Consider the following 56227-nt stretch of genomic DNA (forward strand, 5'->3'; position numbering starts at 1 on the left):
GCTGCGGGCGGCGGGGCGCGGAAGAGCGGCGGGAGGGAGGGCGACGGGGCGGAGGGCCGGGAGTGGCGAGGCGGGGGCGGGGAGGCGAAGGGCTGTGGGTGGCGGGTGAAAGGTGGCGGGAAGGGCGGTGGGGCCGGGGGTGTTTGCCTCCGGCCCCACCGTGCGCGGATCAGAAGCGCGCGCCCACGTCCGCGCCGTTGCTCGGGCGCAGGAACGTCGACGACGGGATCGAGCCGTCGGCGGTGCGCGGGCCCGTGATGGTGGCCGGGTCCGTGCTCGCGAACGACCACGAGCCGCCCAGGTCCCACGAGTTGCCGCTGCCGCTGGAGTTCGAGCCCAGCGAGACGTTCGTGCCGTTGGCTACCGCGAGGTTCTTGGTCAGGCTGCCGGCCGAGCGGTCGAACTGGAAGCCGGTCTTCGGGTTGTCCCAAGCGGTGCTGCGCTCGACGCGGTGCCGGCCGGGGTTGTTGTTGTCCACGAAACCGCCGGCCGCGTTGTCCCACGCCATGGCGTTGCGCACGGTGTGGTCGGCGGCGACGCCGTTCCCGCCGAGCTTGAACCCGTTGCCGTCGCCGGTGAAGCCGGGCAGGTTCCAGCGGTTGAAGCCGTTGCCCCAGGCCAGCGTGTTCTCGGTGAGGATCGGCGAGGAGAACATCCAGTAGTCGAGGCCGTCGTCGGAGTTGTGCCACAGCCGCGCACCCCGCACGACGTTGCCGCTGCCCGAGCCCTCCTTGATGGCCAGGCCGTCGGCGCTCTCGCCGTTCTTGCGCGGGTCGCGGTTGCCGTAGGAGTCGAGGTTGAGGATCTGGTTGTTGCTCGACGCGCCTTGCAGGTGCAGGCCGGACTCGTAGTTGTCACGCGTCACGAGCCGGTCGAAGACGGTGTTGTTGGTGTCCAGGCCGAACACGCCGTACGGCCCGTGGACGATCTCCAGGCCGATCAGCCGCCAGTGGTCGCCCTCGACGTGCACCGCGCCGCGGTCGGCGCGCGGGATGCTGGAGCCGACCTCGCCGGGCGTGTACGGCATGTTCTCGCCGTCGATGACGACGCGCTCGCCGTTGTAGTTCCGCAGGGTGATCGGCTGGCTCGCGGTGCCGTTCTTGAGCAGCTGGATGTTGGTGCTCGGCGCGTACGTGCCGCCGCGCACGTGGATCGTGGTGCCCGGTTGGGCCAGGTCGACGCCGCGCTGGATGGTGCGCAGCGGCGCGGCCAGGGTGCCGGGGTTGCCGTCGTCGCCGTTGGTCGCCACGTACAGCGCGGCGGCGGGCGGTGGCGTGCCGTCCTGGGTGAAGTCGAGGTAGTCGACGTTCGGCAGGCCGGCGGAGGTGGTGGGGCTCAGCCGGATCGTGCTCGTGCCGGACGGCACGGTGACGGGGAGCACCTTCGACACCCACGTCGACCACGCGCCGGTCGCCTCGAACGAGACCGACTGCGCGGTGACGCCGTTGACGACCAGGTCGGCGGGGCGGGCGGACGTGCCGCCGTTGGCGAACCGGACCACCACGGTCGCGGCGCCGGCGGTCGACGCGGTGACGGTGAACTGCACGTGGGCCCCGACCGCGTTGTCCGCGTTGCAGAACCCCGTGCCGGAGTAGCCGGACCAGTTCGAGTCGACGGAACCCTGGCACACCGCGGGCGCGGTCTCGGCTTCGTGGTGCGCGGTCGCGGCGGTCGCCGTGGTTCCCGGTAATGCGAGGGCCGCCACGGCGAGCATGCCGGCGACACGGGGTTTCCACTTCATTGTTTCTCCCTCGGTGTGACGCGGAACGGCCCGTGTTCACGCTGCTGAACTGCGCAAACACAATGGGGAGCGATCCCGGGCACGCTAACGCACACCTTTGGAAAGCCGCAATGATCCGGGAGAGGGAATCTGCGGTTTCACAATTATGAACAATATGGGGGCGCGGGGCCGAATCGACCCCGCGCCCGGTCGCCACTAGTGCGGCGCGTCCTCCGCCTTGCCGGCCTTGACCATGAACGCCCCGGCCACCGCGACCAGCGAGAGGATCGCGGACAGCAGGAACGCCGCCTGCATGCCGCCCATCTCCGCGCCGACCGCGGGCTCACCGGACGCGGCCAGCCCGGCGGCCCGCGCGCTCATCACGCTGACCAGCAGGGCCACGCCCGCGGCGGCGGCCAACTGCTGGGTCGTGCTGAAGATCGCGCTGCCGTGGGAGTACAGGCGGGCGGGCAGCGCACCCAGGCCGGACGAGAACAGCGGCGTGAACGAGAACGCCAGGCCCAGGCTCAGCACGAGGTGGAACACCAGCACGAACGCGGCGGGCGTGGCGGCGGTGAACGTCGTGGCGAACCACAGCGAGCCGCTGGTGGCGACCGTGCCGACGATGAGCAGCAGCCGCGGCCCCACCCGGTCGTAGAGGCGGCCGACGAACGGCGACAGCAGGCCCATGAGCAGACCGCCGGGCAGCAGCAACAGGCCCGTGGCCAGCGGGTCGAGCCCGAGCACGTTCTGCATGTAGATCGGCAGGATCGTGACCACGCCCAGCAGCAGGCCCATCATCACCATCATCAGGGCGCTGGCGAGCGTGAACGTTCGGAAGGCGAACGTCCGCAGGTCCAGCAGGGCGCGTTCCTCGCGCTGCAACCGCACCTGGCGCAGCACGAACGCCGCGATGCCGAGGACACCCACCGCGAGCGACGCCCACAGCGTGACCGACGAGCCGCTGCCGCTGTGCCCGATGCTCGACAGGCCGTAGACCAGGCCGCCGAAGCCGAACACCGACAGCACCACCGACAGCGGGTCGATCGGCGCGCTGCTGGCCTCGCCGATGCGGGTGACCCAGCGCAGGCCGAGCAGCAGCGTCGTGACCGAGATCGGCAACACGACCCAGAACATGGCCCGCCAGCTGAACAGGTCCAGCAGCACGCCCGACACCGTCGGCCCGATGGCGGGCGCGACGGAGATGACGATGGAGATGTTGCCCATCACCGCGCCGCGGCGGGCGGGCGGCACGAGCGTCATGACGGTCGTCATCAGCAGCGGGAGCATGATCGCCGTACCGCTGGCCTGCACCACGCGGGCGGCCAGGAGCACCGGGAAGCCGGGCGCGAGCGCGGCGAGCAGGGTGCCGGTGCTGAACAGGCCCATCGCCACGCCGTAGAGCACGCGCGTCGAGACCCGTTGGATGAGGTAGCCGGTGATCGGGATGACCACCGACATGGTCAGCAGGAAGCCCGCCGTGAGCCACTGCCCCACGGCCGCGGTCACGTGGAGCTCGGTGAGCAGCACGGGCAGGGCGACGCCCATGATGGTCTCGTTCAGGATGACCACGAACGTGGCCACGAGCAGCACGCCGATCACGGCGCGGTCGGCGCGGGTGAGCGCGGGCGGCGACGTCACGGCGTCGGACACACCAGCGGAAGTCATGCGTGGATCCCCCAGGAGAAAAGACGGGCGCGACGAAGAGGCAACGGCGCCCCGAGCGCTCCCAACCCTACCTCCGGAGCCTGCCGGGACCACCTGACTTTTTCCGTCGGCGAACTCGGCCCGGGTGCTCGACGGACCGGGTCGCCGCGGGCCCGCGCGCGGCTGACCTGCCGCACAGCCGAACCGGGTGCGCGGAACTCACTCCATCACCCGGGCCAGGAAGGCGGCGACTTTGGTGGCGGTGCGGTCGGCCTTCTCGTCCAGGGTGAGCGATTCGTGCAGGCGACCGCCCGGCCCCGCGTCCTTCTTGCCGCGCAGGTAGAGCGAGCACGCCAGGTCGGCGCAGATGTAGACGCCCACGGAGTTGCCCTGTTGGCCGCCGCGGCCGGCTTTGCGCGCCGTCATCAACGTCACCCCGTCGCCGGGGTGCGCGGTCAGGCACAGGGAGCACATGTTGCGGCGCGGTTGGCCGGCGTGCGATGAGGCCAGGCGCAGCGCCACGCCCACCAGACCGTCGACCGAGGGGGCCACGAGGTAGGCGCGTTGCGGTGACGAGGGGTCACGCCAGCCGAGGAAGTCCAGGTCTTCCCAGGGGCACGCGGACAGGTCACCCGGCACGGGCAGGCGTTTGGCCTCGCCCTTGCTGCAGTTGACGAACGACGCGCGGATCTCGCGCTCGGTTACGGGTTCCATGAGATCCAAGCTACGTCAGGTAGGCATGGACGACAAACGAATAGGTGTTAGCCTAGATCCCCTAGGTTGGGAGGTGGCGACATGGCACGCGCGGGGCTCACCCCGGAACGCCTGGTGCGGGCGGCGGCGGACCTGGCCGACGAGGTCGGGTTCGACAACCTGACCGTCTCGGCGCTCGCCCGCCGGTTCGGCGTCAAGGACGCGAGCCTGTACTCCCACCTCAGGAACGCCCAGGACCTGCGCGAGCGGGTGGCCGTCCTGGCGTTGGCCGAGCTCGCCGACCGGGCCGCCTCCGCCCTGGCCGGGCGCGCGGGCAAGGACGCCCTGGTGGCCTTCGCCAACGCCTACCGCGACTACGCCAAGGAGCACCCGGGCCGGTACGCCGCGATGCAGGTCGACCTGACCCCCGAGATCGCGGCCACGAGCCGGGCGGGCAGGCACTCGGAGATGACCCGCGCCATCCTGCGGGGCTACCGGCTGCCCGAGCCGGACGAGACCGACGCGGTGCGCCTGCTGCACAGCACGTTCCACGGCTTCACCGCGCTGGAGGCGGCGGGCGGCTTCCGCCACCACCCGCGCGACACCGACGCCTCGTGGGCCAAGACCTTGGACGCCCTGCACACCCTGCTCGACAACTGGCCGTCGTAACGCGCTCCCGCGAGGCAGGAACCCCGCTGTCGCACCGGAATCGCCACCGTCGTGCCGGTCGGCCGCGCTAGGGTGCGCCGACTACTTCTTGGGGGTTGGGAACGTGTTCTACTTCGGGGGCCTCTTCGGCGTGCTCACGCTGGGCCTGTGGTTGTTCTGCCTGGTCGACGTCATCACCACCGACGACGGTGACGCCCGCAACCTGCCCAAGGTGGGCTGGCTGCTGATCGTGCTGTTCTTCCCGCTCGTCGGCTCGATCGCGTGGCTGGTCGCGGGCCGGCCCGTGCGTCCCGCCGGCAGGCCGCGCGCCTACGAGCGGACCGCGCCCGCGTTCCCGGAGTACGACCACCCGGGCCGCTTCGCCGCCGCCGACTCGGAGTCGGACGCGGAGTTCCTGCGCCGGTGCCGCGAACGCGCCGAGGAGCAGCGCCGCAAGGCACGCGAGGCCAAGGGCGAGTCGCACTAGTCCGCGCCGCGCGCCACACCGCCGGTTCGTCCCCTGTGGACGGACCGGCGGTTCGCGTTGTGCCCCTCCGAGCGCGAAGCGGTGGAGCAAGTGGGTGATCCACGCGCTAAGACGGGCCCGAAACTTTCGATACAGTCTGACATGGGCGGATTACGGCTCGTACCAACTCGCCGGCCCGCCGAACGACGGATAGCCACCCCCGCCAAACGGCCTCTACCTGCGGAACTGTCCACCTTTTGATACACGGCGGTACACCGGCAGTTCATTGACGAGACACCACAGCGCCCCCTATCGTTCCGACCAGTTCCCGAAAGTTTATCAAGTTACTCGAAAGTTTCGGCGACCGTCCTGCAGACCCCCGCCAAGAAGCGGGCGGTACCCAGCCGACCCTCGGCACGCGGCTGTAGGAGGAACGAACGAGATGTCACAGCTCGTCCTGTTCGCGATCGACATCTGCGCGGTGGTGCTGCTCGTCTTCGGGCTCTACTTCCCGCGTCACCGCCGCCGCGACCTCGTCGTCGCCTACCTCGGGGTCAACATCGGCGTCCTCGCCGTCGCCAGCGCGTTGAGCAGCAGCAACACCGGCGCGGGCATCGGGTTGGGCATGGCGCTGTTCGGCGTGCTGTCGATCATCCGGCTGCGCTCGACCGAACTCGACCAGCACGAGGTCGCGTACTACTTCTCCGCGCTCGCCCTCGGCCTGCTGGGCGCGCTGAGCACGTCCGCGCTGTGGCTCAACGGCGGCTTGATGGGCCTCATCGTCCTGGTGATGTTCCTGGGCGACAACAAGAAGCTGTTCCGCCACTACCGGCACCAGGTCCTGGTGCTCGACTCGGCCATCACCGACCACGTCACGCTCGTCGCCCACCTGGAACAGCTGCTCGACGCCCGGGTCCACTCGGTCACCGTGCAGCGGCTGGACCTGGTGAACGAGACCACGACCGTCGACGTCCGGTACGCGTTGACCGAGCGCGCGCTGACCACCGCGCCCACCACGCCCGCGCACTCGGGGGCGCGCCGATGACCACGACGACGACCTCCGTGCCCGCGCTGGCGCGGATGGCCCCGGTCGGGCTGGCCGAGCTGATCGAGCGGGCCGCGCTGCAGACCAGGGTCGACCGCAAGTACGTCGTGCCCGCCGAAGCGCTGCCACACCTGTTGGAGCAGCTCGTGCCCCACGCTCGAGTGCTCGACATCGACGGCGGGCGCGCGTTCCGCTACCGGTCGGTGTACTTCGACACCCCGGGGCTGGTCAGCTACCACGGCGCCGCCTACCGCAGGCGTCGCCGGTTCAAGGTGCGCACCCGCACCTACCTCGACTCCGGCGAGTGCTGGCTGGAGGTCAAGATCAGCGGGGCGCGGGGCAGCATCACCAAGCACCGCCTGCCCTACCACCCGGACGACCGCGACACCGTCCACCCCGGTCGGCGCTTCGTCGAGGAGGCGCTCGCGCGCGAGTCGATCGCGCCCGACGACGGCTCCCTCGACCCGGTGCTGGTCACCGACTACCAGCGGACCACGTTGCTGCTGCCGGAGAGCGCGAGCCGGGTCACCGTCGACACGGAGCTGTCGTGGCGGCACCACGACCGCGCGCTGCGGCTGTCCGGCCTCGCGGTGATCGAGACGAAGACCGCGTCGGCCGCCTCGCCGGTCGACCGCATGTTGTGGCAGCGCGGGGTGCGCCCGGCCCGGATCTCCAAGTACGCCACGGGTCTGGCCGCGCTCCGCCTGGACCTGCCCGACGCGCCGTGGCGGCGGACGTTGCGCCGCCACTTCCGCGCGACCACGCCGTCGGTGGGCCCGGTACCGACCACCCCGTCCCACCGACCCGAACAGGAGGCATCGTGCGTCTGACCCCCCGCAGCAACGGCGCCGCGGCGACACACCGCGCCAAGGGGCTCGCGGTCGCCGCGCTGCTCCTCACCGGCCTGCTCATCCCGTTGTCCGCCGGCGCGGAGCCCGGCTCGCAGGCCACCGGCGGCACGGCGGCAGCCGACGCCATCGCCGCCGCGGCGGCCGCCGACGACCTGGTCGGCGACATCGCGTTCTCCGTGCCCAGCGGCACGTTCCAGGGCCAGGTGTCGGTCTCGCTGAGCACCGCCATCGCCGGCGCCGAGATCCGCTACACCACCAACGGGCAGTTGCCCAACGCCCAGTCCACGCTCTACCAAGGCTCACCGGTGCAGCTCACGCGCACCACCCAGCTGCGCGCGCAGGCGTTCGTCGGCGGCACGGCGTCCGGGAGGCCCGGCACGGCGATGTACGTCGCCCGCGAAGCCTCGTCGACCGCGCACGACCTGCCGGTGGTGGCGATCGACTCCTACGGCGCGGGCAAGCCGCAGCGGGAGTACTTCGACGGCGCCACGATGATCTTCGAACCGCCGGCGGGCGGCACGACGTCGTTGGCCGCCACGCCCGCGGTCGCCACGCGGGCCGGGTTCCGGCTGCGCGGGCAGTCGTCGGCCTCGTTCGAGAAGACGCCCTACCGCCTGGAGTTCTGGGACAACGACGGCGACGACGCCGACTACCCGGTGCTCGGCATGCCCGCCGACTCCGACTGGGTGCTGCGCGGGCCGTTCACCGACAAGGCGCTGATCCGCGAGGCGTTCATCTACGACCTCGGCCGGGAGATGGGCCTCAAAGCGCCGCGGTACAAGTTCGTGGAGTTCTACCTCAACACCGACAGCACGCCGGTGGGCGCCGCCGACTACATGGGCGTCTACATGATGGTAGAGACGATCAAGAACTCCAAGAACCGGCTCGACCTCAAGGGCCTGGACGAGGACGACACGACGCTGCCGACGATCCAGGGCGGGTACATCTTCAAGTTCGAGTGGATGGCGGCGGAGGAGCCGACGCTGCCGTGCACCGGGCCGACGAACACGTGCTGGAACTACCTCGAAGTGGCCGACCCCGACCCGTTGAACAGCCAGCAACGGGAATGGTTGCGCGGGCACATCCAGCAGTTCCACGACGTGCTGCGCGCGCAGAACTTCGCCGACCCAGTCACCGGGTACCAGAAGTACATCGACGTGCCGTCGTTCATCGACCACATGATCGTCAACGAGCTCAGCCGCGGCATGGACGCCTACCTGCGCAGCGCCCACTTCTACAAGGACCGCGACAGCAAGATCTTCGCCGGGCCGCTGTGGGACTTCGACCTCACGTTCGGCGTCGGCGGGTTCTTCCAGAACGACCAGGTCGCCGGCTGGCAGTACCAGCAGACCCGGCAGCCGCAGGCCAACGACTGGTACGCGCAACTGCTGCGCGACCCGGCGTTCGTCAACCAGCTCAAGTCTCGGTGGCAGGCGTTGCGCCGCGGGTTGCTGTCGGACTCCGCGCTGACGAGCCGGATCGACGCCCTCGCCCGGCCGCTGACCAACGGCGCCCAGCGCAACTTCCAGCGCTGGCCCAACCTCAGCTCGGCGACGGTCGGCTTCTTCCGCACCCCGACCGCGCCCACGTGGCAGGGACAGGTGCAGGCGATGCGCGACTGGATGCAGCGCCGCGTCCAGTGGCTGGACTCGACGTCGGGCTGGGGCGGCACGACCACGACTCCCACCACCACGTCGACCACCACGACGACGACCACGCAGCCGGGTGGTGCCCGGTGCTCGGCCACGTACACGGTGGTCAACCGGTGGCAGGGCGGTTTCCAGGGCGAGGTCCGCGTCACCGCGGGCACGTCGGCGATCAGCAACTGGACCGTGTCCTGGACCTACACCGGCGGTGAGACGGTCACCCGGGCGTGGAACGCGACGGTGACCAGCCAGGGCTCGACCGTCACCGCCCGCAACGCCGCGCACAACGGCTCGGTCGGCGCGGGGAGCAGCACCACGTTCGGGTTCCTCGGGTCGACGTCCGGGACGCCGGGCACCCCGACGCTGTCCTGCACGGCCGGGTGATTCCGGGCGGCGTTCGGCGTGAATCCGCCCGGCGCACCCGACCGGAAAGTTTCGCAAACTGTTGACTGCCGCCCGGGAGCGACTTGATGCTGTTCGGCATCGATCAGCAGCGCTGCTGAAAGGAATTTCGCCGATGTCAGGCAAGATCAGGGGCGGTCGACTGCTCCCGTTGACGGCGATCACTTTCCTGCTCATGGCAATAGTGACGTCGAACGCCCAGGCCGCGGTGACCACCAATCAAACCGGCACCAACAACGGCTACTTCTACTCGTTCTGGACCGACAGCCAGGGCACCGTCTCCATGGACCTGGGCTCCGGCGGCAATTACAGCACCTCGTGGCGCAACACCGGCAACTTCGTCGCGGGCAAGGGCTGGGCCACCGGCGGCCGCCGGACGGTGAACTACTCGGGCAGTTTCAACCCGTCCGGAAACGCCTACCTGACCCTTTACGGGTGGACCCGCAACCCGCTCGTCGAGTACTACATCGTCGACAACTGGGGCACTTACCGCCCGACCGGCACGTACAAGGGCACGGTCACCACCGACGGTGGCACTTACGACATCTACAAGACGACCCGGTACAACGCGCCGTCGATCGAGGGCAACCGGACCTTCGACCAGTACTGGAGCGTCCGGCAGTCGAAGAAGACCGGCGGCACGATCACCTCCGGCAACCACTTCGACGCGTGGGCCCGCAACGGGATGAACCTCGGCACCCACGACTACATGATCCTGGCGACCGAGGGTTACCAGAGCAGCGGCAGCTCCAACATCACCGTCGACGGCACCACGGGTGGCAACCCGGGCAACCCCGGCACCGGCGGCTGCACCGCCACGCTGTCCGCGGGCGAGAAGTGGAGCGACCGCTACAACCTCAACGTCTCGGTCAGCGGCTCGTCGAACTGGACCGTGACGATGAACGTCCCGTCGCCCGCGAAGGTCCTGGCCACCTGGAACGTCAGCGCGAGCTACCCGAGCGCCCAGGTGCTGACCGCGAGGCCCAACGGCAGCGGCAACAACTGGGGCGTGACGATCCAGGCGAACGGCAACTGGACCTGGCCGTCCGTCTCCTGCGCGGCCGGCTGACCCACCCGCACGACCACGTCGAACGGCGCGGCGGCCCCCGGCCACCGCGCCGTTCGACGCGCGGCCGCCGGCGACCTGCTCGCCCCCGCGTGGGCCGATCAGTTCGGCCCGGATGGCAGGGATGGGCCACTGCGCGCCGTGTCGCCGATTTGTTCGCCGCCGGCGTGAGCCGACCCTGTCTGCCCCGACGAAACCGACGGACCGCTGCGCTCGGGATCGCGCCCACCGGCCGGTTCAGGGGGCAGGTTGGCGCAAGCCGGCGGGGCGTGACCCCGTGGAGGTGTCAGCCAGCGGACATCGGCTCGCTCGACCAGCGTTCGCCGGGGGCGACGAGGTGGTCGAACGACTCCGCGGGCCGGTTGACCCAGTGACGGGTCGCGGGCACGAGGAGCAGCACGAGGGCGGCCGCCGCGCCGGCGAAGCCGAACGGCACGGCGGCCACGTCAGCGAAACGCACGAACGCGGGCGTGGTGGCCGGGTCGAAGTAGGCGCTCAGGTCGTTCGGGTTGAGGGCGGCCCGGTCCCGCCAGCCCACGCGCGGAAGTGAGCAGGCCGTGTAGACGAAGTGCGGGACGACGCCCACGAGCGCCCACACCCGACCCGAGCGCCGACCGCCCAGCAGGCCCACCACCGCGAGGCTGAGCACGACCGCGCTGCCGACCATGACGGCCAGCGAGCACGCCCCGATCACCCACGTGATCATCACGGCCAGCGGGCCGTCCATGGAGTCGTTCTTCGTGCCCGCGAGCGCGAAGACCTCGTCGGTGTTGGCGAAGGTGTGCACGATCGTCACCGCGTCCAGCGCGAACCCGGCGGCGAGCAGCAGCAGCACGACCGGCACGGCCTTCACGGTCCACGGCATGCGCCCCACCCTACGGCAATCGCACCGCCGATTCCCGCGCCGAGGACGCGCAGCCCCTTGACGACGGCACCTTCACCAGAGCAGGTCACCGCGCTCGAAGCCCAGCAGCATCCGCTTGCGCTCGATGCCGCCGCCGTACCCGGTCAGGCTTCCGGTCGAGCCGACCACGCGGTGGCACGGCACGATGATGCTGATCGGGTTCTTGCCGTTGGCCAGCCCGACCGCGCGGGACGCGGTGGGCCGGCCGATGCGGGCCGCCAGTTCGCCGTACGACACCGTCTCGCCGTGCGGGATCTCCTTGAGCGCGTCCCACACGGTCCGCTGGAACGGGGTGCCCGCCATCGACAGCGGCAGGTCGAACTCCGTCCGCTTGCCCGCGAAGTACTCCTCCAACTGGGCGATCACCTCGTCGAAGGGCGACGCGTCGCGCGCGCCGAAGGTCTCCAGCGCCGGCCGGTGGCGGTGTTCGTGCATGTAGAGGCCCGCGAGCACGCCGTCTCGCGCGACGAGCGTGATCTCACCGACCGGGCTGTCGATCACCGTGTGCACGGCGACTGGGGTTGGCATGCGCGTCATTCTGCCGCGCGCACCTCGATCCTGATCGCGTCGGCCGCCTTCTCCGCCAGCGCCAGCGCCTCGGCCGGGGTGTCGGCCACGACCGTCACCGACCCCGCCCGGTCCCACGAGCTGCGCAGCTCCCGCACGGCCTCGCCGGGCGCGGCCATCACCGACGCGGCCAGCACGCCGGGCATCGACTTGGCGTCCTCGACGCCCTCGACCGACACCACCTCGCCGGGCTCGGCGCGCAGGAACCGCACGGCCGCCGCGCGTTCGGCCCTGGCGGGCAGCGCGGGCGGCTCCTCGCCGCGCATGATCGAGTAGTAGCGCTCGGCCAGCGGGAACCCGTAGGCCTCGTCGATCAGCCACGTGATGCCGTCGCCGGGGAACCGGCCCGCGCACTCGACCAGGTGCGGCCTGCCGTCGGCGAGGATCCACTCGCAGTGCACCACGCCGGTGCCGAAGCCGACCGCCCGCAGCACCGCCCCGGTGCGCTCGGCCAGCAGCGCGGCCGTGTCCTCGGGCAGGTCGGCGGGCACGAGGTGGCCCAGCTCGATCGGGCGCGGCCCGGGGAACAGCGTCTTGCCGGTGATGTTGGTGAACAGCGGCACGCCGTCGCGCACCAGCATCTCGACGCTGTACTCCTCGCCGCGCACGAACGTCTCGACCAGCATCCGCAGCGGGATCTCCCGGTCGGGCACCAGGATGCCCTCGTCCTGCCCGGCCAGGCACTCCTGCCACGCCTGGTCCACCTCGGCGGGGTCGTGCAGCACCTTCGTGCCCAGCGACGCCTGGCGGTTCGCGGGCTTGAGCACGACCGGTCCGGGGTGGGCGGCCATGAACGCGCGCACCTCGTCGGGCGCGTCCACGGCGGTGGACACCGGGTTGTCGATGCCGGCGGCCCGCGTGACGCGGCGCAGCAGCTCCTTGTCCCGCAGCAACTGGGCCGCGCCGCTGGTCGCGCCGGGCAGCCCGTAGCGCTCGGCGAGCCGGGCCGCGAACGGGGTGGCGTACTCCACCAGCGGCACGACGTACGCCGGGTCGAGGTCGGGGTGGGTGTTGTAGAACTCGTCGGCCGCTCCGGGGAGCTGGTACTCCCACGGCACCAGCTCGCGCAGCGAGGGCGCGCCCGCCATCTTCGCCGCGACGTCCCGCTTGCGGATGACGTCGGGCTCGTCCACGAGGACCATCGAGCCGTCCTCGAACTCGGGGCGGGTGGGCAGCGGCGCCAGGAAGCCGACGATGATCACCGGTCGCGCGGTCATGGTGTCCTCTCGAAGGTCGGTCGGGTCGGGCACGCTAGCGGGTGATGCCGAGCGCCAGCGGGAACGCGGGCGCGCCGCCGAGCAGGTAGGCGCCGGCGGTCTGGAGGATCCGGTCCTGCGCCACGATGTGCTGGCACATCGTCGTGGTGTCGCGCAGCCACCGGTCCAGCGGCGACGGCCGGTAGATCGACGAGGTCTGCATCAGGTCGTACAGCCTGGTCACGATCGACCGGGCGGTGCGGAAGGCGTGCAGCCGCGACAGCGGCAGCGCGGCCCGCTCGCTCGGCGTGAGGTCGTCCATCGTGCCGCCGGCCGACAGCACGTCCCACTGCCGACGCAGGCTCTCGTACACGCCGGCGCGGGTGGCGGTGAAGTCGGCCTCGCACTCGGCGAGCGCGACCTGGGTGCGGTAGTTGTCCGCCCAGCCCTTGGCGGCGGCGGTCTCGCGGACGAAGTCGAGGGCGGCGCGGGCCACGCCGAGCGGCACGCCCGGCATGTTGCGCATGTGCACCTCGGCCTGGGCCAGCGGACCGGCGGGCCCGTGCACCTCGCTGAACAGCAACGTGTGCTCGGCGGGCACGAACACGTCGGTGATCGTGTAGTCGCAGCTGCCGCTGCCCGCCAGGCCCGTGGTGTGCCAGGTGTCGACCACCTCGACCTGCTCGCGGGGCACCATCATCAGCATCGAGTTCTGGGGCTCGCCGTCGGGTTCGCCGTCGCGGAACAGCATCGCGCCCGACACCACCCAGTCGGCGTGCGTGATGCCGCTGCCGAACTGCCAGCGGCCGGTGAGCCGGTAGCCACCGGGCACGATCTCCGCGCGGCCGGTCGGGAACAGCAGGCCCGCGGTGACCATGTCGATGCTGGGGAACATCTCCTTGGCCGCGGCCGGCTCCAGGAACCGGGCGTACAGGCCGGTGTCCATGCCGATCATGGCGCACCACCCGGCGGACGCGTCGCCGTAAGCCAACGCCTCGACCACCCGGGTCTGCTGCTCCGAGGTCATCTCGGGGCCGCCCCAGTCGCGGCCGAAGCCCATCCGGAACACGCCCGCGTCGCGCAGCAGCGCCACGACGTCGTCGGGCAGTCGGCGCAGCCGTTCGATCTCCTCGGACCGCTCGCGCAGCAGCGGGGCCAGCTCCTGGGCGCGGGCGAGGATCGCCTCGCCGGTCTCGGGCACGGTCATGGTGCTCACTCCTCGCCGTTCGGTGGGTCGGTGTCGTCCAACGTGCGGTAGCGACCGCGCAGGTAGAGCAGGGGCTCGCGGCGGTGGCCCGTCCCGGTGGCCACCACCTCGCCGACGACCATCGTGTGGTCGCCGAGCTGGAACGAGTCCCGCAGCTCGCACTCCAGCCAGCTCGGCACGTCCAGCACGAGGGCGCCGGTCTCGCGCCCCGGTGCCGCCGAGAGCGACGACAGCGCGCCCACCCGGCTCGCCCGGTCACCCGAGCAGAGCCGGGCCGCGGCGGCGGCCGAACCGTCCAGGATGGACAGCGCCCACTTCTTCGTCGTCAGCAGGTCCGCCAGGAACCGGGACTCCAGCTTGAGGCACAGGGACACCAGCGGCGGGTCGAGCGAGACGGAGGTGACCGAGTTGACCGTCACCGCGTCGTGGTCCCGACGGTCGCCGCGGTCGACGTAGGTGGTCGCGATGCACACGCCGGTCGCGAGGTTCCGCATGGCTCCGCGCAGGTCTGGTGGCACCGGGGGCTCCTAGATCGCCTGGGGGAAGCGGAAGACGCGGTCGGGGTCGTAGCGGCGCTTCACCTCGGCCAGCCGGGCGTAGTTCGGCCCGTGGTAGGCCGACCGCCAGTCGCCCAGGTCGGGGTCGGTGAAGTTGACGTAGGCCGAGTCCGCGGCGAACTCGCCCATCCGCTCGTGCAGCGCGGCGAGCCAGTCGAGGTTCGCCCGCTCCACCTCCGGGCCGTCCTCGACGTGCCACGACGTGTCCATCGAGACCAGGAACAGCACGTCGCGGTGCGGGAACGCGGTCTCGGTCACCGGCACGCGGTTGATCGCGCCGCCCCAGGTGAACAGGGCGACCCCGGCGCCGTCGGCGTTGCTGCTGCCCGGCCACGCGTCCACCGCGTCCACCATGGTCGCCACGCCCGCGTCCGGCAGCGGCTTGGGCGTGGACCGGGTGCGCACCGCGAACGCGCCGCCCTCGGTGTTGTGGTGCAGGTAGTCCTTGGCCTCCCAGTACGTCCGGTCGGCGATGTCGACCCGGAACGGCTCGGCGACGGCCAGCGCCGGGCGCAGCATCTCGCGCAGCTCCTCCGCCGGGCCGAGGTGCCACCCGACGACCGAGACGACGGCCTGTTCGTCCGCGGCGCGGGCGATGCCGATGCGGGCGGCGAACTCGTCCGGCGCGCGGTCCATGATCTCCTGCATGCACGCCAGCACCTCGTGCGCGTGCTTGCGGTGCCACAGCAGCAGGCAGGTGGAGCTGGCCAGCACCGGCCGCGCCTGGAAGGTGAACGAGGTGTTGACGCCGAAGTTGCCGCCGCCACCGCCCCGGCAGGCCCAGAACAGGTCGGCGTTGCTGGTCTCGTTGCACGTCACCGTGGTGCCGTCGGCCAGCACCACGTCGGTCTCCACCAGCGAGTCGCAGGTCAGGCCGAACGACCGCGACACCGCCGCGACACCGCCGCCGAGCACCAGCCCGCCGATGGCCACGTCGTCGGCGTTGCCCGCCGGGAACGCGAGGTCGTAGGGCTCCAGCCCGGCGTAGAGGGTGGACATCCGGGTGCCGCCGCCGACCGTGACCAGCTCGTTGGACGGGTCGACGCGCACCTGGTCCAGCCCGCGCAGGTCCAGCACCAGCCCGGTGTTCACCGAGTTGCCCGCGTAGCTGTGCCCGCCGCCGCGGGCCACGATCGGCACGTCGTGGTCGCGCGCCCACACGATCGCCTTGCCCACGTCGTCCGCACCGGCCACGGACAGCACCGCGGCCGGCAGGACGTCGGCGTACCGCTTGTTGAACGGGCGGCTCGCCGCGGTGAACCCGGGGTCGCCCGGCAGCCGCACGTACCCGTCCACGAGGTTCGCGAGCTTGGAGAAGTCGACCGATCTCGCCACCTCAGCGCACCTCCTCGAGGTAGGACACGCCCGTCGCGGCGTGCTCGCCGTAGCGCTGCCACTCCTCGCGCAGCACCAGCCGGCCGTCCGGCTCCTGCCGCGGCACGTTCACCGTGTGGCCCGCGATGACCTCGCCGGTGACCAGCACCATCGTGTAGGCCAGGCGGATCGTGCCGTCCGGGCCGCACGTGCCGGTGACCGTGCCGCGGCGCACCTTGCCGCCGGTGAAGTCGGCCCACACCAGGTCGCCGTCCTGGTGGTAGCGGGCCTCGGTGCCGTCACCGCCACCCGCCTTGCGGAACCGCCGCCCGTCGTAGTTGATCGTCATTCGTCCACGTCCAGGAGTCCGGTGGGCATTTCCAGGGTCGCGCCGGGCGGCAGCGGGTCGATCCGCTCGGCGTCCAGCTCGACCAGCGCCTGCGCCGCGAGGAGCCGGTCGCGGCAGGTGTCGGCGTCGTCGGCCTCGCACACCACGAACGAGTGGCGGGCGATGTAGCCGCCGGGCGGCAGCCGCAGGCTCGCGCCGGGGTCGACCATCGGCGCGGCGGTGACCAGGCCGGGCGCCTCGGCGGGCACGGTCACCGACCGCACCACGCAGTCGTGGTCGGGGTAGCCGAAGCGGATCCCGGCCACCGAGCCGCGGGTGGCCACCACGTCGGGCCGCCGGCCGGTGGCGACGTCGAACAGCACCTCGCCGGGGTCGATGCCGGTGGCGGTCTTGCCGAGGAACGGGATCAGGTCGCCGCCGAGCCTGCCGTTGATCTCGATGATCACTGGGCCGCGGTCGGTCAGCCGCACCTCGGCGTGCGTGATGCCGTCCTCCACGCCGAGCACGCGGTGCGCCCGCGCCAGCGTGTCGATCAGCTCCTCGTCGCGCAGCAGGGGGTCGTCCGCGTCCACGACGTGGCCGACCTCCTCGAAGTACGGCGGCATCCCGGTCTGCTTGCGGGCCAGGAACATCGGCTGGTACTCGCCCTTGTGCAGGGCGCCGTCCACGCTGATCTCGGGCCCGTCGGCGTAGCCCTCCACGATCGCGCCGCCGCGGTAGGGCTCGTCGCCGATGAGGCTGGCGTCCGAGGCGACCCGGAACGCCGCGTCCAGCTCGCTCTCGTCGGCGGCGAGCACGACGCCCATGCTCGCGCCGAGCGCCCGCGGCTTGACGACCACCGGGTAGCCGATGCGCGCGGCGGCGGCGCGCGCTTCCTCGACCGTCGCGGTCATCTCGCAGCCGGGCTGCGGCAGGCCGGCGGCGGTGAGCAGGGACCGGGTGTGGTACTTGTCCCGGCAACCGTCCACACCGGACACGCTCAGGCCCGGCACGCCGAACTCGGCCGCGAGGTGCGCCGACGGCATCACGAACGGCTCGTCCCAGCACATCACGCCCACGATCCGCCGCCGTGACGCGACCTCGCGCGCGGTCCGGGCCAGCAGCTCGTGGTCGAACAGGTTGATCACGGTGATCTCGTCGAAGTACGCCCGCTGCCAGGTCGGCTGGATGTTGTTGATCAACACGAGTTCCAGCCCGGCCGCGCGCGCCCGGCCCGCGATCGAGCGGACCAGGTACTCGCGGTACAGCTTCAACCCGCTGCCGATCACCAGCACGGCGTCGGTCGTCCGATCGTCGGCTCCGCCGACGGTACCGTTCATGTCCCTACCTCCTCGGCGATCCGTCCGGCGACGGCGGGCGCGGTGCGGAACCCGTCGCCGCCGCTGGCCGCACGGGCCCATGTGGACGGTCCTGTCCGGACCAGGGAGCCACCGCCGGTCTGCGCGTCGACCGCGTAGTGGCACGTCCTGGTCCCGGTGACGGTGTAGCGCTCGTGGTCGTCCAGCACCGACGACAGCGCGAGCCGGTCGGACCACTCCTCCGCGTCGTCCCCCACCGCCGCCACCTCGCGGCACAGGGACGCGGAACTGATCTTGAGCTGCGTGCCGCCGCCCGGGGGCAGCAGCCAGGCCCGCCCGTCGTCCCCGATGCGGCCGGCGCTCGGCGCGCCTTCCCACCAGGGCACGAGGTCGTCGGGCGGCCGCAGGTACACGGTGGTCTGCCGGTGCAGCACGGTCGGCACGTCCACCAGCTCGGGCGACCACGGCCCGGTGGCGACCAGGAGCACGTCGCCCCGCACGGTCGTCCCGTCGGCGGTCACCGCGGAGGCGGTGTCGGCGTCGACCTCCCGCACCGGGCAGCCCGGCCGCAGCACGACCCGGGGTTGCTCGCGCAGCCACCGCGCGGCGGCGTCGAGCACCCGGTCCGCCAGCAGCACGCCGGCGTCGGCCTCCACCAACCCGACGGACCCGGCGGGGAAGCGCAGGTGCGGGTACTTCTCCGGCTCCACCACCGAAACCGGCACCCCCGCCTCCCGCGCCACGTCCAGCGCCCCGTCCACCGCGTCGGCGGGCCACCCGGTGACCACGCCGACGCGCCGGTAGAACCGCGTGCCCAGCAGCGACTCCAGCTCCAGCCACTGCCGGTGCAGCACCGCCGAGGCACGGGTGGCGGCCACGTCGCCCGGCTCGAGCGCGCGCAGCGCCCGGTGCTCGTCGTGCGACGTGGAGGCCGGGTTCGGCACGGGCCCGGAGTCCAGCACGGTCACGCGCAGCCCGGCACGCGCGCACCGGAGGGCGGTGAGCAGCCCGGTGACGCCCGCGCCCACGACGACCACGTGCCGGGTCACCTCACACCGCCCCGACCGACAACCTCGGCAGCACGCGGGGCGTCACCTCGGTCGCCGCGGGCACCGCCGGGATGGCCGGGTCCGGCAGCGCCGCGGCCGCGAGGTCCACCAGGATCGGCGCGGCACAGCGCAGGAACACGTCCAGCTCGTGCCAGAAGTCACCCGCGTCGGCCTCCGCCACCTCCCAGCGCGACAGCCGGCCCAGCTGCTCGGCCACCAGCTCCGCCGCGCGGCTGAGGCTGAAGTGGCGCAGCTCGTAGGTCGCCGCGAAGCGCGCCACCACCCGTGCCGCGACCGACCGGGACCGGTCCGACACCGGCAGCGGGCCCCGGCCCACCCAGCGCTCGGCCCGCTCCGCCACCGCGTTCCACGGCTCCACCAACCGGGTCCGGGTGATCGTCGCCAGCCCGTCCCAGGTGAAGTTGGTGCGCTGGTGCTCCGGGCTGGTGGTGGCCAGGTGGAAGCGGGCCAGGTCGCGCGGCACCCGCCCGGCCAGGTCCCGGCCCTGCACCACGTGCCCCCGGCTGGTGGAGAACTTCTCGTTCTCCAGCTCGTAGAACTCGTTGGTGACGAACCGGTGCGGCAGCTCGTAGCGGTCGCCGTGCGCCATCAGCATGGCCAGGCCCGCGATGGCGAACGGGAACGTGTTGTCGAACCCGAGGAAGTACACCACCTCGGAGCCCGCGCCCGCCCTCCACAGCTCGTCCTCCGCGCCCAGCGACACGCCCCGGCGCTCGGCCGCCAGCGCGGCGCAGTGCATGCTCCACGCCTGCGTCTCGGCGTTCGGGTTGATCACCTGGCCCGGCGTCTCGGCGAACGGGGCCGGGATGCCCCACGAGACCGGGTGCGTGATCGGGAAGTCGGGCAGCGGCCGCGACAGCAGCTCCTCGACCAGCTGCGCCATGTGCGGGCGCATCGAGTCGGCGTGCCGGGCGAAGTGCTCGCGCAGCCGCGGCCGGAACTCCTCCAGCGGCAGCACGAGGACGTCGGCCTCGCGCAGCTCGACCGGCTCGTCGGGGCTCAGGGTGGCCCGTGGGTTCACCAGGTCGCCCGGCGCGACCGGGTGGCCGCAGCTCTCGCACAGCCCGGCGCAGCCGTCGGCCAGGCACAACGGGCACCCGCCGCGCACGTAGCCGTCCACCAGGAACTCGCCGGTGCGCGACAGGTGCGGCAGCTTCACCGTGCGCAGTCGCAGGCGCCCGGTGGCGTGCAACTGCTCCATGAAGCCCTCGACCCACTTGGTGAACCGGGTGTCGAAGCCGGTGAACCCGTCGACCTCGACGCCCACCGCCGCGAGGGTCGCCTCGATGTCGGCGGCCGACCGCTCGGCCAGCTCGCGCGGCCCGAGGCCGAGCCGGTGCGCGGTCGTCACGACGTAGGTGGGGGTGTCCTGCGCGCCCGTGCCGAACACCGCGTCGCGGCCGGTCGCGCGGGCGTAGCGGGTGTGCACGTCGGCGGCGAGGAACGGGCCGGCCAGGTGGCCCAGGTGCAGGTCGCCGTTGGCCGTGGGCGCGGGCGACACCACCACCACGCGGCCGGTCACCGCTTGGCCTCGTCATGGCGGGCCACGAAGGCCGCGGACATGTCGGTGTCCCACCAGATCGCGTAGTACTCGAAGTCGGCGTCGTGCTCGTTGAGCACCTGGTGGGTCGAGCCCGGGACCAGGTGCGCGATGTCGCCCTCCACCAGCTCGCGCCGCTCGTCCTCGACGACCAGCGTGGCGCGGCCCTTCATCGCGATGAAGATCTCGTACTCGTGGTGGGAGTGCGCGGTGGACACGTCACCGGGCCGCACCACGCACCACGCGCCCTCGAACGGCGCGTTGAGCGCGTCCCACGGCAGCAGCCGCTCGGAGTCCAGGCCGTAGGCGCGGGTCAGGTTGTCCCGGTCGAGCCTGCGGATCTCGATCATGCCCCCGCCACCTCCACCGCGCGCCGGTCGAGCAGGTCGCCGACGATGTCGCCGGACCGGTGCGCGAGCACGCTGATCAGCGAGTCGGCGATGCCGTGCGTCTCCTCGTTGACGCCCTGCAGGTACAGCGCGCCCCACGCGGACTCGCCCAGGTCGACCCGGTAGCGCCGGCTGACCGCGATGTCCTGCACGCCCGTGCGCTCCACCAGGTCGCGCACCAGCTTCGGCATCCTCGGCTCGTAGCCGGTGCCCAGCAGCACGACGTCGCAGTGCAGCGGCTCGACCTTGCCGCTCTTGCGGTCGCGCACGTCCAGGACCACCTCGTCGTGCTCGACCCTGGCCCGCACGACCTCCGTCATGGAGCGGACGGTCGAGCGCTGCTTGCCCAGCATCTTCTGCTGGTAGAGCATCGAGTACGTCTCGTCCAGGAACGGCGGCGCGAGACCCGCGTAGTTGGTCAGGTGCACCTCGTCGAGGATCTGGGACCGCACTTCCGGCGTGCAGTCGTAGAACTCGTCCACGAACGACGGGAAGAACAGCTCGTTGACGAACTTGCTGGTCTGGTAGTTCTGGAAGCCGATCGAGCGCAGCACGATCGTCGGCTCGCACTTGGGCAGGTCGTGGTGCAGCGCCATGAACATCTCGGCCGCGCTCTGCGCGCCGCCGATCACCACCGCGCGCAGCGGCTTGTCGGGGTCGAGCTGCGCGACCCGCGTGCAGTACTGCGTGCTGTGGATGACCCGGTCGGCGGGCAGCTCGCCGAACACCTCCGGCACGCGCGGGTCGCGGCCGATGCCGACGACCAGGTCGCGCGAGCGCACCGTGTCACCGTCGGCCAGCGTCACCACCCAGCCGCGGATGGAGCCGTCGTCGCCGCGCCACGGGTCGATGCGCTCGCCGCGAGCGCCGTAGCGCACGCCCACGTGCTCCAGCGAGTTCGCCACCCACTGCATGTACTCCGACAGTTCCCACCGGTACGGGTTGAACGTGCTCAGGTTGACGAACTCGTCCAACCGACCCGTGGTGTGCAGGAAGTTCAGGAAGGAGAACCGGCTGCGCGGGTTGCGCAGGGTCACCAGGTCCTTGAGGAACGAGACCTGGCTGCGCGCCCACGGCAGCAGCAGGTTGCGCTGCCACTTGATGTCCGGGTGCTGTTCGAGCAGCAGCGTGTTCTCGGCGAGCCCGAGCACCCCGGACTCCTCGATGGCCGCCGCGAGGGCAAGGTTCGCCGGGCCGGCGCCGATCGCCAGCACGTCCACCTCTTGGTCTGTCACATCCCACCCCGATCGTCGTGTTCGGCCGAAAACTCCGCGCGGCAGTGCCGCCGGCACCCGCGCGAGGTTCGGCCTGATTCGGTGGTTCGTCAGTTCCCAGTGGGGAAGAGTGATTGTCCCGGTTCGCGGGAAAGCGATTCCCGCGAACTCCCGGAATATTTCCGACGAGCTTCCGGCACGACTACAGTCAAGCCGACGGGACAGTTGATCGGTAGTGCCGGCCGGCCGTGACAATCAATTCCTGGCGCGCCGGGCGGCGCACCGCGTGCCCGGTCGGGCGCAGGTCGAGCGCGAAGGCGCGGGCCAGCGGGTCGAGCCGGTACGCACCCGGTCTCCCGGCGCGGCGCAGCAGGCCCGCGTCGGCCAGCTCGTACACCGGCTCGTCGTCGGCGAACGCGCCGAGCAGCACCGGCTCGTCGACGGGCTGGTGCGCCACGTGGTGCAGCAGGGCCTTGGCCGCGTCGCCCAGACCCAGGTAGGTGGACTGGTAGGACTCCCGCACCGACAGGTCGCCGACGCGCAGCCAGTCCAGCAGCGCGCCCGGCTCGGCCAGCCGGGCCAGCACCCGGCTCACCGGTTCGTCCGGCCTGGCCGCCAGCTTGCGCGCGGCGATGTCGAGGGCCTGCGGCAGGTCGCCGCACAACCGGGCCAGCCGGTCGCAGTCCGCGGGCTCGGCCGCGACGGGGTCCGGCACGGCGCCGGCCAGCATCGCGATGGCCTCCACCCTCGGCGGTACGGCCAGGCGCAGCCTGCGCACGTCGCGTAAGCCCAGCAGCGGCGTGCGGCCGACGATGATCGTGCGGCTGTGCGGGCTCTCCACCAGCAGCGGACGGACCTGCCGCTCGTCGCGGACGTTGTCCAGCAGCACGACCAGCCCGCGTTCGACGACCAACGACCGGTACAGCCCCGCTTGCTGGTCGAGCGTGTCCGGCAGGTGCTCGCCGGGCACGCCGAGCGCGCGCAGGAACCCGTCCAGCACGGTCCGCGCGCCCCGCTCCCCCGGTTCCAACGGCCCCAGGTCGACGTAGAGCTGGCCGTCCGTCGCGGCGGCGGCCAGGTGGTGGGCGTGGTGCAGCGCCAGCTCGGTCTTGCCGACGCCCGCCGGCCCGCAGATCACCACGGGCGTGGCGGGATCGGTGGCCAGCGTTCGCAGTTCCTCGGCGCGGCCGACGAAGCCGCGCGGTCTCATCGGCAGCTGCGCCGGGCGCGGGACGCCCGATCGCGCGACCGCGGGTTCCGGGCGGCTCGACGTGCCGGCGGCCTCGGGGTCCAGCCCGCTGGAGACCTCGAGCCACCGCCGTCTCCACTGCTCGCGGTCCCCACCGCACGCGGCCACGAACGCGAGCGTCACCTGCAACGTCGGCATCCGGTGGCCGCTGGCCGCGCTGGACAGCACCGACGAGGAGTACAGGGCCGCTCGACCCATGTCCCGGTACGTGGGGTTGCCCGCCCGAGCGCGCAGTCGTCTCAATTCGCTCGCGAAGGTCGCGACCGCTCCGGACGAGGCGTCGACAGGTTTTTCCGGTCTACCCATCCCCAGCGGATCCCTTTCTCTCCATGTGCGCGCCAAGCATGAATAAGGGGTCGACTTCCCGCTACCGCCGATCGGAGGACCATAGGGTTTGAATATGACAACAAAGCGAGGGACCGTAACGTTCTGCCCCGGAGGAATTTGTCACCCAACGTCGCGACACGTGCGCGGCGCGTCGCGCTCGTATTATCGGCGACCCGGAAAATGTCGGGAATGGGTCTGGACACCCGAACGACGGCCGGCCCGGCAGGCGTTCGCCTACCGGGCCGGTCGTGGGGTCGTGCGGGGCCGTCACACCGAGTTGCGGCCCTCCCGCATGCCGATCATGGCGAACCAGCCCCCGACGAGGCCGAGCACGCCGCACAGCAGCCACACGCCGTTGCCGAACGCGCCCCAGGCCAGCACGCCGAGCGTGGGCCCGAGCGCCGAGCCGAGGCCGAACGTGGCCTGGTGGGTGCCGACGTACCGGCCGCGCACCGAAGCGGGGAACTTGGCCGGGTGCGCGAACATCGTCGGGCCGCTGATCATCACGCCGAGCACGAACACCGCCGTGCTGACCACGATCACGATCGCGTGCGAGCCGAGCCCGTAGCCGGCCGCGCCCAGGCCCATCACCACCGTGCCGACGGCGCCCGCCGCCCACGGCACCCAGTTCTTCACGTACGAGGTGATCTTGAGCTCGGACACGACCAGGATGATCGACGCCGTGGTCAGCACGATGCTGTAGAGCGCGGCCGGGTGGCCCTCGCTGGTGATCTTCAGCGGCAGCGCGACCACGTACTGCACGTAGATGAGGGTGCCCAGCAGCACCGAGGCGAGGAACGCCAGGTACCGGCCGTCGCGCAGCATCACCGCGTACGCCGACCGCTTCTGCTCGCCCGACTCGGCCTCGTCCTCGTCGTCGCGCGGCGCGTCCGTGGCGGGCAGCGTCAGCCGCGCCACCACCGCGTAGGCCAGCGCCGACACCGCGTCGAAGTAGAACAGCAGGTCCCAGTCGAGCAGGATGAGGCCGGCCGCGATGAGCGGGGCCAGGGCCGCGCCGCCGTTGAGCGCGATGCGCATCATGGAGAACGCCATCACCCGGTGCTCGGCCGGCATCAGCTCGCTGAGCAGCACGGCCGCCGCGGGCCGGTAGCACTGGGTGGCCAGGCCCGCCGCGCCGATGGCGACCAGCAGCACGCCGAACCGGCCGGGCGTGGCCAGCGTCGGCATGACCGCCAGCACCGCCGCCGACGCCGTCATGGCGGCGACGATCGTGCCGCGCGGCCCGAGCCGGTGGGTCAGCTCGCCGCCGAGCAGGGTGCCGAGCACCGCGCCCGCGCTGTAGCAGGTGAGCGCGAGACCGGCCTGGCCGATGGAGAACTCGCGCATCGTCAGGTACAGCACCAGGAACGTCTGCGCGAACGCGCCCAACTGGTTGATCAACACGCCACCGAGCAGGTAGCGGACCGGCCTGGGCGTGGCGCGGACGCTCGCGAAGACGCCGCCCGGTGCACCCGCTTCCTTCGTGGTCACTGCGATTCCCCGTCCGTCGCCGTCGGAATTGACGCTCGTCCGCCGGGACGCCGTGGCGGCGTCCCGACGGGCCCAGTCCACCCGAGTCGCGCGTTGTCCGACAGGGTTGATCTGAGCTGGCGATCAATCGCGGTCAGCGCGTGAACACGCCGTTGACCGCGCCGAAGTCGAGCGCGCCGTCGAGCTCGGTGTAGGTGCCCTTGGTCAGGGCCTCCTCGGTGGCGCGGTGCGCGACGGAGTACGCGGCCTGGGTGACCGCCGTGCCGAGGCTGACCCGCCGCACGCCGACGGACTCGAACTCGGCCACGGTCGGCGCGCCGGGGCCCGCCATCACGTTGACCGGCAGCGGCGAGCCCTCGACCAGCGTCTTCAGCACGTCCAGGTCGACCAGGCCGGGCACGAACAGCACGTCCGCGCCCGCCTCGGCGTAGACCGCCGCCCGCGCCAGCACGTCGTCCAGCCTGCCCTCGGGCTCGCCGATGCCGAACAGGAACACGTCGGTGCGGATGTTGACCACCAGCTCCGGCAGGCCGGCCCGCTGCGCCGCCTCCCGGGCCGCGCGCAGCCGCGCGGCCTGCTCCTCGGGGGTGAACAGCGGCACGCCGAACCCCTTGGAGTCCTCGATGTTCACGCCGACCGCGCCCGCGGCGATCACGGCCTCGACGGTGGCCGCGACGTCCTCGGGCGCGTGGCCGTAGCCGCCCTCGACGTCGGCGGTGACCGGCACGTCGACGGCGGCGGCGATCAGGCGCACCTGCTCGACCATCTCCTCGCGCGACAGGCTCTGCCCGTCGGGACGCCCGAGCGCCCACGACACCCCGCCGCTGGTGGTGGCGACCGCCTTCGCGCCCGCACGGGCGATCAGCGCGGCGCTGCCCGCGTCCCACGCGTTGGGGAGCACCAGCACCCCGTCGGTGTGGAGCCGGCGCAGTAAGTCGGCCTTGGGCTTGTTGCTGTGCATGCAGATGTCACCTTTCCGATGACGACGTCCGGGTGGGGCGGCGAATCGTAACAGCGCCGGGTGACTGTTCCGGGCGAGTTCGCGCACCGGTAACGGGATGCCGCCCGCGACCGACTGTGCAGGGTGGGCGCACGCCGGTGTTCCGGACGTCCGAGGCGCGGAGCCGGGTGAACAGGGGGAACCACGCACAGCGGGCGACGGGGGCGAACCCGGTCCGGGTCCGGTACGAGCACAAGCCCGCGTTCACCCACCCGGAACGACCCACGACTCACCGATGAGCGCGGCGGCAAGCCGGATTCCGCGCCGGCTGAGGTCGACGTGCCCCTCTCGGGTGACGTCGCGGCGGACCGAGACGACCGACGTCCACGCCTCCGCCGGCCGGTGTCACGCCGCCCCTCAGCGGTTGGCGTCGTCGTGGGACAGGCGCAGCCGGCCCAGCAGCAGGCAGCCGGCGGCCCAGCAGAGCAGGGTCACCACCGAGGAGGTCCACGTCATCCCCGGCACCTGGCCGACCAGCAGGAACGCCGCGCCGGAGCCCGGCAGGCGCTGGGCCAGCCAGGTCAGCCACTCGTTGCCGAAGTTCGGCAGCACCAGCGGCAGGACGAGCATCAGCAGGAACACCGAGACCAGCGTGCCCGCGGTGTTGCGCAGGACGAAGCCCAGGCCCAGCGCGATCGCCGAGCCGGCGGCGAAGACGAGCGCGACGTCGGGCAGCACGTCCAAGCCCCCGGCCAGGCTCAGCAACGGTTGCGCCGTCACGAACGACGCGACCGTGGCCGCCGACGACAGCAGCACGCCGAGCACCGTGGCCACGACCACCGCCACCACCGCGCGGGACAGGAAGAACACCCCGCGCCGGGGTGTCCACTGCAGGCTGGGCACGATCCCGCCGGTCGCGTAGTCCGACGTCACGGCGGTCAGCGCGAGCGCCAAAAGCGCGAACTGGCCCGGCAACGCGGTCACGGCCGCCGCCGCCCAGGCCGACTTCCCCGGCGTCGGGTCGGGGGACGACGCGGCCTCCAAGCCCGCGATGGTGGCGATGCCGACCATCGTCGCGGCACCCGCGGCGAGGAACCACCACGTCGCCTTCACCGTCCACAGCCGCGTCCACTCGGCGGCGCACGCGCGGGCGAACACCCGTCCGACCGACACCTCCCGGACCGTCATCGGGCCTCCTCCGCCACGAGCACGCGCTCGCGGCCCTCGTACTCGACGCTGCCGTTGGTCAGTTCCAGGTAGGCGTCCTCGAGCGACTGGCGCACCTCGGAGAGGTGGTGCAGCGGCACGTCGAGGGCGTGGGCGAGCCCGCCGACCTCCTCGGCCGTGCTGCCGTCGACCCGCAGCTCGCGGTCGTCGACGCGCTCGACCTCGAACCCCCGCTCCCGCAGCCGGCCGAGCAGGGCGTCCGGTCGCGGGCTGCGGACGCGCACCTGCACGTGCCCCAGGCCGCTCAGGATCTGCTCCGTCGTGGCGTCCGCGATGAGCCGGCCGCGGCCGATGACGACCAGCCGGTCGGCGATCTGCTCCATCTCGCCGAGCAGGTGGCTGGAGATCAGCACGGTGCGGCCCTCCTCGGCGAGCCGGCGCAGCAGGCCGCGGATCCACCGGACGCCGTCGAGGTCGAGCCCGTTGATCGGCTCGTCGAACATCAGCACGGCGGGGTCGCCGATCAGCGCCGTCGCGATGCCGAGGCGTTGGCGCATCCCCAGCGAGTAGCCCTTGATCCGCCGACGTGCCGCGCGGCCGAGCCCGACGCGCTCGATCACCTCCTCCACCCGGCGCAGCGGGATGCCGTTGGACCGGGCGGCCACGCGCAGGTGAGCGCGCCCGGTGCGGCCGGGGTGGGCCGAGCCGGGGTCGAGCAGCGCGCCGACCTCGCGCAGCGGTTCGGCGAACGTCGAGTACGGCCGCCCGTTCACCAGTGCCGTGCCGGACGTGGGCCGGTCGAGGCCGAGCACCACCCGCATGGTGGTGGACTTGCCCGCGCCGTTGGGCCCGAGGAACCCGGTGACCTTGCCGGGCTCGACGGTGAAGCTGAGGTCGTCCACGGCGAGCACGTCACCGTAACGCCTGGTCAGGCCGCGCACCTCGATCACCGGCCGACCTCGTCACCGGTCTGCGTCACGACCGCGTCGTCGTCCACCCATTCGAGCAGGTCGCCGGGCTGGCACTCCAGCACCCGGCACATGGCCTCCAGGGTGCTGAACCGCACCGCCTTGGCCCGGCCGTTCTTCAGCACCGCCACGTTCGACGGCGTGAGCCCGACCCGTTCGGCGAACTCGCCGACGCTCATCTTGCGCTTGGCCAGCTCGACGTCGATGCGCACGATGATCGGCATCAGATCACCGATTCCATGTCGGTGCGCAGCGTGGTGGCCTGGCGCAGCAACGCGCGCATCACCACCATCAGCAGCCCCACCACCGTGAGGCCGATCGACATCAGGAACATCACCAGCGGCACACCGGGGTCGTCGGCGTTGAAGCCCACCCAGAGGAACACGCCCTGGAACACCACCCAGCCGGCGGCGATGGCCCACACGATCAGGTCGACCCACCTCAGGGACGCCTCGCTGAAGATGCGGTCCTTCTTGACCAGGGTCAGCAGCTTCCAGATGGACACGATCACCACCTGCACGCACAGCACCCAGAACACCGTGATCGCGGTCAGCGGCCACCTCAGGTGCGCCTGGTCCGGCGACTCCTCGGCCATGTGCCGGAACTGCCCCGGCAAGGACATGACCTGGAACAGGACCAGGACGCCGAACATCAACACGAGGAACACCCGGAGCGCGGCTACCGCTCGATGCGTTGTGACCATGCATCGAGTCTCGCGCGTTACCTATCGAAAGTCAATCGGTAGTTGTCGTTTCACGACAGCACCGGTGTCACTGCTCGTCGGTCGGGGCCGACGACACCTCCTCCTCCCGCTCGGGCGCGAGGTCCCGCGTCCACGTCAGCTTGATCTTCAGGTGGCCCTCCACCCCGGTCTTCGCGATCACCGCGCCGGCCTGCGCGGTGAGCTTCACGCCGAACTCGACCTGCACCTCGTCGGGCCGCACGTCCATCTCGCGGAAGTTCGCCAACGCGGTGGACGCGGCCTTGCGGACGTGCCGCAGCGCGTCGTCCAGCGAGGTCGCGGCGGACCGGATTACGTCGCCGCCGCGCGAGACCGGCGAGATCTCCGGCCCGTCGGACTCCACCTCGACCAGCACGGCGTCGTCGTCGGGCAGGGTGAAGCTGATCAACTCGGGCACACGTCCCCCTGGTGGGCGTCGGGCGGCACCAGTCGCTGGACCGCTCTGTCGGTGTTCGGGTCGGCCAGCAACCCGCACAGCCGGTCCATGATCTCGCCGGTGTCCCACACCGGCTCCACCGGCTCCTCGGTCACCCGGCGCAACGGCGGCCGGTCCGGTCGCGGCAGCACCAGCCCGACCGTGCTGCTCCTGATCAACGCCAGCGGCCCGGTACCCAAGTCGCCCAACGGGACCAGCGTCGGCCAACCGACGTGGCGGGACTCGCGCTCGAGCCGCTCCCCGGTCGGCAACGCCCACGTGACCAGGTGGTCCCGGCGCTTGCCGGACAGCTCCCGGACGTCGGTGGTCGACCGGTCGAACTCGTCGGACCAGGCGAGCAGCAAGGTGGAGCCGAGGCCGTCGAGCCCGACCTCGCCGCCCGCTTCCTCCGGGGACAGCACGCCGGTGCGGGTGGTGACGGCACGGGTGCGGGCGTCCCACACGACGACCTCCCGGCCATCGTCCGAAGTGGACACCTTGGCGGCGAAGGCGCGCCAGTCCAGGCTCACGGCCACCGACTCGGTGTGCCCGGTGACCTCCTGCCTGCTCGGCGCCGGGCCGAAGTCGGCGGCGGACAGCACGATCCGCATCGCCACCGCGTCCGGCCCGTCCACCACGATCTCCCGCAGCACCCCGTCCCGCCCGCCGGGCCCCAGCCACAGGTCCGCGACCAGGCTGTGCCACGGCAATCGCCGCACCTCCCGCGGCTGCCCGGTCCGCAGGTCCCACAACGCCAGGTCGTTCTCGGCGGCGGCCGGCCCGCGCGGGCCGGGGTCGAAGCTCTTCGGCAGCACGGCGGCCACCACTTCGTCGTCCGGGTCGATGCTCAGGTCCGCCACCGGGAAGGCGGCGTTGCCGAGCGGCACGGCGACCGTCACGCGCCGTTCGGCCAGGTCGTAGACCACCAGGCAGGACACGGACTCCGCGATGCTGCGCAGGGCGCACGTGCGGTAGCGGCCCGGGTCGATGCTGGGCAACCCCTCGTGGTCGACCGGTCCGTGCACCGAGGCGTTGCGCAGGTCCGGCATGACGGCCTGCCGGAAGGCGACGTACCGGCCGCTGCGGCTGATCGTGACGTTCGACGCGGTGTCGAGGCCGCCGAACAGCTCGCCCAGGGACGTCGGCGTGACCCGATCGCCCTCCACCTGCCACACCACGACCTGGCGGGCGGAGTTCGTGGTCGCGATGCGGCGCCCGTCCGCGCTGACCTTCTTCGACATCGACGTGGCGTCGACCGGCTGCGGTGGCGGCGGCTGGTCGGACGACGTCGGGGCCGAGGTGTCCTCGCCGACCGCGGTGTAGTCCGGCAGCAGCCGGTCCACCCCCGTGACGCCCCAATCGGGCGGCTGGGTGAACTCGACCTCCGGGTCGGTCCGGTAGGCGCGCAACGCCAGTTGCAGGCTGCCGTAGCTGTCGTGGGCCCGCAGCCTGGTGGACTTCGCCGCCAGGTCGCCCGCCGCGATCGCCGCCCGCCGCTGGTCCACCGTGCGGTAGGTGAGCACGGTCGCCACCAGCGCCACCACCAGGACGATCACCGTGCGTACGGCCCGTCGTCGTCGGCGTCGGTTGCCCGCCGCCAGGTAGGCGCGCTCGGCCGGGGCGAGGTCCGCGTGGTGCTCGCGCGCCCAGCGGTTGGCGTCGCGCAGGTCCGGGCCGGACAGCAGGCGGCGAGGCGCGGAGCCCTCGTCCGACCACCGCCGCATCCGTTCCCGCAGCGTTTCCTGCCACGCGCGGAACTCGCGGTGCGCCGCGGCCGCGTCACGCAGGTGCGCCCACTGGGTCAGCAAGGACTCGTGCGCCAGCTCGACGCCCGGTTCCGGTGCGACGCGCAGGACGAGCAGGCGGGTGCTCGCGAGCCGTTGGGCGACCGCCCACTGCTCTTCGTCCAGCTCGTCGCGGCGGGCCGTGCGGCGGACCGCCAGGTCGCCTTCCGGCAGCGGGCGGACCAGCTGGACCAGCAGCCGCGTGGCGACCCGGCGCGACGCCGGGTCCAGAGCGTTCCACACGTCGTCGGCGTAACCGGCCAGCGCGCCGCGCACACCGCCCAGCTCGTCGTAGGACTCGTGCCGCAACAGCCCGCGGCGGCGACGCGCCCACAGCTCGGTCAGGGTGAACTGCAACAGCGGCAACGGGCCTGCGGCGTGCTGCACGTCCTCCACCAGCCGGTCGACCAGGCCCGGCTCGTAGGTGACGGTGCCGATCCGGGCCGGCGGCGCGGTGATCGCCCGGCGCAGCTGGGAGGCGGTCAGCTCGCCGACCGTCACCGGCAGCCAGCCCGCGGCCAGCTCCACCGTCGCCGGGGTGCGCAGAACCGTGCCGAGGAACGCGTCCCGCAGGGTGAGCAGCACGGCCCACCGCGCCGACGGCCGCAGCGCGGCCCGCAGGACGTCGGTGAACGTGGTCTGGTCGGGCGCCGGGTACCCGAAGACCTCCTCGAACTGGTCGACGGCGACCACGAGCCGGTCCCGGTCGCACCGCTGCAGCACGTCGGCGACCACGTCCGCGATCCCGCCGCCGGCCAGCCGCGTCACCAGCCGGTCCACCCGTTCGGCCGACGTGCCGTCCGGTGAGAGGAGCCGGTCCAGCGCCGCGGCGAGCGCCCGCAGGGGCGTGCTCGCGTCGGAGGGCCGCACCACGGCCACCGCCACGTCCGACCGCAGCCGTGGCAGCACGCCCGCGTGCAGCAAGGACGACTTGCCCACCCCGGACGGCCCCACCACGCACACCACCGGGGCGGTGCGCGCCAGCTTCGCCAGTTGCGCGGCCTGCTCCTCGCGGCCGAAGAACAGCTCGGCGTCCTGCTCGCCGAACGGCCGCAGGGCCCGGAACGGTGGTTCGCGCTCGATCACCTCGGCCAGCTCCGGCCACGCGGCCAGCACCGCGTCCACGGTGATCAGGTACCCCATCTTGGGCGGCGCGCCGGTGATCCGCCGGACCACCATGCCGACCGCCGCGTCCAGCTCCGGCCCCCACACCGGCGTGCCGGAGAACCCCGGCTCCAGCGCTGCCTCGCGCCCCGGCTCGCTGTGGATCTCCACCCACCCGGTGGCCACCGGACCGCCCCGGCGGCCGTAGACCCAGCTGCCCATCTCCAACCGGCGGGGGAAGCCCACCATCACCAACTGGTCCGGCGTGCCGCCGCCCCACCGGGCCAGGACCAGCGGGAACGCGCCGCCCGGCGGCTCTTCGACCAGCTCCAGCCCGGCGATGTCCCCGCGCAGGTCGTCGTCCACCGGCACCCAGGCCACCACCCGGCCCGACACCCGCCGTCCCGGCTCCACCAACGGGAAGTCGACCTCGACCAGCCCGTCCGGCCGCTCACCGTCGACCGCGCCCACCGCGTCGGCGACCACGTGCGCCGCCGTGGCCACGTGCCGGGGCCCGGCCAGGAAACCGGCGCCGACCACCGCCTCACCACGCCAGACCCGGACCAACGCCCCTTCGACCGACACCCGCTCCACGCCCACCCCCGCTCACGGCCGACCCAGGCTAGCCGGGCCCAGGGGGTGGCACTCGGGCGCGACCGATCGGCCCAGTGCGCGGGCGTGCGGGTCCGACCGACCACAGAGGACTCGACGAAGCCGGCACCGGGCCGTGCCGGCCGTCGCCGGCAGCTCCAGGCCTTGGGTGCACCGGGCCGGGAGGGTTGTCCGCTGATCGATTGGGGCACACCTCCTTGGTGATTGCGACACGAGATGCGCGACAGGCGGTGGTCGTCGAGCGGTTCGCGGTGCGCAGCGCGGTGTCGCTGGTGGCCGCTTGCGCCGCCGGGGTCGCGTTCGCGGTGCTCATGGCGCTGGTGTGGGTGGGATGGGCCCCGGTCCGCGAGGTCGACCGGGCGATCTCGGACGGCCTCACGCGGTGGGCCGACAGGTCGGAGGTCGTCGGCACGGCGTTGAGCGGCCTCACGCGGCTCGGTGACACGGCGACGCTCACCGGTATTACGGCCCTGGCCGTGGCGTGGCTGCTGCTGCGCCGGCGGCCGTGGGTGGCGGCGCACGTGGTCGTGACCGCGGCCGGCGGCGGGTTGCTGGGCGTGGTGGTGAAGGAGCTGGTCGAGCGGTTGCGGCCGCTGGTCGACGTCGAGGTGGCGCGGGCGGCGGGCTGGAGCTTCCCCAGCGGCCACACGCTGGGCGCGACCGTCACCTACGGCGTGCTGCTGCTGGTGTTCGCCTCGGTGCGGCGGGCCCGGCGCGCGGTGACCGCGCTGGTGGTCGCGATCGTGCTGGTCGTCGGCTTCACGCGGGTCGCCCTCGGCGTGCACTACGCCACCGACGTGCTCGGCGGCCTGCTGCTCGGCGTGCTGTGGTTGGCGTTGACCACCGAGGTGTTCCGGCGGTGGCGGCGGGACGAAGGGCTGGCCGAAGCGCCGCTGTCCCGGGGCCTCGCGCCCGAAGCGGCGGACGACCTGCGGCCCCTGGCCGGACGTCGGGTCCACGTGCCCGACGACTTCCGGTTCCTGGCCGCGCGCCTGCTGGTGGTCTGGGGGCTGTTGCTGGGCGCGTTGTTCGCGCTGGGTTCGTTGCTGACCGCGGCCGGACCCGACGTGCCGCCGGCCTGGGACCGCGCGGTGGTCGAGTGGATCGCCGAGCGCCGCGTCCCGGCTTGGGACGCCGTGATGGACCGGGTGCAGGACTACACCGGCACGTGGCCGGTGATCGGGGCCGCGGTGGTCGTCTGCGTGCTGGCGCTGGCCGTCACGCGGTCCTGGCGACCGGTCCTGCTGGTCACGCTCGGGATGCTGGGCGAGGTCACGCTGTTCCTGATCACCACCGCGGTGGTCGACCGCGCCCGGCCGGCGGCCAAGCTGCCCGACGACCTGCCGCCCACGTCGAGCTTCCCGTCCGGTCACGTCGCCGCCTCGTTGGTGCTGGCCTCGGCGGTGGCCGTGCTCGTCCTGCGCGGCACCCGGAAGTGGTGGCGCGTGCCGGTGGCGGTGATCGCCCTCGCGGTGCCCGTGGCGGTCGCCGCGCAACGGCTCTACTCGGGCGTCCACTACCCCACCGACCTGCTCGGCAGCCTCCTGCTGGCGTTGCCGTGGCTCACCGCCGTGGCCGTGACCACGCTCAAGACGCCACGAACAGCGGGGTGAGCGCGGCGACCAGCTCGGTCACCGACGCCGCGGCCCGGGGGTGGCCGGTGGAGCGGTCGTGCCCGGTCAGCACGGCGACGACGTAGCGGCCGTCGACCACGCCGGTGGTGTTGAGCACCCGCAGGCCGTCGTAGCAGCACGCCCAGCCCTGCTTCACGGCCCACCGGCGGTCGGCTGCCGCGTCGGGGATGCCGAAGGTCTGGTCGACACCGTCCTCACCGGACGGCGTGGCGGCCTCCAGCGCGGGCACGATCACGTCCGCGTGCGGTGAGGCCAGGACGTACCGGTAGACGGCGACCACGTCCCGAGCGGTCATCCTGGTGCCGCCCCACTGGTTCGGGTCGTCCGGCGGCACCAGGCCAGTCAGCCCGATCTCGGCCGCCCAGCGCCGCGGGATCGCGGGCCGCCACAGGCGGTTGGCGACGGGATCGCTGCTGGCCGCGAGCATCCGGGTGACGTCACGGACCGACGCGACGCCCCGGTCGAGCACGTCGAGGGCGATGAGCAGCTTCACCACCGACGCCGTCGGGAACGGCTCGTCGGGGCGTTCGGCGAACAGCTCCGCGCCCGACCCCAGGTCGTGCACGAGGACGCCGCGCCGCACCGACGGTGCCACGCCGTCCAGGCTCACCGGCTCCGGCTCCGGCGTCGGTTCCGGCGCGGTGGTCAGCGTGGCGACCGTGGCCGCCACGCTGACCACCTTCGCGCCCGCCTGCGGCGAGGGGCCCTCTCCCTCGGTCAACCCGGTGACGACCATCGCCGCCATCGCACCGACGCACAACGCGACCAACCCGCTCTGTGCTCTGTCCACACCTTGACAACGCCATCACCCCGGCGAAACGTTGAGCCGAAGTCGAGGCAACCTCACACCGTGCTCGCGCGTCGTCCCCGAGCACGGACCCGCTCTCACGTCCGCCCGACCCGCTTCAACCAGTGGGGCGTTCACGCCGCCCAACGAGCCGCCGCCGCCAGCACGAACGGCGTCAACGCGTCGGCGATGAGCGCGTAACCCGCGCCCGAGGGGTGGAAGCGGTCCGCGGAGAACAACGTCGGGTCGCCCGCGAACCGGCCGGACAGCTCGGGCCCGACCGCCGCCACCGCGCCGCCCGCGCGGACCACCGCGTCGGCCTGCGCACGGGCGTACAGCCCGCTGGCTTCCGACACGAACGCCCGGTACGCGGGCGGCACGTGCGAGACCACGCCGAGGTCCGGTGCCGTGGCCACCACCACCTGCCCGCCCGCGCGCCGCAACCCGGCCACGGCGTCGTGCAGCAACCCCGCGCCCACGGCGGGCGGCGTGAACGACGTCAGGTCGTTCGCCCCGATCACGATCAAGGCGACGTCCACCCCCGTCCGCACGGCCGCCCGCACCTGCGGTTCCAGCCCGGCGGACCGGGCTCCGGACACCGCGTGCACGCCGAGGTCGACGCGGTGGCCCTCCGCGCGCAGCACCGCGGCCAACCGCTCGCCCACCGTCTCCTCGACCCGCGCGCAGCCCACCCCGGCGGCCAGCGAGTCACCCAACACCCGAAAGCGAAGTCGTCCAGTCATCACCGGGGACAACGCCTGAACCCGCCCGGGTGCTCCCGCGTGGTCACGGCGTGCAGGCGGCGGTGAGGTCGGCGACCCGGCGGGCCTTGTCGTCCAGCCACGCGGCGGGCTGGAGGACGAGGTCTTCCAGCGTCACGGCGCGCATCGTGTCGGCCAGCGCGGTGATCGCTTCGTTGATCGTGGTGTCGGCGGCGTTCGCGGCCAGGTCGTTCAGGCGGTCGGCGGCGGAGTGCGCCTGGTCGACGGCCTGTTCGGGGCTGCCGGGGTCGAAGACGGCCGTGGCCTGCGACAACGCCTCCGTGCACACCTGCACGGTGGAAGCGGTGTCGGCGACCGCGGCGGCCGCGTCGGAGGCTTCCTGCAAACCGCCGCAGGCGGTCAAGGCGGTGACGGCGGCGATCGTGGCGACGGCGGTGGCTAGGCGGGTCGTGACGCGCATGGCGTGCTCCTCCGGCTCTCATCCGAACCAGAGGTCTCCCCGACCACCGACCGGCGGTGGCGCCGTGACCGGGTCGCTGCGGAGCGGCCGTAATGACGATCACGGGCAGAGTGGGTACTCCCCTCTGCCACCAGGATGCCGGACCCGCCCCACGCCGGTCAAAGTGACGGGGACGACGGCACGATCCGGCAACGACGGGCAACCGTTCAGCGGGACGCCGTCGCGTGGGGCAGGGCGGCCAGCGCGTCGACCAGCGGGGCCAGCTCGGGCAGCTCGGCCGCTTCCGCCAACGCGTGCGCGAGCGCCTCGTCGTGCGTCGAGCGCGCGCGCTCCAGGGCGGCACGGCCGGCTTCGGTGACTTCGGTGTAGATGCCCCGGCGGTCGTCCTCGCACAGGGACCGCTGGAGCAGGCCGCGCCGCTCCAGCCGGGTCACCAGCCGGGTGGTGGCCGACTGGCTCAGCACCACGGCCTTGGCGACCTGGTTCATCCGCAGCAGTTGACGTGGTGATGCCTGCCGGGACAGCACGTCCAGCAGGCTGTACTCGCTCACCGACAGGTCGTGGCCCTGTTGGAGCGCGCGCTCAAGCACGTCTTCGATGCGCGCGTGCAGCGCGGCCAGGGTCCGCCACCCCTGCGCCCTGGTCTCGACGGCGTCGTCGTCCACGGTGACATCCCTCCTTGCCGCCCGTCGCGACTCACGCGGCAGCCTCGGCGCCGCAGCCGATGCACGGCGTGTGCAAATATTGCACAGGCCGGTAGAGTGCTGCGGCCATCATACCGGGCTCCTCCGAGTGCGAGCCCGTCGCCGCCCGGCCCTTCTTGGCCAGTCCGCTCTCGCGACTCCGATCGCGCCCTCCTTGCGGCTTAGTAGTTGCATCCGCCAGTATGCGTCGTGTGCAACAACCCGCGTCCGCGACTACCACGGACGCCGGTAGCAAGCGTGTGACAGAGAGGGGCGACGACGTGGCGGCTCCAGTGACCGGACGGGTGCGGTGGAACGCCCGGCAATGGATCCTGCTGGCCATCTTCAGCGGTGCGATCACGCTGGACGGGCTGGAGAACTCGATGATCGCCGTCGCCATCCCGGAGATCCAGCGGGCGTTCGGGGTCACCGCGGCGACCGCGCAGTGGGTGCCCGGCGCGTACATCCTCGCGTTCGGCGCGTTCCTGCTGCTCGGTGGGCGGTGCGCCGACCTGTTCGGCCGCAGGCGGGTCTTCGTGGTCGGCCTGGCGGTGTTCGCCGTGGTGTCGATGATCGGCGCGTTCGCCGGCGACCCGCTGCTGATCATCCTGACGCGCTTCGTCAAGGGCGTGGCCGCGGGCTTCACCGCGCCCGCCGCGATGTCGCTGCTCACCACGACGTTCCCGGAAGGCCCGCAGCGGAACAAGGCGTTCGGCATCTTCAACGTCTTCGAGGCGTCCGGCTACTCCTCGGGCCTGCTGATCGGCGGGTTCCTCGCCGCGCTGGACTGGCGTGCCACGTTCGTCCTGCCCGCCGCGGTCGCCCTGCTGCTCGTGGTGGGCGCGGTGCGCTTCGTCCCGCGAGACCCGGCGCGCACCGGGAAGGTCCGCTTGGACGTCGGCGGTGCCCTGACGTTGTTGCTGGGCATGCTGTTGCTGGTCTTCACCGTGGTCGAGGCGGCCGAGGTGGGCTGGGCGACGGCGCGCACGATCGGCGGGTTCGCCGTGGCCGCGCTGCTGCTCGCCGCGTTCGTGGTGATCGAGCGGAAGGTGCGCGATCCGTTGATCCGGTTGGACGTCCTGCGCAACCGCGACCTGGTGCTGGCCAACGTGAGCATGTTCCTGCTGTACGGCGGTGCGCTCGGGTTCCAGTTCGTGCTCGCGCTGTACCTGCAGAACATGAACGGCTGGGAACCGTGGCAGATGTCGTTGGTGATCCTGCCCGGCGCGGCGCTGACGCTGCTCATCGGACCCAGGCTCGGCGGGCTCATCGACAGGTTCGGGGTGGGCCGGGTCGCGCTCGTCGGCCTCATCTCGTTCATTCCCTGCTACCTGCTGTTCCTGCGCATCGGCCCGGAGCCGGACCTGTGGGGCGTGCTGGTGCCGGTGGCGCTGATCTGGGGCCTCGGCTTCGCGCTCGCCCTCGCGTCGCTGATGGTCGCCGGCACCGCGGGCATCCGGGACGAGGACCAAGGCCTGGCGGCGGGCCTGCTCAACAGCTCGTTGCAGATCGGTGGGGCGTTCGGCCTGGCGGTCGTCACCGCGGTGATCGTGCCGGCCACGCGGCTCGGCGAGCTGTACCCAGGGGTGGCGACGATGCTGGTCTTCTCCGTGCTGGCACTGCTCGCCCACGCGCTGCGCAAGAAGACCGCGGTCTGACCACCTCTCGCGCCCGGTGGCAAGGACCGGGGCCGGCTGTTCTTGGCGCAGTGCGGAGGCGTGACCGCGGTGGACGCCGCCAGCCCCACCGTCACGGCGACCTACCCCGCGCCGGCCGGTGCGTGCACCCGTTCGACCCCGGCGAGGACCACTACTGGTGCTCCGGGCACCGCCACCGTCCGCCGCTGACCCCGGTCGGCTCAGCCGGCGCCCGGCACGGGGGAAGGGGCGGCCGGGTGGGTCGGTGCGAGGTCGGTCCACCGCAGGCCGTCGAGGAAGTCGGCGATCAGGGGGGCGATGTCGGGCAGGTGGTCCTCCAGGGCGAAGTGGCCCGTGTCGAACAGGTGCAGGGTGGCGTCCGGGAGGTCGCGCAGGTAGGCCCGTGCGCCCGCCTCGGTGAAGAACGGGTCGTTGACGCCCCACGCGATCAGCGTCGGTGGCTGGTGGTGGCGCAGCCACGACTGCCAGGTCGGGTAGGCGGCGACGTTGCTGCGGTAGTCGTACGCCAGCGCGAGTTGGGCCTGGGCGCGGCCCGGTTGGTCCAGGAAGTACTGGTCCAGCAGCCACCCCTCCGGGGCGACCAGCGTCGGGTCGGCGGTGCCGCCCTCGTACTGGCCGCGGGTCGCCTCCAAGGTGAACAGGTCCAGGATCGTCCGCTCGCCGCCGGGTGTCCCGGGCGTGATGGCGATGAACTCGCGGGCCGCGTCCGACAGTCCCTCGACGTAGGCGTTGCCGTTCTGCACGACCAGGCCGGCGACCCGCTCCGGGTGGCGTGACGCCAGCCGGAAGCCGACGGGCGCGCCGAAGTCGAACAGGTACAGCGCGAACCGCGCCAGCCCCAGGCGGTCCACGAAGCCCTCGACCACGTCGGCGAGGCGGTCGAACGAGTAGGTGAACCCGTCGGGGGCCCACGTGTGCCCGAAGCCCGGGTAGTCGGGCGCGACGAGCCGGTACCGCGTGCCGAGCACGTCGATGAGCCGGCGGAACTGGTGCGAGGCGGACGGGAAACCGTGCAGCAGCAACAACACCGGCGCGTCGGGCCGCTCCGGCAGCGACTCCCGGTAGAAGACCCGGACCCCGTCGACGTCGACGTGCCGGTGCGCGATCCGAGCCACCATGTCACATGTCTCCTTGGCGTGAAGATGCATTAGGTATAGCCGAGCTGACCTAATGGGTCAACACGGTCAAGTAGCATTAGGAGCGTGACCGACCCGCTGACCGGCGAGCACCTCGCCCTCGACCTCGTGAACACCCGACCGTCGACCGAGGACGGCCGGGTCGACCTGCTGGCCACCGCACGCCACCTGGCCGACTGGCTCGCCCGCCAACCCGCGCTCCGACCGGAGGCCGGCACACCGTCGGCGGCCGACCTCCCGCCGGTGCACGCGGTGCGCGAGCACGTCGACGCGGCCGTCCACGCGCTGCTGCGCGGCACCCGACCACCGAAGGCCGCCCTGCGCGGCCTGACCGAGGCGGCACGCGCCGCACCGGCCGTGCGCGAGCTGGACTGGGACGGCTCCGCCGTCACCGCGACGCCCCGACGTCCCGGCCGGCTGGGCGTCCGCCTGGCCGCCCGCCTGGCCGAGGCCGCCGCCGACCTGCTCACCGACCCCGCGATCGGCACGCTCCGGCAGTGCGAGGCCGACGACTGCGTGATGGTGTTCCTGCCGGCGCACCCCCGCCGGCGGTGGTGCTCGCCGACGCGGTGCGGCAACCGCGCCCGGGTCGCCCGCTACTACCAACGCCACAAAACGCCCTGATCACCCGCGACCGTTGCGGGATCCTCGACGCCGGAGCTATCTTGGAACGACCATTCCAAGTTAGCGAGGCGAACATGCCGGACGTGAAGCACTTCGACCCCGAGGCGGTGCTCGGCTCGGTGGAGGAGCTCTTCTGGCGGCGAGGTGCGTCGTCCACGGGCGTGCAGGACATCGTGACGGCGACCGGCGTCAACCGGTCCAGCCTGTACGCGACGTTCGGCGGCAAGCGGGAGCTCTACGTCGCGGCGCTGCGCCGTTACGCCGAGCGGCGCTCGGGCCCGGTCTTCGCGCGGCTGGCCGAGGACGACCGCGGGCTCCCGGCGATCGCGGACTTCTTCCGCGCGCTGATCGGGGCCCGCTGTTCCGGCGAGCACGCCCGGTGGGGGTGCATGGTCACCAACGCCCACGCCGGCCCGGAGCACGACGACCCGGACGTCCGAGCGGTCCTGCAGGAGCACCACGACCGGTTGCGCGCCGCGATGTGCGCGGCACTGGAACGCGCGCGGGCCACCGGCGGGCTGCGGCCCGGCATCGTGCCCGTGGCGTCGGCCGACGTGCTCGCCCTGCTCGCTTACGGGGTCAACGTGCGCTCGCGCGCGGGCGCGAGCCCGCAGGCGCTCGGCGAGACCGTGACCGCCGTGCTCGCCTCGCTGGCCACCCGACCCGAGGAGATCGGCTGACATGGCGCAGTTCACCGTGCACGACGAGACCACCGCGCCCGAGGCGGCCCGACCCCACCTGGAGGCGGGCCGGGCGCGACTGGGGTTCGTCAGCACCCTCAACGCCGTCATGGCGGAGTCCCCGGAACTCCTGGCGGGCTACAACGCCCTGGCCGAGCAGTTCACCAAGTCGTCGCTGCCGGCCAAGGCCAAGCAGGTCGTGCTGATCACCGCGAGCGTCGTCAACGGGTGCGAGTACTGCGTGGCCGCGCACTCCACGGTCGCGCTCAAGGCCGGCGTGGACGAGGAGACCGTGCGGGCGCTGCGCGCCGGCAAGCCGGTGACCGACGAGTCGCTGGAAGCCGTCCGCAAGTTCACCGAGCGCGTGGTCACCGACCGGGGCTGGGTGGACGAGGAGCAGGTCGAGTCGTTCCTGGCCGCCGGCCACACGCGCCGCCACGTGCTGGACGTCGTGCTCGGCGTGGGCATGAAGACGCTGTCGAACTACACCAACCACATCGCGCACACCCCGCTGGACCCGGCCTGGCAGGGGCAGGAGTGGCAGCGGCCCTGACTCGCGGGCGCACGGCGGGACCGGGCTCGGACCTCCGGTCCCGCCGGACTCGGCGACCACGACTGGGCCGGCCGCGACCGGGCCGGCGCGACACCCGCTTGCCGTGGGGCGTCACCACATCCACTGCTGGTCGCGGTCACCCGGCGCGCAGGGCTGCAGCACGACCGGTTGCCGCGTCGACGGCGCGGTCAGGCACTGGCCCGCGTACTCGGCGTTCTCGAGCAGGTGCGCGCCACCGCGCCGGGGGTGGTCGATCCACGACTGGCTCTGCGTGCCGATGCACTCCAGCAGCAGGACCCGCGCCGGCTCGTAGGCGATGAGGCAGCCCTCGGCCTGCCAGTTCGTCAGGGTCAGGTACTCGCCGCTGTCGCCGACGTGGAACCGCCACTCCTGCTCCGGCCCACCGGTCCGGGGCCTCACCACCACGGGCTCGCCCTTGGCGACGACCGTCAGCGCCGTCCCGGGCTTGCCCACGCTGCCGATCACCGCCTGCTCGGGCGCGGCGTGCGCGGTGGGGGTGATGAGCGACACCGCGGCCAGGACCGCCGACAAAGCTCGCATCGCCTCGTCCTCTCCGTGCGAGATGGGCGTCAGCCCATTACCTCACACGGCGGCGTTCCCGAACGGGCGGTCGTGGCGCACCCCTTGGTGAATTACCAGTCACCCACGGCATCGCCGGACCGCGGCGACGCCGGAATTCACCCGACGGAGCGTTCCGCGCGGTCGGGGGACGGGCCGGGGCCGGGTTGCGGCCGGTCGACCACCTCGGTGGACCGCGTCCAGTCAGCGCCCAGCCTGGTCCGCCGGGGGTTGGCGACGGCCCGTGCGGTTTCTACCTCGTGCATTCACGCCTCCACGTCACTCACTCACGCCTTTCCATGATTGCCCGTGTCGGATACCGGGAAACGATGAGGTGCGTCACGCCGAGCACGAACGCAACCGCGGGGTCGCGTCACACCGAGTGCAGCCGGGCGCGCAATTCCGCCAGCGAGCGGTCGAGCAGGTCCGCCTCGAACTCGCGCGGGTCGTGCTCGCCCGGCCGGTACCCGGCCATCAGCCGGTGCGCCGACTCGAACCACTCCCCCAATGACGGCACCGCGTCGCGCGCGACCCGCCCGCGTTCGACGGCGTGGGCCACCAAGAGCTCGAACTCCTGGGCCATCAGCTCCGGCTTCGGCCGCTGGGGGTTCGTCCAGTCGTCCGCCAGGACGGGCCGCAGCCGCACGGCGTGCTCGTTCCAGTGCAGCAGCAGGGCGAGGTCGGAGGTGAACCCCTCGGGCAGCACGTCCGGCCACAGCTCGCGCACGGCCGCCCGCTGCCCCGACCACGGCGTCGAGCCGACCTTCGGCAGCAGCTCCGGTAGCAACGCGCCCGCCAGCGGCGCGAAGAACCCGCACAGCCACAGCTGCGGGTAGAGCGGCCGCCAGTAGAGGTCCGTCACGGTCGCGTCCGCGATCCCGTCCAGGATCGGCCCCACCAGCAGGGGCACCAGCGGCGGGTCGCCGAAGTACCGCACGTCGCCGTCCACCAGGCAGATGACGTCGCCGTCGGCGGCCTTCACCCCGGCGACGACCGCCGCGCCCTTGCCGATGCCCGCCTCCACGACGAGCGCCCCCGCCGAGCGCGCCACCTCAGCCGTCCGATCGGTGCACCCGCTGGCGCTCACCACCACCTGGCCGGGCACGCCGAGCGCCGCGAGGCCGCGCGCCGACTCCGAGACGACCTCGGCGATCGTCGCCTCCTCGTCGTGGGCGGGGACCACGACGCTCACCGCGGCGGTCCGGCGGCGCACGGTCCGCTCGGCGACCAGCTCGATGCCCAACGCCGGATCGATCGGCGGCAAAGCCACGTCAACCACCCTTCCCGCACCCACCGCAAGACCGTCCACAGTGGACCGACGGACGGCACCGCACGCCGTGCCGGGCGCCTCGACGAACCACCCTAGCGACCGACCGCCACGGCAGCCGCCGGTGGTCGCCGGGGGCGGGACGGGTGGCGTCAGCCGTTCACGCCCAGGACGTCGGTGGCGAACCGGTCCCGGTGCTCGCCCGCCCCCGGGGTCGTCTCGGCCGCGCGGTCGAGCGACCGCACGATCCACACCTCCAGCTCGGCGTTGGTCCGGGACGCCGCGTGCCGCCACCGCTGCACGCTCTCGTTGGTCACGCTCACCTTGGGCAGCACCACCCACCCGGCGTCGTCCCGCTTGCTCCCCCGCAGGGCCGCGCGCAGCGCGTTGCGCGACCAACCACCCCGTTGCGCCGCGTCCAACCACCGGTCCTGCTCCTGCGGCGGCAGCGCCGCCACCTCCGCGTGGTGCTGGAAGCTCAGCTCCACCCGTCGCCGCGGGTAGGGGAAGCCGCGCGCCACCCGGGCGTAGTTGCGCAGCGTCTGGTACTCCAGGCCCAGTTCCGCCACCGACTGCTGGTAGCGCCCCTCGTACCGGTCCTGGCCGAACACCAGCCAGTCGCCCAGGTACCAGGCGGAGGAGTTCACCACCCGCGCGATCTGCCGCCCGGCCCGCTCCCAGTGCTCGAACGTGACCCGCTCGGCGAAGCTCAACCCGACCGGCGTGGCGACGACCTCGCGTTCCACCGACTCCCTCTCGTTCACGGAAACCACTCCCCCTGATGACCCCGGTCAGCCCAACAGCGCTTCGGCGTCGAAGTCGACCCGCTCCCGACCGAGCGGGACGAGCGCGCAGGTGGCCTCGAGGAACCGGGCCACCGCGTCGGTGACCAGGACCACCTCGCTCCACCCCGGCCACTGGTCGCGCGTGACCTTCCTGATCTTGATGTTGCGCCGGTTGATCCGGGTGACGACCACGTCCAGCACCCCGGCCTCGCCGCCGTCCCGCTCGCACGCGACGCCCGCCGCGAGCAGGTCGCGCGCGAAGACCCACTCGACCCACCGCCGGACGGTCCAGTCCCGTACGTGCACGGCGACCGCGCAGGGGTCGGCCGGGTCGTAGGCCAGGCGCACCGCGACGCCGGTCAGGCCCATCGCGCCCGTCGTGTCGGTGATGATCGGTCTCGGCACAGCGGTCGTCCTCACTCGTCTGCGGTCGATGCGGCACGGCACGCCCCTCGAGTGCCCCGCCGCCTCAGGTCTGAGGGGTGTCGCCCGCCGCGACGGGCTCCGGCGACCGGATGCCCAGCAGGCCCAGCCGGTGCTCCAGCGAGAAGCACAGGCCCTGGGCGCGCTGGTGGAAGTCCGTCAGCCCCGGCACGAGCCGGTCGATCGCGGCGAAGTGCTCCCGCAGCCGCCGCGCGTCCTCGACCTGGTGCGGGAACCGTGCCGCCGCACCAGCGTGACGATGATCGACAAGGACCGGAGCAAGGCGGGCGCGGCCTGGTCGAGGACCTCCAGCAGGCGCTGGAGCTCCTCGACCGGGTTTTCCTCGTTCCCGTCCACCCTCGCCCCTCGTTCGTGCCGCGGTGGTCCGGGTGCGCGGTCGAACGCCCGCGCCTCGGTCCCTCCCCCTCGACCAGCATCCCGGTCGGGGGCGGCTCGGGCATCGTGGTGATCACGGAGATCGACCGAGAGACCGCATCGGCGCGGAAAGCACGGAGCCGCCCGGTTCACCGTCGGCACCCGCGCGATCACGTGCGGCACCCGCCGGAGGCCGATCGGACGACGCCCGCTGGGCCCACCGGCGCAGGCACGGCCCGACCACCGATGCCCTGGCGGTGCGAGCCCGGGTGACCGCGGCACCGGACGCCACCGCGGCCGCCGGGGCGGCGGTCTCCGTGTCAGTACGGATGTGCGGCGGCCGCGCGGCACGGGATCATCCGGCAGACCACACCGACGCTCGGCCCGCCGAGATCCAGGGAGCGCCGCAGACCATGACCACCACCCGGCACGAGAACCTCGAGCACGCGTTGCTGCTCGGCGGCGAGCTGCACGGCTACCGGCACCACGAGGTCGAGGACGCCGCGCGCCGGGCCGGACCGGCGCACCTGGCGGTGCAGCCGAACGGGGTGCGGGTCCACGTCGCCACCCTCGGGCTGGAGGCCGCGCGCGGCCTGCTGGCCGACGAGCGGTTGTCCAAGGACGCCCTCGGCGTGGCCGGCGCGATGCGGCAGCACATGGTCGAGGCGGGCGTGGAGCCGAACGTCTCGGCGATCATCGGCGGCAGCATGATCAACGCCGACCCGCCGGACCACGCCCGGCTGCGCCGCCCGGTCGCCGCGACGCTGACCCCGCGGCGGGTCGAGGCGCTGCGCGACAAGGTCACCGCGATCACCCGCGAGCTGCTCGACGGGCTGGACCCGGACGGGCCGGCCGACGTGGTGGCGGGACTCGCGCTGCCGCTGCCGCTGACCGTGATCTGCGAGCTGCTCGGCGTGCCGGGCCAGGACCAGGCGATGCTGGCGGCTTGGTCCTCGGCGATGATGACCGAGGTGCCCGAGCAGCAGCAGCCCGCGTCCGAGGCGATGGTCGGCTACCTGGCCGCGCTGATCGACGAGAAGCGGGCCAGGCCGGACGACGCGCTGCTGTCCGCGCTGGTGCACGTGGACGTGGAGGGCGACCGGCTCGCCCCGGACGAGGTGCTGACCACCGCCGTGCTCATGATCGCCGCCGGCCACGAGACCACCACCGCGGGCATCGGCAACACCCTGGCCGCGCTGCTGCACACCGAGCAGTGGTCCGCCGCCGCCGCGAGCCCGGACGCCGTGCCGGACGTGGTGCGGGAGAGCCTGCGCTTCGACCCGCCCACCCGCAACATCCCGCACTACCTGGTGCGCGAGCCGATCGACCTCGGTGACCACGTGACGCTGCCGGCGGGCGCGTTGACGATGGTCAACCTCGGTTCGGCCAACCGCGACCCGGAGGCGTTCGGGCCCGACGCGCACCGGTTCGTGCCGTTCCGGCCGCGACCGGCCCGCTCCCACCTGACCTTCGGCAACGGCTGGCACCGGTGCGTGGGCAGCGCCCTGGCCACGATGGAGATCGAGATCGCGGTGCGCGAGACGCTGGTGCGCTGGCCGCGCGCCCGTCCGGCGGTCCCGGTCGACCGGCTGGTCCGCAACCCCCACGTGGTGATCAACGGGTTCGCCCGGCTCGACGTCGTGCTGGCCGGGTGACCGCGCGCCCTCCTCAACGCCGGGCGCGCGGACCGCTGAGGTAGGTCACGAGCTGCAACCGGTTGCGCACGCCCATCTTGTTCAGGATCGAGGACACGTGGGTCTCCACGGTCCGGGCGCCGATGTGCATCGCCTCGGCGATCTGCTTGTTGGTCAAGCCCTCCATCACGTGGCGCAGGACGGCGTCCTCGGTGGGGGTGAGGACCGGGTGGGGTGGCGTCGCGCCCGCCGCCCGGTCGCCGGCGGCATCACCGGGCGGTCGCGCGCCGGCGGGCCCGTCCAACGACGAGTCGATGTACTTGCCGTCCAGGACCAGCGCGAACGCGTCCTCGACCGTGCCGACCTGCACGGCGTACGCCTTGTCGTACTGCTCGCGGGTGAGGTGGCCCGCCACCGCCTGTTCCGCCAGCTCGCGCAGCACCGCGAACACGCGCAGCTTGCGGGAGAGCTGGATCCCGGTCGCCTGGTGCAGGCCGTCGGCCGCGCCGAGCAGCCGGGCCGCGGCGGTGGCGTAACGGCGTCCGCAGCGCGCCAGCGCCCAGGCCAGCACGGGCAGCGTGAACAGCGGCGTCCACCGGTCGCCGATCCGCTGCTGGCCGCGCACGCTGTCCAGCAGCACGCGCACCGCGGCGCGCGGGTCCTCGTCGAACCTGATCAACGACACCGCCTGGCACCACCGCGCCCACGCCATGCCCCACTCGGCGCGCAGCCGACGGCACTCGGCGAGGAAGTCCGCGGCGGCACGCCTGCCCTCCTCGGGCTCGCCCAGCAGCACCGAGCCCATGGTCAGCAGGATCTCGGTCAGGTGCGCGTCGACCAGCGCACCGGGCCCGTAGGACAGCCACCGGCGGTGCGACTCGCGCAGCAGGTCCATCCCGCCGCGGTCGCCGTCGATCAGCAGCGCCTGCGCGCCCTTGATGAATAGCAGCGCGGCGACCGGCTCGTCGGCGGGTGCCATCGCCTCGGCCTCGGCGATGCGGGCCAGCACCGCCTCCCGGCCGTCGCCCAGGCACAGCATCATCCAGGCGTCCAACGCGATCGCGCTGGCGCGCAGCATCGACGGGACCGCCGGCGCGACCCGCAACGCGCGGTTGAGCCACAACGACTGCTCGGGCAGCCGGCCGGAGTAGGTCCACCAGCGGGTGCGCGCCATGTCCACGGCCATCTGCAACGCCTCGGTGGCGGCCTCCGGGTCCTGGTGCAGCGCGCCGAGCGCGGCCCGGAGGTTGGGCATGTCGACCTCGACCGCGCGCAGCAGCTCGATCTCGTTCTCGCCGCGGAACCCGGCGGCGTGCCGCGCGGCCACCTGCCGGTAGTGGTCGCGGTGCCGGCGGCGGACGGCGTCGCCCGCGTCGGGCAACTGCTGGAGCCGCTGGGCGGCGAACTGCCGGACCGGCTCCAGCAGCTCGTAGCGGGCCCGGTCGGGGAACGGCACGACCAGCGACCGGTCGACCAGGCCCGCCAACGCCTCGGCGACCGCGTGCTCGGGCAGCCCCTCGCCCGCGCACACCCGCTCCGCGCCGGCGAGGTCGAACGAGCCGGTGAACACCGACACCGCCGCCAGCAGCAGCCGCTCGGTCGGCTCGCACACCTCGTAGCTGGGCCCGATGAGCTTGTTCAGGGTCTCCTGGTGCGGCGAGTTGTCCAGCCGGGCGGCGATGACCTCCGGCGACAGCGACCTCATCTGGCCCACCACCAGCTCGATGCCCAGCGGCAGGCCGCCGAACCGCCGCAGGATCTCCCGCACCGCGGGCCAGTTCTCCTCGGTCAGCTTCCACCCCGGCGCGCCCGTGCGAGCGCGCTGCACCAGCAGTTGGACGGCCTCGACCTTGAGGTTCAGCGGACCGTCCTCGGCGGGTAACTCCAGCGGCGGCACCATGACCAGCGCCTCGCCGTCGAGGGCGAGCAACGTCCGCGAGGTGGTCAGCACGCGCAGGTGCGGCGCGCCGCGCAGCAGCGTCGACACCAGGTCGCCCACCTCGTCCACGAGGTGCTCGCAGTTGTCGAGGATCAGCAGCATCCGGCGGTCGCGCAGGTAGGTCACCAACGACGCCCGCAGGTCGCGCGCGGACTGGCTGGGCACCCGCACGGCCGACATCAACGCCTGCTCCAGCAACGCGGTGTCGCCGGCGGGCACGCCGCGCAGCTCCACGAACCGCACGCCGTGCTCGTAGGCCGACTCCACCTGCCGGGCGTACTCCTTGGCGAGCCTCGTCTTGCCCACGCCCGGCCCGCCGGTCAGCGTGACCAGCCGGGAGCCGTCCGCGCCGCCCATCGCGCCCCTGAGGTCGGCCAGCAGCACGCGCCTGCCCACGAAGGCGTTGAAGGTGCCGAAGTGCCCGTCCTGGTCGATCGCGTCGGTTCGAAACGAGGTCCCCATGCCGAGCACCGTACGACACCCGGCGTGACGCCGCGTCACCGCTCTGACCAGGGCGTGCGACCGGCAGACCGGCGCACTTGATTAATAAAGGTAACGTACGACCCGAACTATCATCGAATCAATCATCGCCGTGGCGTGGCCGAATGCCGACTTCTTTCCGGAGTTGCCTTCGGCTGTGCCCGGAACCGGCATTCCGGTGTTTCCGGCTCGGCATGATGATCTCCTGGTGCGGTGACGCGGTCACGACCGTGGCGCCGTATTAAGCGCTGGGGCGCTGGCTGTTCCAGCGATCCGTGCCCGGCGGTGTGCGCGGTCAGGTGACCGGGGTGCGGTCGCCGGGCCAGGCTGGGGCCGTGACGAGTGACGCGCGGGAGTTCTGGGACGGGCAGGCGGCCACCTTCGACCAGGAGCCCGACCACGGGCTGCTGGACCCGGAGGTGCGACGGGCGTGGGCGGACCTGTTGCTGCCGCTCGTGCCGCCCGCCCCGGCGTCCGTTGTGGACCTGGGGTGCGGCACGGGCAGCCTGGCCGTGCTGCTGGCGCAGGCGGGCCACGCGGTGAGCGGGGTGGACTTGTCGGGGCGGATGGTGCGGGCCGCGCGGGAGAAGGCACGGGTCGCCGCCGTGCCGGTCGACTTCACGCGAGGTGACGCGGCCGACCCGCCGTGCGCGCCGGCCTCGTTCGACGTCGTGCTGGCCCGGCACGTGCTCTGGGCGTTGCCCGACCCCGGCGGCGCGTTGGCCAGGTGGGTGCGCCTGCTCAAGCCCGACGGCCGGCTGGTGCTGGTGGAAGGGCGCTGGTCGACCGGCGCGGGACTGCCCGCGGAGCGGGTGCGGGAGCTCGTCCTGGGTGTCCGCGAGCAGGCCGTGGTGCGACACCTGACCGACCCGGCGTTGTGGGGCCGGGCCGTCGAGGACGAGCGGTACCTGGTGGTCAGCCGGAGCTGAACGGCGGGCGGAGCACGGTGCTCCGCCCGCCGCGCCGGGGTCAGGCCCGCTCGGGGCCGTGGTCCGGGGACCTGGTCACTCGTCGAACGCCATGTCGTCGCCGCCGTCGTCCTCGAAGACCTCTTCGACGACCTCGCCGAGCACCATGCCGCCGACCACGCCGGCCGCGACGCCACCGACCACCGCGCCCATGCCCGGGCCGCGGTGGTGACCGTGGTGGCCGTGCTCGTCGTAGCCGTGGTGGCCGTAGCCGGGCCGGCCGTAACCGGGGGCGTGGCCGCCGAAGGCCGAGTGGCCGCCGCGCTCGGCGACCTGCGCCAGCCACTGGTTGATCGCGCCGACCCAGTCGGTGTTCACCGCGTCGTGGTGGGAGGCGTGGAAACGGCCGAAGGCGTCGGAGCCGGAGGAGAACATGCCGCCGCGCTTGTCGGCCTCCAGCACCACCACGAGCTCGTGCGGGTTGGTGACGAAGGTCAGCTCGACCTGGTTGATCCGACCCGCGAACTGGCCGGGCGGGAAGAACTCGATCTCCTGGTAGAAACCCAGCTCCTGGTGCACGCCGTGGATGCGGCCCGCCTCCACGTCGGCGCTGCGGAACTGGAACCCGAGCTGCCCGAACGCGTCGAGCACCCGGTCCTGCGACGGCAGCGGGCCGACCAGCAGCGGGTCCAGGTCGCCCTTGTCGGGCGCGCCGGAGATGACCAGCTCGGTGCGCACGCCGACGGTCATGCCGGGCAACGGCTGCCCGCCGACGGCGGTGATCGGGGTCTCCCACGGGATCGGGAACTGGAACGGCACCGACACCGGCTGGCCCGCCGGCACCCGCACGCCCTGGGCGACGACGACGCGCAGGAACTCCGACACTCCGGCGAACTCGTGGTCGCCGTGCTCGACCTCGACGCGCGTCACGAGCGACAGCACGATCTGGTCGATGTGGGCGTCGTTGCTGCCGCCTTGGATGCGGACCTGCCCGGTGATGACCTGGCCCGGGGTGGCGTGGGGCGAGTCGAGGACGGTGTCGACGGACGGTCCGCCGACGCCGAACGCGCTGAGCAACCGCTTGAACATCAGGTTCTTCCTCCGGGGTGGGTGTTCACGTGGTGCGGAGCAAAGTGTCGGTCTCGTCCTCGAAGTCGCCGATCAGCTCTTCGAGGAGGTCTTCCAGCGCGGCGATGCCGATCACGCGGTCCTCGGCGTCGGACACCAGCGCCAACTGGGCGCGTTCGGCGCGCATCGCGGTGACCGCGCTCGCGACCGGCATGGCGGCGGGCAGCGTCACGGTGCCGTTCATCAGCTCCCGCGCGTTCGCCTTGCGGTTCACCGCGGTCGCGCGCACGGCCTCGCGGATGTGCACCAGGCCGATGAACCGGCCGTGCACGTCCATCACCGGGAACCGGGACCGCCCCGACTCGCGGCTGCGCCGCTCGATCGCCACCGGGCTGCTGTGCTCGGACACGCTCAACGCGTCCTCGATCGGCACCATGACCTGCGCGAGCGTGGTGTTCTGCAGTTGCAGCATCCGGGTCAGCAACCGCTGCTGCCCCTCCGGGATCAGGCCGTGCTCGGCGGACTGCCGGACCAGCATCCGCAGGTCTTCGGGCCGGTGGGCCTGGGCCAGCTCGTCCTGCGGCTCGACCTTCATCGACCGCAGCAACGCGTTGGTCACGCCGTTGAGCCCGCTGAGGATCCAGCGGACGGAGTGCGCGAACGCCCGGAACGGCAGCGCGAGCAGCACCGCGGAGCGCTCGGGGTGGGAGATCGCCCACGACTTCGGGGCCATCTCGCCGACCACCATGTGCAGGAACACCACCAGCACCAGGCTCAGCGTGAACGCGACCGCGTAGGACACACCGGACGGCAGGCCGGTGGCCAGCAGCAGCGGGTCGATCAGGTCGGCCACCGCGGGCTTGGCCAGCGCGCCCAACCCGAGCGTGCACAGCGTGATGCCGAGCTGCGCGCCGGCCAGCATCAGCGACAGCTCGCGGATGCCCGCGACCGCGGCCCGGGCCGCGCGGCTGGTCTCGACGTCCTGCTCCAGCCGGTGCCGCTTGGCGGCGATGAGGGCGAACTCGGCGGCCACGAAGAACGCGTTGGCCACCAGCAGCACCAGGGAGATCAACAACGACCAGGTGGTGCTCATCGGGCGTCCTCCCGCTCGGCGACGGCCGCGGCGAGCACGACCGAGGACGGCACGTTGCGCGCGACCGCGGTCACCCGCACCGACGCGCCGTCCAGCTCGACCTCGTCACCCACCCGGGCGGTGCGGCCGAGCCGGCTCAGCACCAGCCCGGACACGGTGTCGTAGCTGTCGTGCTCGGGCAGCGCCACGCCGGTGGCGTCGGCGATCTCGTCCACCCGCATCCGTCCGGGCACCCGCCACACCCCCTCGCCCACCGGTTCGATCGAGGCCTCGTCCAGGTCGTCCTCGTCCCGGATCTCCCCCACCAGCTCCTCGGCCAGGTCCTCCAGCGAGACGACGCCGGCGAACCCGCCGAACTCGTCGACGACGCACGCCAGCTGCCGGCGCTCGGCGCGCAGCCGTTCCAGCACCGCGGGCAGCGGCAACGTGGTGGGCACGACCAACGCGGGCGAGGCGACCGCGCCGACCGGCGTGCCCGCGCGCAGGTCCGGCTCCACGGTCAACACCTCGGCCAACCCCACGACGCCACGCAGGTCGTCCAGGTCGTCACCGAAGACGGGGAACCGCGAGTGACCCGTGTCCAGCAGCTCCACCACGCGGGAAACGGGCTCGTCGGCGCGCACCGAGTGCACCACCACCCGCGGGGTCATGGCCTGCTCGGCGACCAGTTCGCGGAAGCCCAGGCCGCGTTCCAGCAGCCGGGACAGCTCGGCGTCGAGGTGCCCCTCGCCCCGCGCGTCGGTGACGATCTGGCGCAGGTCCTCCGGGGTCGCGCCCTGCGGCAGCTCCTCGACCGGCTCGATGCCGACCGCGCGCAGCAGCCGGTTGGCCGCGGCGTCGAACAGCCGGATCACCGGCCCGGCCACCTTGAGGTAGACCAGGGTGGACGCGCTCAGCGCCTTGGCCAGCGGCTCCGGCCGCGCGATGGCGAAGTTCTTGGGCAGCAGCTCGCCCAGCACCATCTGCACCACCGTGGCGAACACCAGGGCGGCGACCATCGACAGCGTCACCGACACCGCGGGCGGCACGCCCGTCAGCCCGAGCAGGTCGGCCAGTCCCGTGCCCAGCAGCGGTTCGGCGACGTAACCGGCGAGCAGCGCGGTCACCGTGATGCCGAACTGGGCCCCGGAGAGCATGAACGACAACTTCTGCGTCACCCGCAGGGCCCGCTCGGCGGCCTTGTCGCCGTCCTCGGCCATCTGCTGGAGCCGGCCCCGGTCCACCGCCATGTAGGCGAACTCCTGGGCCACGAAGTACCCCGTGGCCGCGGTGAGGGCCACGATCGCGAGCAAGCCGGTGATGATCAACACGGCGCGCCCGCCTCCAGCGGGAAGTCCTTGATCAGCCGGGTCCCACCCGGCCTACTACTACAACCGTCCACGTCGGCATCTTCAGGCATACTTCACGGTAGCACGTTGGACTGTATGGTTTACCGTGAGTACACGGAGGTGAAGCCGGCGTGACCGTCGTCCTGCTGAAGATCGGCGAACTCGCCGCCCGAGCCCAGGTCAGTCCTCGCACCGTCGACTACTACACCAGCCTCGGCCTGCTCACGCCCGCCAAGCGCACGGCCAGCAACTACCGCCTCTACGACCCCGCCGACGTCGAGCGCATCCACCTCGTCCAACGTCTGGAGGTCCAGGGAGTTCCCCTGGAGGAGATCGCCACCGCGCTGCGCAACCACCAGGTCGACCTGGCCGCCATCCTGGACCGCATCGACGAGGATCTGCGCACCCTCCAGACCGCGGCGGAGGCGGCCTCACCGGAAGTCCACGGCCTGCTGGCCGCCGTCGCCTCCCGGGTCCACTCGCTGATCACCGTGGCCCTCCAGATCCCACCGGACCTGACCATCCCCTGACCCCGCCCGTCGCTCAGCTCCCGTCGAGCAGTCGGCGCACGAGGGCTCGGTAGGCGTCCTTCACCGGCAGCTCGCGCTCCACGTGGACGTGCCGTCCGGTGGCGGTGACGTCGACCCCGCGGACGGGATCGCGACCGGACCGGTCGTGGTCGGCCCGCCACAGGCCGATGCCGCGGCGCTGCCAGGCGGGCAGCTCGTCGAAGTCGATCCCGTGCCCGGCCAACAGCTCGTGCTTGGCCGCGGTGCTCGTCCCCTCCAGTCGGCGGGTGGCCTGCTGCCGTGACGCGCCCGCCTTGCGCAGGGTCCAGTAGCACCAGCCGTTCACCGCGCAGCGGGTGGCGTCGGACTGCCGCCAGGACGCGTAGTCGACGACGTCGTCCACGCCGGCCCCGATCCAGATCCGGCTGTCGAAGTGCGCGGGCCGGCCGGCGGCGTGGGTGAACGCGGAGGACGCGATGCCCGCGGAGACGGACACGACCTTCTCCACGCCGCGCCCGAACATGGCGTGGCCCGGGTCGAGCACGACGGAGATCTCGTCGCTCCCGGTGTAGGCGTAGCGGGGCTTCCGAGGACTGCGCGTCGAACGGCTTGTCGAAGCCCTCCTCGGTGAGCCGCGTGAACCCGCGACCGTCCATCCGCAGAGCCCGCGCGGCGCGGTCACGAGTGGAACCGCTCCCCGCCACGGTGCCCGGCCTCGAAGTCGGCCCACCGCATCACCTGCCACACAGGCCCACCTCGGACACGCGGGTTTCGCCGTCGGCGCGGCCGACCGGACTACAGTCCGCCTCCATGACCGACATGGCCGCAGGTGGCGCGCCCCAGGACGTGGAGTTGGCGCGGTTGCGCGAGGGGGCGCCGAGGGAACGGGCCGATGCGGCGCGCAACCGGGCCAAGATCCTCGACGTGGCCGCGCGGTTGTTCGCCCGGGACGGGGTGGCCGGGGTGTCGATGGACCAGATCGCGGGCGCGGCCGGGGTCGGCAAGGGCACGTTGTTCCGCCGGTTCGGCGACAAGGCCGGGCTCGCGTCGGCCCTGCTGAACGCGCGCGAGGAGGACTTGCAGGGCGCGATCCTCAGCGGGCCGCCGCCGTTGGGGCCCGGCGCGCCGGCGGGTGAGCGGCTGGTCGCGTTCCTCACCGCCTACGCGGCGTTCCTGGAGGCGAACCTCGACCTGGTCCGGCTGTCGGAGACGGCCAGCCCCGGCGCGCGCTACCGGACCGGCGCGTACCGGTTCTGGCGGCTGCACGTGCGCATCCTGCTCGCCGAGGCACGGCCGGACCTCGACGCCGACTACTTCGCGCACGCGCTGCTCGCCCCGCTGGCCGCCGACCTGCGGCACGCGACCGGCGAGGAGTTCACGTCCGACCGGGTCGCCGCCGACATCGCCACCCTCGCCCGCCTGGTGCTCACCGGGCAGGGGTGATCCGCCGGCATAACCGGACCACAGTCCGCTACAGTGGCCACTAACCGGACCGCAGTCCGGTCACTGTGCCACGACGGAGGACTGGACCATGACGACCCTGCTGCACATCTCCGCGTCACCGAGGGGCGAGGCCTCGGAGTCGCTGTCGATCGCCCGCACGTTCCTCGACGCCTACCGGGCGAGCCACCCCGACCACCGGATCGAGACGTTCGACCTGTGGGACGGCACGCTGCCCCCCTTCGGCCCCGACGCCGCGGCGGCCAAGATGGCCGTGTTCGCGGGAGAACGGCCGACGGGTGCGCAGGCACGTGCCTGGGACGCCGCCATCAGCACGTTCGACCGCTTCGCCGCCGCCGACGCGTACCTGTTCAGCGTGCCCATGTGGAACGCGGGCGTGCCGTACGTGCTCAAGCAGCTCATCGACGTCGTGAGCCAGCCGGGCCGGGTGTTCGCCTTCGACCCCGAGCGCGGCTACACCGGCCTGCTCACCGGCCGCAAGGCAGCCGTCGTCTACACCAGCGCGGTGTACGGGGACGGCCGCGACCCGGCGTTCGGCGCGGACTTCCAGCGGCCGTTCCTCAACGGCTGGCTGCGCTGGGCCGGGATCACCGACCTCACCGAGATCGAGTTCCGGCCCAACCTGGCCACCCCGCACGCCGACGAACTGCGCCGGCAGGCGCACGAGAGCGCGGCGAAGGCGGCGGAGAGCTTCTGAGGACCGGCCTGGCGGGCGTCGGTCAGTGGTCCTGGCCGGCGCCCGCGGAGGGCACCGCCGTGAACGTCCGGGGCGTGGCCCACCCGCGTTCGGCGAACGCACCCAGCACCCGCCGCACCACCTCGTCATGCCGCTCCACCGGCACCAACGCGATCG

Annotated in this window: 57 protein-coding genes; 16 read left to right on the forward strand and 41 right to left on the reverse strand. The window is 72.6% G+C overall.

All coding sequences use genetic code 11. The features are described from left to right. Nucleotides 1–169: 169 nt before the first annotated feature. From LZG04_RS40460 to LZG04_RS40470, 3 genes are all read right to left on the reverse strand, one after another. A complete protein-coding gene (locus LZG04_RS40460; protein WP_233827258.1) occupies nucleotides 170–1741 on the reverse strand; it encodes a right-handed parallel beta-helix repeat-containing protein in 1572 nt (523 codons plus the stop codon). Between the two features lie 195 nt (nucleotides 1742–1936). Beyond that, entirely contained in the window at nucleotides 1937–3388 is a 1452-nt protein-coding gene (locus LZG04_RS40465; protein ID WP_233827259.1) for a DHA2 family efflux MFS transporter permease subunit, read from the reverse strand. A gap of 198 nt (nucleotides 3389–3586) precedes the next feature. Beyond that, nucleotides 3587–4081 (reverse strand): FBP domain-containing protein, encoded by a 495-nt coding sequence (locus LZG04_RS40470; RefSeq protein ID WP_233827260.1) that lies wholly within the window; start codon nucleotides 4079–4081, stop codon nucleotides 3587–3589. Nucleotides 4082–4162: 81 nt separating this feature from the next. Between LZG04_RS40470 and LZG04_RS40475 the strand changes: the two genes are divergently transcribed. The 6 genes from LZG04_RS40475 (at nucleotide 4163) to LZG04_RS42905 (ending at nucleotide 10187) form a co-directional block, all read left to right on the forward strand. Beyond that, the gene (locus tag LZG04_RS40475) at nucleotides 4163–4729 is read left to right on the forward strand and encodes a TetR/AcrR family transcriptional regulator (protein WP_233827261.1); all 567 of its coding nucleotides are present in this window, start codon (nucleotides 4163–4165) and stop codon (nucleotides 4727–4729) included. A 103-nt stretch (nucleotides 4730–4832) separates the two neighbouring features. Further along, nucleotides 4833–5195: a PLD nuclease N-terminal domain-containing protein gene (locus LZG04_RS40480; RefSeq protein ID WP_233827262.1), complete on the forward strand. Its 363-nt coding sequence runs from the start codon at nucleotides 4833–4835 to the stop codon at nucleotides 5193–5195. Nucleotides 5196–5616: 421 nt separating this feature from the next. Continuing rightward, nucleotides 5617–6219, forward strand: coding sequence for a DUF4956 domain-containing protein (locus LZG04_RS40485; protein WP_233827263.1), 603 nt, complete (start codon nucleotides 5617–5619; stop codon nucleotides 6217–6219). Further along, nucleotides 6216–7049 carry a polyphosphate polymerase domain-containing protein gene (locus LZG04_RS40490; RefSeq protein ID WP_233827264.1) on the forward strand — a complete coding sequence of 278 codons (834 nt, stop codon included), beginning with the start codon at nucleotides 6216–6218 and terminating at the stop codon, nucleotides 7047–7049. The genes LZG04_RS40485 and LZG04_RS40490 overlap by 4 nt, the downstream gene beginning before the upstream one ends. Next, a complete protein-coding gene (locus LZG04_RS40495) occupies nucleotides 7040–9100 on the forward strand; it encodes a CotH kinase family protein (protein ID WP_233827265.1) in 2061 nt (686 codons plus the stop codon). The genes LZG04_RS40490 and LZG04_RS40495 overlap by 10 nt, the downstream gene beginning before the upstream one ends. A gap of 133 nt (nucleotides 9101–9233) precedes the next feature. Then, the gene (locus tag LZG04_RS42905) at nucleotides 9234–10187 is read left to right on the forward strand and encodes a glycoside hydrolase family 11 protein (protein ID WP_308199690.1); all 954 of its coding nucleotides are present in this window, start codon (nucleotides 9234–9236) and stop codon (nucleotides 10185–10187) included. Nucleotides 10188–10470: 283 nt separating this feature from the next. Here the strand turns inward: LZG04_RS42905 and LZG04_RS40505 are convergent, their stop codons facing one another. The 21 genes from LZG04_RS40505 to LZG04_RS40605 all read right to left on the reverse strand — a co-directional run bounded on the left by LZG04_RS40505 (nucleotide 10471) and on the right by LZG04_RS40605 (nucleotide 32570). Continuing rightward, nucleotides 10471–11049, reverse strand: a complete 579-nt coding sequence (locus tag LZG04_RS40505) for a hypothetical protein (protein WP_233827266.1) — start codon at nucleotides 11047–11049, stop codon at nucleotides 10471–10473. A gap of 72 nt (nucleotides 11050–11121) precedes the next feature. Then, a complete protein-coding gene (locus LZG04_RS40510) occupies nucleotides 11122–11616 on the reverse strand; it encodes a methylated-DNA--[protein]-cysteine S-methyltransferase (RefSeq protein ID WP_233827267.1) in 495 nt (164 codons plus the stop codon). Nucleotides 11617–11621: 5 nt separating this feature from the next. After that, nucleotides 11622–12872, reverse strand: coding sequence for an ATP-grasp domain-containing protein (locus LZG04_RS40515; protein WP_233827268.1), 1251 nt, complete (start codon nucleotides 12870–12872; stop codon nucleotides 11622–11624). Between the two features lie 34 nt (nucleotides 12873–12906). Beyond that, a complete protein-coding gene (locus LZG04_RS40520; protein WP_233827269.1) occupies nucleotides 12907–14058 on the reverse strand; it encodes an acyl-CoA dehydrogenase family protein in 1152 nt (383 codons plus the stop codon). A 5-nt stretch (nucleotides 14059–14063) separates the two neighbouring features. After that, nucleotides 14064–14552 (reverse strand): flavin reductase family protein, encoded by a 489-nt coding sequence (locus LZG04_RS40525; RefSeq protein ID WP_233827270.1) that lies wholly within the window; start codon nucleotides 14550–14552, stop codon nucleotides 14064–14066. A 33-nt stretch (nucleotides 14553–14585) separates the two neighbouring features. Further along, entirely contained in the window at nucleotides 14586–15950 is a 1365-nt protein-coding gene (locus LZG04_RS40530; protein WP_233827271.1) for an FAD-binding oxidoreductase, read from the reverse strand. Between the two features lies 1 nt (nucleotide 15951). Further along, nucleotides 15952–16278, reverse strand: a complete 327-nt coding sequence (locus LZG04_RS40535) for a hypothetical protein (RefSeq protein ID WP_233827272.1) — start codon at nucleotides 16276–16278, stop codon at nucleotides 15952–15954. Further along, nucleotides 16275–17597: an ATP-grasp domain-containing protein gene (locus LZG04_RS40540; protein WP_233827273.1), complete on the reverse strand. Its 1323-nt coding sequence runs from the start codon at nucleotides 17595–17597 to the stop codon at nucleotides 16275–16277. Before LZG04_RS40540 ends, LZG04_RS40535 begins: the two co-directional genes overlap by 4 nt. Further along, nucleotides 17594–18625: an FAD-dependent oxidoreductase gene (locus LZG04_RS40545; RefSeq protein WP_233827274.1), complete on the reverse strand. Its 1032-nt coding sequence runs from the start codon at nucleotides 18623–18625 to the stop codon at nucleotides 17594–17596. The genes LZG04_RS40540 and LZG04_RS40545 overlap by 4 nt, the downstream gene beginning before the upstream one ends. 1 nt (nucleotide 18626) lies before the next feature. Next, nucleotides 18627–20168 carry a class I tRNA ligase family protein gene (locus tag LZG04_RS40550; RefSeq protein WP_233827275.1) on the reverse strand — a complete coding sequence of 514 codons (1542 nt, stop codon included), beginning with the start codon at nucleotides 20166–20168 and terminating at the stop codon, nucleotides 18627–18629. Continuing rightward, nucleotides 20165–20536, reverse strand: a complete 372-nt coding sequence (locus LZG04_RS40555; protein WP_267939039.1) for a cupin domain-containing protein — start codon at nucleotides 20534–20536, stop codon at nucleotides 20165–20167. The genes LZG04_RS40550 and LZG04_RS40555 overlap by 4 nt, the downstream gene beginning before the upstream one ends. Next, nucleotides 20533–21810: a lysine N(6)-hydroxylase/L-ornithine N(5)-oxygenase family protein gene (locus LZG04_RS40560; protein ID WP_233827276.1), complete on the reverse strand. Its 1278-nt coding sequence runs from the start codon at nucleotides 21808–21810 to the stop codon at nucleotides 20533–20535. Before LZG04_RS40560 ends, LZG04_RS40555 begins: the two co-directional genes overlap by 4 nt. A gap of 187 nt (nucleotides 21811–21997) precedes the next feature. Next, a complete protein-coding gene (locus LZG04_RS40565; RefSeq protein WP_233827277.1) occupies nucleotides 21998–23236 on the reverse strand; it encodes an ATP-binding protein in 1239 nt (412 codons plus the stop codon). Between the two features lie 396 nt (nucleotides 23237–23632). Continuing rightward, nucleotides 23633–24856 (reverse strand): MFS transporter, encoded by a 1224-nt coding sequence (locus tag LZG04_RS40570; protein WP_233827278.1) that lies wholly within the window; start codon nucleotides 24854–24856, stop codon nucleotides 23633–23635. A gap of 133 nt (nucleotides 24857–24989) precedes the next feature. Then, nucleotides 24990–25817: an isocitrate lyase/phosphoenolpyruvate mutase family protein gene (locus LZG04_RS40575; RefSeq protein ID WP_233827279.1), complete on the reverse strand. Its 828-nt coding sequence runs from the start codon at nucleotides 25815–25817 to the stop codon at nucleotides 24990–24992. Between the two features lie 396 nt (nucleotides 25818–26213). Continuing rightward, on the reverse strand, nucleotides 26214–26984 hold the full coding sequence (locus tag LZG04_RS40580; RefSeq protein ID WP_233827280.1) for a hypothetical protein: 771 nt from the start codon (nucleotides 26982–26984) through the stop codon (nucleotides 26214–26216). Next, nucleotides 26981–27913, reverse strand: coding sequence for an ABC transporter ATP-binding protein (locus LZG04_RS40585; RefSeq protein ID WP_233827281.1), 933 nt, complete (start codon nucleotides 27911–27913; stop codon nucleotides 26981–26983). The genes LZG04_RS40580 and LZG04_RS40585 overlap by 4 nt, the downstream gene beginning before the upstream one ends. Then, nucleotides 27910–28155: a helix-turn-helix transcriptional regulator gene (locus tag LZG04_RS40590; RefSeq protein ID WP_233827282.1), complete on the reverse strand. Its 246-nt coding sequence runs from the start codon at nucleotides 28153–28155 to the stop codon at nucleotides 27910–27912. The genes LZG04_RS40585 and LZG04_RS40590 overlap by 4 nt, the downstream gene beginning before the upstream one ends. Beyond that, on the reverse strand, nucleotides 28155–28634 hold the full coding sequence (locus LZG04_RS40595; RefSeq protein ID WP_233827283.1) for a DUF2975 domain-containing protein: 480 nt from the start codon (nucleotides 28632–28634) through the stop codon (nucleotides 28155–28157). The genes LZG04_RS40590 and LZG04_RS40595 overlap by 1 nt, the downstream gene beginning before the upstream one ends. Nucleotides 28635–28701: 67 nt before the next feature. Then, nucleotides 28702–29070 (reverse strand): CU044_2847 family protein, encoded by a 369-nt coding sequence (locus LZG04_RS40600; RefSeq protein WP_233827284.1) that lies wholly within the window; start codon nucleotides 29068–29070, stop codon nucleotides 28702–28704. Next, on the reverse strand, nucleotides 29058–32570 hold the full coding sequence (locus LZG04_RS40605; protein WP_233827285.1) for an AAA family ATPase: 3513 nt from the start codon (nucleotides 32568–32570) through the stop codon (nucleotides 29058–29060). The genes LZG04_RS40600 and LZG04_RS40605 overlap by 13 nt, the downstream gene beginning before the upstream one ends. Nucleotides 32571–32788: 218 nt before the next feature. On the opposite strand from LZG04_RS40605, the gene LZG04_RS40610 reads away from it, so the two are divergent. After that, entirely contained in the window at nucleotides 32789–34201 is a 1413-nt protein-coding gene (locus tag LZG04_RS40610; RefSeq protein WP_233827286.1) for a phosphatase PAP2 family protein, read from the forward strand. On the opposite strand, the gene LZG04_RS40615 is transcribed toward LZG04_RS40610, so the two are convergent. From LZG04_RS40615 to LZG04_RS40630, 4 genes are all read right to left on the reverse strand, one after another. Next, on the reverse strand, nucleotides 34176–35012 hold the full coding sequence (locus tag LZG04_RS40615) for a serine hydrolase (protein WP_233827287.1): 837 nt from the start codon (nucleotides 35010–35012) through the stop codon (nucleotides 34176–34178). The genes LZG04_RS40610 and LZG04_RS40615 overlap by 26 nt on opposite strands. Before the next feature lie 131 nt (nucleotides 35013–35143). Further along, nucleotides 35144–35728 carry an SGNH/GDSL hydrolase family protein gene (locus LZG04_RS40620; RefSeq protein ID WP_233827288.1) on the reverse strand — a complete coding sequence of 195 codons (585 nt, stop codon included), beginning with the start codon at nucleotides 35726–35728 and terminating at the stop codon, nucleotides 35144–35146. A gap of 67 nt (nucleotides 35729–35795) precedes the next feature. Continuing rightward, the gene (locus LZG04_RS40625) at nucleotides 35796–36191 is read right to left on the reverse strand and encodes a bacteriophage spanin2 family protein (RefSeq protein ID WP_233827289.1); all 396 of its coding nucleotides are present in this window, start codon (nucleotides 36189–36191) and stop codon (nucleotides 35796–35798) included. A 206-nt stretch (nucleotides 36192–36397) separates the two neighbouring features. Continuing rightward, nucleotides 36398–36856: a MarR family winged helix-turn-helix transcriptional regulator gene (locus LZG04_RS40630; RefSeq protein ID WP_233827290.1), complete on the reverse strand. Its 459-nt coding sequence runs from the start codon at nucleotides 36854–36856 to the stop codon at nucleotides 36398–36400. A 299-nt stretch (nucleotides 36857–37155) separates the two neighbouring features. On the opposite strand from LZG04_RS40630, the gene LZG04_RS40635 reads away from it, so the two are divergent. Further along, a complete protein-coding gene (locus LZG04_RS40635; RefSeq protein WP_233827291.1) occupies nucleotides 37156–38532 on the forward strand; it encodes an MFS transporter in 1377 nt (458 codons plus the stop codon). Nucleotides 38533–38732: 200 nt separating this feature from the next. Here the strand turns inward: LZG04_RS40635 and LZG04_RS40640 are convergent, their stop codons facing one another. Further along, nucleotides 38733–39650 (reverse strand): alpha/beta fold hydrolase, encoded by a 918-nt coding sequence (locus LZG04_RS40640; RefSeq protein ID WP_233827292.1) that lies wholly within the window; start codon nucleotides 39648–39650, stop codon nucleotides 38733–38735. Between the two features lie 84 nt (nucleotides 39651–39734). On the opposite strand from LZG04_RS40640, the gene LZG04_RS40645 reads away from it, so the two are divergent. The 3 genes from LZG04_RS40645 (at nucleotide 39735) to LZG04_RS40655 (ending at nucleotide 41525) form a co-directional block, all read left to right on the forward strand. After that, the gene (locus LZG04_RS40645) at nucleotides 39735–40292 is read left to right on the forward strand and encodes an ABATE domain-containing protein (protein ID WP_233827293.1); all 558 of its coding nucleotides are present in this window, start codon (nucleotides 39735–39737) and stop codon (nucleotides 40290–40292) included. Between the two features lie 74 nt (nucleotides 40293–40366). Further along, the gene (locus tag LZG04_RS40650) at nucleotides 40367–40972 is read left to right on the forward strand and encodes a TetR/AcrR family transcriptional regulator (RefSeq protein ID WP_233827294.1); all 606 of its coding nucleotides are present in this window, start codon (nucleotides 40367–40369) and stop codon (nucleotides 40970–40972) included. Between the two features lies 1 nt (nucleotide 40973). Further along, nucleotides 40974–41525 carry a carboxymuconolactone decarboxylase family protein gene (locus LZG04_RS40655; RefSeq protein ID WP_233827295.1) on the forward strand — a complete coding sequence of 184 codons (552 nt, stop codon included), beginning with the start codon at nucleotides 40974–40976 and terminating at the stop codon, nucleotides 41523–41525. 111 nt (nucleotides 41526–41636) lie between these two features. On the opposite strand, the gene LZG04_RS40660 is transcribed toward LZG04_RS40655, so the two are convergent. The 7 genes from LZG04_RS40660 to LZG04_RS40685 form a co-directional block, all read right to left on the reverse strand. Beyond that, nucleotides 41637–42086, reverse strand: coding sequence for an RICIN domain-containing protein (locus tag LZG04_RS40660; protein ID WP_233827296.1), 450 nt, complete (start codon nucleotides 42084–42086; stop codon nucleotides 41637–41639). 137 nt (nucleotides 42087–42223) lie between these two features. Continuing rightward, nucleotides 42224–42370, reverse strand: coding sequence for a hypothetical protein (locus LZG04_RS40665; protein ID WP_233827297.1), 147 nt, complete (start codon nucleotides 42368–42370; stop codon nucleotides 42224–42226). Between the two features lie 107 nt (nucleotides 42371–42477). Continuing rightward, nucleotides 42478–43374, reverse strand: coding sequence for a glycosyltransferase (locus LZG04_RS40670; protein WP_233827298.1), 897 nt, complete (start codon nucleotides 43372–43374; stop codon nucleotides 42478–42480). 149 nt (nucleotides 43375–43523) lie between these two features. Then, nucleotides 43524–44135: an LmbU family transcriptional regulator gene (locus tag LZG04_RS40675; protein WP_233827299.1), complete on the reverse strand. Its 612-nt coding sequence runs from the start codon at nucleotides 44133–44135 to the stop codon at nucleotides 43524–43526. Nucleotides 44136–44162: 27 nt separating this feature from the next. Continuing rightward, nucleotides 44163–44561, reverse strand: a complete 399-nt coding sequence (locus LZG04_RS40680) for an SsgA family sporulation/cell division regulator (protein WP_233827300.1) — start codon at nucleotides 44559–44561, stop codon at nucleotides 44163–44165. 64 nt (nucleotides 44562–44625) lie between these two features. After that, nucleotides 44626–44751: a hypothetical protein gene (locus LZG04_RS42270; protein WP_267939041.1), complete on the reverse strand. Its 126-nt coding sequence runs from the start codon at nucleotides 44749–44751 to the stop codon at nucleotides 44626–44628. Beyond that, nucleotides 44739–44936, reverse strand: coding sequence for a hypothetical protein (locus tag LZG04_RS40685; protein ID WP_233827301.1), 198 nt, complete (start codon nucleotides 44934–44936; stop codon nucleotides 44739–44741). Before LZG04_RS40685 ends, LZG04_RS42270 begins: the two co-directional genes overlap by 13 nt. A 431-nt stretch (nucleotides 44937–45367) precedes the next feature. Between LZG04_RS40685 and LZG04_RS40690 the strand changes: the two genes are divergently transcribed. After that, nucleotides 45368–46609 (forward strand): cytochrome P450, encoded by a 1242-nt coding sequence (locus LZG04_RS40690; RefSeq protein ID WP_233827302.1) that lies wholly within the window; start codon nucleotides 45368–45370, stop codon nucleotides 46607–46609. 13 nt (nucleotides 46610–46622) lie between these two features. On the opposite strand, the gene LZG04_RS40695 is transcribed toward LZG04_RS40690, so the two are convergent. After that, nucleotides 46623–48989, reverse strand: coding sequence for a LuxR C-terminal-related transcriptional regulator (locus tag LZG04_RS40695; protein WP_233827303.1), 2367 nt, complete (start codon nucleotides 48987–48989; stop codon nucleotides 46623–46625). Nucleotides 48990–49342: 353 nt separating this feature from the next. Here LZG04_RS40695 and LZG04_RS40700 point away from each other — a divergent pair, with 353 nt between their 5' ends. Beyond that, complete coding sequence (locus tag LZG04_RS40700) at nucleotides 49343–49936, forward strand: class I SAM-dependent methyltransferase (RefSeq protein ID WP_233827304.1); 594 nt, start codon at nucleotides 49343–49345, stop codon at nucleotides 49934–49936. A gap of 75 nt (nucleotides 49937–50011) precedes the next feature. On the opposite strand, the gene LZG04_RS40705 is transcribed toward LZG04_RS40700, so the two are convergent. From LZG04_RS40705 to LZG04_RS40715, 3 genes are read right to left on the reverse strand one after another with little or no spacing between them, the layout of a single operon-like run. Further along, the gene (locus LZG04_RS40705) at nucleotides 50012–51004 is read right to left on the reverse strand and encodes a sporulation protein (RefSeq protein WP_233827305.1); all 993 of its coding nucleotides are present in this window, start codon (nucleotides 51002–51004) and stop codon (nucleotides 50012–50014) included. A gap of 25 nt (nucleotides 51005–51029) precedes the next feature. After that, nucleotides 51030–52076: a hemolysin family protein gene (locus LZG04_RS40710; protein ID WP_233827306.1), complete on the reverse strand. Its 1047-nt coding sequence runs from the start codon at nucleotides 52074–52076 to the stop codon at nucleotides 51030–51032. Then, complete coding sequence (locus tag LZG04_RS40715; protein WP_233827307.1) at nucleotides 52073–53386, reverse strand: hemolysin family protein; 1314 nt, start codon at nucleotides 53384–53386, stop codon at nucleotides 52073–52075. Before LZG04_RS40715 ends, LZG04_RS40710 begins: the two co-directional genes overlap by 4 nt. 149 nt (nucleotides 53387–53535) lie before the next feature. Here LZG04_RS40715 and LZG04_RS40720 point away from each other — a divergent pair, with 149 nt between their 5' ends. Next, nucleotides 53536–53934 carry a MerR family transcriptional regulator gene (locus LZG04_RS40720; RefSeq protein WP_233827308.1) on the forward strand — a complete coding sequence of 133 codons (399 nt, stop codon included), beginning with the start codon at nucleotides 53536–53538 and terminating at the stop codon, nucleotides 53932–53934. Nucleotides 53935–53947: 13 nt separating this feature from the next. Here LZG04_RS40720 and LZG04_RS42910 read toward each other — a convergent pair whose 3' ends face one another. Next, nucleotides 53948–54457 carry a hypothetical protein gene (locus tag LZG04_RS42910; protein ID WP_233827309.1) on the reverse strand — a complete coding sequence of 170 codons (510 nt, stop codon included), beginning with the start codon at nucleotides 54455–54457 and terminating at the stop codon, nucleotides 53948–53950. A 266-nt stretch (nucleotides 54458–54723) separates the two neighbouring features. On the opposite strand from LZG04_RS42910, the gene LZG04_RS40730 reads away from it, so the two are divergent. Together LZG04_RS40730 and LZG04_RS40735 are read left to right on the forward strand one after the other, a co-directional pair. Continuing rightward, on the forward strand, nucleotides 54724–55356 hold the full coding sequence (locus LZG04_RS40730) for a TetR/AcrR family transcriptional regulator (RefSeq protein WP_374202993.1): 633 nt from the start codon (nucleotides 54724–54726) through the stop codon (nucleotides 55354–55356). Between the two features lie 88 nt (nucleotides 55357–55444). Beyond that, complete coding sequence (locus LZG04_RS40735; protein WP_233827310.1) at nucleotides 55445–56071, forward strand: FMN-dependent NADH-azoreductase; 627 nt, start codon at nucleotides 55445–55447, stop codon at nucleotides 56069–56071. Nucleotides 56072–56227: the final 156 nt, after the last annotated feature.

The organism is Saccharothrix sp. S26 (genome assembly GCF_021390395.1).
GTDB lineage: Bacteria > Actinomycetota > Actinomycetes > Mycobacteriales > Pseudonocardiaceae > Actinosynnema.

Excerpts from the sequence above, each read along its gene's own strand:
- LZG04_RS40595 (WP_233827283.1), bottom strand. The coding sequence starts at position 28,634 with ATGGTCACAACGCATCGAGCGGTAGCCGCGCTCCGGGTGTTCCTCGTG.
- LZG04_RS40485 (WP_233827263.1), top strand. The coding sequence starts at position 5,617 with ATGTCACAGCTCGTCCTGTTCGCGATCGACATCTGCGCGGTGGTGCTG.
- LZG04_RS40575 (WP_233827279.1), bottom strand. The coding sequence starts at position 25,817 with ATGCACAGCAACAAGCCCAAGGCCGACTTACTGCGCCGGCTCCACACC.
- LZG04_RS40705 (WP_233827305.1), bottom strand. The coding sequence starts at position 51,004 with ATGTTCAAGCGGTTGCTCAGCGCGTTCGGCGTCGGCGGACCGTCCGTC.
- LZG04_RS40730 (WP_374202993.1), top strand. The coding sequence starts at position 54,724 with ATGACCGACATGGCCGCAGGTGGCGCGCCCCAGGACGTGGAGTTGGCG.
- LZG04_RS40735 (WP_233827310.1), top strand. The coding sequence starts at position 55,445 with ATGACGACCCTGCTGCACATCTCCGCGTCACCGAGGGGCGAGGCCTCG.
- LZG04_RS40515 (WP_233827268.1), bottom strand. The coding sequence starts at position 12,872 with ATGACCGCGCGACCGGTGATCATCGTCGGCTTCCTGGCGCCGCTGCCC.
- LZG04_RS40590 (WP_233827282.1), bottom strand. The coding sequence starts at position 28,155 with ATGCCGATCATCGTGCGCATCGACGTCGAGCTGGCCAAGCGCAAGATG.
- LZG04_RS40625 (WP_233827289.1), bottom strand. The coding sequence starts at position 36,191 with ATGCGCGTCACGACCCGCCTAGCCACCGCCGTCGCCACGATCGCCGCC.
- LZG04_RS40510 (WP_233827267.1), bottom strand. The coding sequence starts at position 11,616 with ATGCCAACCCCAGTCGCCGTGCACACGGTGATCGACAGCCCGGTCGGT.
- LZG04_RS40525 (WP_233827270.1), bottom strand. The coding sequence starts at position 14,552 with ATGCGGAACCTCGCGACCGGCGTGTGCATCGCGACCACCTACGTCGAC.
- LZG04_RS40695 (WP_233827303.1), bottom strand. The coding sequence starts at position 48,989 with ATGGGGACCTCGTTTCGAACCGACGCGATCGACCAGGACGGGCACTTC.
- LZG04_RS40490 (WP_233827264.1), top strand. The coding sequence starts at position 6,216 with ATGACCACGACGACGACCTCCGTGCCCGCGCTGGCGCGGATGGCCCCG.
- LZG04_RS40465 (WP_233827259.1), bottom strand. The coding sequence starts at position 3,388 with ATGACTTCCGCTGGTGTGTCCGACGCCGTGACGTCGCCGCCCGCGCTC.
- LZG04_RS40470 (WP_233827260.1), bottom strand. The coding sequence starts at position 4,081 with ATGGAACCCGTAACCGAGCGCGAGATCCGCGCGTCGTTCGTCAACTGC.
- LZG04_RS40660 (WP_233827296.1), bottom strand. The coding sequence starts at position 42,086 with ATGCGAGCTTTGTCGGCGGTCCTGGCCGCGGTGTCGCTCATCACCCCC.
- LZG04_RS40710 (WP_233827306.1), bottom strand. The coding sequence starts at position 52,076 with ATGAGCACCACCTGGTCGTTGTTGATCTCCCTGGTGCTGCTGGTGGCC.
- LZG04_RS42905 (WP_308199690.1), top strand. The coding sequence starts at position 9,234 with ATGTCAGGCAAGATCAGGGGCGGTCGACTGCTCCCGTTGACGGCGATC.
- LZG04_RS40665 (WP_233827297.1), bottom strand. The coding sequence starts at position 42,370 with ATGCACGAGGTAGAAACCGCACGGGCCGTCGCCAACCCCCGGCGGACC.
- LZG04_RS40555 (WP_267939039.1), bottom strand. The coding sequence starts at position 20,536 with ATGATCGAGATCCGCAGGCTCGACCGGGACAACCTGACCCGCGCCTAC.
- LZG04_RS40565 (WP_233827277.1), bottom strand. The coding sequence starts at position 23,236 with ATGGGTCGAGCGGCCCTGTACTCCTCGTCGGTGCTGTCCAGCGCGGCC.
- LZG04_RS40535 (WP_233827272.1), bottom strand. The coding sequence starts at position 16,278 with ATGACGATCAACTACGACGGGCGGCGGTTCCGCAAGGCGGGTGGCGGT.
- LZG04_RS40650 (WP_233827294.1), top strand. The coding sequence starts at position 40,367 with ATGCCGGACGTGAAGCACTTCGACCCCGAGGCGGTGCTCGGCTCGGTG.
- LZG04_RS40540 (WP_233827273.1), bottom strand. The coding sequence starts at position 17,597 with ATGAACGGTACCGTCGGCGGAGCCGACGATCGGACGACCGACGCCGTG.
- LZG04_RS40580 (WP_233827280.1), bottom strand. The coding sequence starts at position 26,984 with ATGACGGTCCGGGAGGTGTCGGTCGGACGGGTGTTCGCCCGCGCGTGC.
- LZG04_RS40475 (WP_233827261.1), top strand. The coding sequence starts at position 4,163 with ATGGCACGCGCGGGGCTCACCCCGGAACGCCTGGTGCGGGCGGCGGCG.
- LZG04_RS40640 (WP_233827292.1), bottom strand. The coding sequence starts at position 39,650 with ATGGTGGCTCGGATCGCGCACCGGCACGTCGACGTCGACGGGGTCCGG.
- LZG04_RS40505 (WP_233827266.1), bottom strand. The coding sequence starts at position 11,049 with ATGCCGTGGACCGTGAAGGCCGTGCCGGTCGTGCTGCTGCTGCTCGCC.
- LZG04_RS40655 (WP_233827295.1), top strand. The coding sequence starts at position 40,974 with ATGGCGCAGTTCACCGTGCACGACGAGACCACCGCGCCCGAGGCGGCC.
- LZG04_RS40460 (WP_233827258.1), bottom strand. The coding sequence starts at position 1,741 with ATGAAGTGGAAACCCCGTGTCGCCGGCATGCTCGCCGTGGCGGCCCTC.
- LZG04_RS40690 (WP_233827302.1), top strand. The coding sequence starts at position 45,368 with ATGACCACCACCCGGCACGAGAACCTCGAGCACGCGTTGCTGCTCGGC.
- LZG04_RS40520 (WP_233827269.1), bottom strand. The coding sequence starts at position 14,058 with ATGACCGTGCCCGAGACCGGCGAGGCGATCCTCGCCCGCGCCCAGGAG.